The sequence below is a fragment of the Micromonospora sp. NPDC005174 genome, assembly GCF_040608495.1.
GTDB lineage: Bacteria > Actinomycetota > Actinomycetes > Mycobacteriales > Micromonosporaceae > Micromonospora.
The window spans coordinates 1-57,516 of sequence record NZ_JBEXIJ010000018.1 but is presented as its reverse complement, the minus strand read 5'-3'; the positions used below and the strand labels follow the sequence as shown (position 1 = coordinate 57,516).

48 protein-coding genes, 1 pseudogene and 1 riboswitch (1 of these 50 only partly in view) are annotated in these 57,516 nt (G+C 70.7%); of the genes and pseudogenes, 25 read left to right on the top strand and 24 right to left on the bottom strand.

The window, feature by feature from the left end; all coding sequences use genetic code 11:
- Window positions 1-55, bottom strand: a riboswitch (SAM riboswitch) (it extends 81 nt beyond the left edge of the window).
- Window positions 56-122: 67 nt separating this feature from the next.
- The gene (locus ABZU91_RS20385; protein ID WP_355242498.1) at window positions 123-1,091 is read right to left on the bottom strand and encodes a DMT family transporter; all 969 of its coding nucleotides are present in this window, start codon (window positions 1,089-1,091) and stop codon (window positions 123-125) included.
- Between the two features lie 89 nt (window positions 1,092-1,180).
- On the opposite strand from ABZU91_RS20385, the gene ABZU91_RS20380 reads away from it, so the two are divergent.
- Window positions 1,181-1,486, top strand: coding sequence for a metalloregulator ArsR/SmtB family transcription factor (locus ABZU91_RS20380; protein ID WP_355242495.1), 306 nt, complete (start codon window positions 1,181-1,183; stop codon window positions 1,484-1,486).
- Between the two features lie 87 nt (window positions 1,487-1,573).
- Here the strand turns inward: ABZU91_RS20380 and ABZU91_RS20375 are convergent, their stop codons facing one another.
- The gene (locus tag ABZU91_RS20375; RefSeq protein WP_355242492.1) at window positions 1,574-2,017 is read right to left on the bottom strand and encodes a DoxX family protein; all 444 of its coding nucleotides are present in this window, start codon (window positions 2,015-2,017) and stop codon (window positions 1,574-1,576) included.
- Between the two features lie 271 nt (window positions 2,018-2,288).
- Window positions 2,289-2,531, bottom strand: coding sequence for a GntR family transcriptional regulator (locus tag ABZU91_RS20370; RefSeq protein WP_355242489.1), 243 nt, complete (start codon window positions 2,529-2,531; stop codon window positions 2,289-2,291).
- 252 nt (window positions 2,532-2,783) lie between these two features.
- On the opposite strand from ABZU91_RS20370, the gene ABZU91_RS20365 reads away from it, so the two are divergent.
- The 5 genes from ABZU91_RS20365 (at window position 2,784) to ABZU91_RS20345 (ending at window position 7,398) form a co-directional block, all read left to right on the top strand.
- Window positions 2,784-3,338, top strand: a complete 555-nt coding sequence (locus ABZU91_RS20365; RefSeq protein ID WP_355242486.1) for a hypothetical protein — start codon at window positions 2,784-2,786, stop codon at window positions 3,336-3,338.
- A gap of 222 nt (window positions 3,339-3,560) precedes the next feature.
- Entirely contained in the window at window positions 3,561-3,857 is a 297-nt protein-coding gene (locus ABZU91_RS20360; RefSeq protein WP_355242483.1) for a hypothetical protein, read from the top strand.
- Window positions 3,832-5,394 carry a plasmid pRiA4b ORF-3 family protein gene (locus tag ABZU91_RS20355; protein WP_355242480.1) on the top strand — a complete coding sequence of 521 codons (1,563 nt, stop codon included), beginning with the start codon at window positions 3,832-3,834 and terminating at the stop codon, window positions 5,392-5,394. Before ABZU91_RS20360 ends, ABZU91_RS20355 begins: the two co-directional genes overlap by 26 nt.
- Complete coding sequence (locus ABZU91_RS20350; protein ID WP_355242477.1) at window positions 5,285-6,430, top strand: virulence RhuM family protein; 1,146 nt, start codon at window positions 5,285-5,287, stop codon at window positions 6,428-6,430. Before ABZU91_RS20355 ends, ABZU91_RS20350 begins: the two co-directional genes overlap by 110 nt.
- A 371-nt stretch (window positions 6,431-6,801) precedes the next feature.
- Window positions 6,802-7,398, top strand: a complete 597-nt coding sequence (locus ABZU91_RS20345) for a DUF4232 domain-containing protein (RefSeq protein WP_355242475.1) — start codon at window positions 6,802-6,804, stop codon at window positions 7,396-7,398.
- Here ABZU91_RS20345 and ABZU91_RS20340 read toward each other — a convergent pair.
- The gene (locus ABZU91_RS20340; RefSeq protein ID WP_355242472.1) at window positions 7,388-8,284 is read right to left on the bottom strand and encodes an ABC transporter permease; all 897 of its coding nucleotides are present in this window, start codon (window positions 8,282-8,284) and stop codon (window positions 7,388-7,390) included. The genes ABZU91_RS20345 and ABZU91_RS20340 overlap by 11 nt on opposite strands.
- Complete coding sequence (locus ABZU91_RS20335; RefSeq protein WP_355242470.1) at window positions 8,284-11,148, bottom strand: alpha/beta fold hydrolase; 2,865 nt, start codon at window positions 11,146-11,148, stop codon at window positions 8,284-8,286. The genes ABZU91_RS20340 and ABZU91_RS20335 overlap by 1 nt, the downstream gene beginning before the upstream one ends.
- Window positions 11,149-11,523: 375 nt before the next feature.
- On the opposite strand from ABZU91_RS20335, the gene ABZU91_RS20330 reads away from it, so the two are divergent.
- From ABZU91_RS20330 to ABZU91_RS20295, 8 genes are all read left to right on the top strand, one after another.
- Complete coding sequence (locus ABZU91_RS20330) at window positions 11,524-12,696, top strand: hypothetical protein (protein ID WP_355242467.1); 1,173 nt, start codon at window positions 11,524-11,526, stop codon at window positions 12,694-12,696.
- Window positions 12,683-15,400 (top strand): nitrate- and nitrite sensing domain-containing protein, encoded by a 2,718-nt coding sequence (locus tag ABZU91_RS20325; RefSeq protein WP_355242464.1) that lies wholly within the window; start codon window positions 12,683-12,685, stop codon window positions 15,398-15,400. Before ABZU91_RS20330 ends, ABZU91_RS20325 begins: the two co-directional genes overlap by 14 nt.
- Complete coding sequence (locus ABZU91_RS20320; protein ID WP_355242461.1) at window positions 15,397-15,870, top strand: roadblock/LC7 domain-containing protein; 474 nt, start codon at window positions 15,397-15,399, stop codon at window positions 15,868-15,870. The genes ABZU91_RS20325 and ABZU91_RS20320 overlap by 4 nt, the downstream gene beginning before the upstream one ends.
- Window positions 15,867-16,346, top strand: a complete 480-nt coding sequence (locus tag ABZU91_RS20315) for a DUF742 domain-containing protein (protein WP_355242458.1) — start codon at window positions 15,867-15,869, stop codon at window positions 16,344-16,346. Before ABZU91_RS20320 ends, ABZU91_RS20315 begins: the two co-directional genes overlap by 4 nt.
- Window positions 16,324-17,079 carry an ATP/GTP-binding protein gene (locus tag ABZU91_RS20310; RefSeq protein ID WP_355242455.1) on the top strand — a complete coding sequence of 252 codons (756 nt, stop codon included), beginning with the start codon at window positions 16,324-16,326 and terminating at the stop codon, window positions 17,077-17,079. Before ABZU91_RS20315 ends, ABZU91_RS20310 begins: the two co-directional genes overlap by 23 nt.
- A 39-nt stretch (window positions 17,080-17,118) precedes the next feature.
- Window positions 17,119-17,628, top strand: coding sequence for a hypothetical protein (locus ABZU91_RS20305; RefSeq protein WP_355242452.1), 510 nt, complete (start codon window positions 17,119-17,121; stop codon window positions 17,626-17,628).
- Between the two features lie 36 nt (window positions 17,629-17,664).
- On the top strand, window positions 17,665-19,863 hold the full coding sequence (locus ABZU91_RS20300) for an AAA family ATPase (RefSeq protein WP_355242449.1): 2,199 nt from the start codon (window positions 17,665-17,667) through the stop codon (window positions 19,861-19,863).
- 93 nt (window positions 19,864-19,956) lie between these two features.
- On the top strand, window positions 19,957-20,889 hold the full coding sequence (locus ABZU91_RS20295; protein ID WP_355242446.1) for a superoxide dismutase: 933 nt from the start codon (window positions 19,957-19,959) through the stop codon (window positions 20,887-20,889).
- Window positions 20,890-21,028: 139 nt separating this feature from the next.
- On the opposite strand, the gene ABZU91_RS20290 is transcribed toward ABZU91_RS20295, so the two are convergent.
- The 7 genes from ABZU91_RS20290 to ABZU91_RS20260 form a co-directional block, all read right to left on the bottom strand.
- Window positions 21,029-22,219, bottom strand: coding sequence for an SRPBCC family protein (locus tag ABZU91_RS20290; RefSeq protein ID WP_355242443.1), 1,191 nt, complete (start codon window positions 22,217-22,219; stop codon window positions 21,029-21,031).
- A 2-nt stretch (window positions 22,220-22,221) separates the two neighbouring features.
- The gene (locus tag ABZU91_RS20285; protein WP_355242440.1) at window positions 22,222-22,683 is read right to left on the bottom strand and encodes a hypothetical protein; all 462 of its coding nucleotides are present in this window, start codon (window positions 22,681-22,683) and stop codon (window positions 22,222-22,224) included.
- A 279-nt stretch (window positions 22,684-22,962) separates the two neighbouring features.
- Window positions 22,963-23,472 carry a GNAT family N-acetyltransferase gene (locus ABZU91_RS20280; RefSeq protein WP_355242437.1) on the bottom strand — a complete coding sequence of 170 codons (510 nt, stop codon included), beginning with the start codon at window positions 23,470-23,472 and terminating at the stop codon, window positions 22,963-22,965.
- 126 nt (window positions 23,473-23,598) lie between these two features.
- Window positions 23,599-24,489 carry a hypothetical protein gene (locus tag ABZU91_RS20275; protein ID WP_355242434.1) on the bottom strand — a complete coding sequence of 297 codons (891 nt, stop codon included), beginning with the start codon at window positions 24,487-24,489 and terminating at the stop codon, window positions 23,599-23,601.
- Window positions 24,458-25,057 (bottom strand): DUF3618 domain-containing protein, encoded by a 600-nt coding sequence (locus ABZU91_RS20270; protein ID WP_355242431.1) that lies wholly within the window; start codon window positions 25,055-25,057, stop codon window positions 24,458-24,460. The genes ABZU91_RS20275 and ABZU91_RS20270 overlap by 32 nt, the downstream gene beginning before the upstream one ends.
- A gap of 22 nt (window positions 25,058-25,079) precedes the next feature.
- Window positions 25,080-25,475, bottom strand: a complete 396-nt coding sequence (locus tag ABZU91_RS20265; protein WP_355242428.1) for a phage holin family protein — start codon at window positions 25,473-25,475, stop codon at window positions 25,080-25,082.
- The gene (locus ABZU91_RS20260; RefSeq protein WP_355242425.1) at window positions 25,472-26,116 is read right to left on the bottom strand and encodes a hypothetical protein; all 645 of its coding nucleotides are present in this window, start codon (window positions 26,114-26,116) and stop codon (window positions 25,472-25,474) included. Before ABZU91_RS20260 ends, ABZU91_RS20265 begins: the two co-directional genes overlap by 4 nt.
- 279 nt (window positions 26,117-26,395) lie before the next feature.
- On the opposite strand from ABZU91_RS20260, the gene ABZU91_RS20255 reads away from it, so the two are divergent.
- The gene (locus tag ABZU91_RS20255) at window positions 26,396-26,539 is read left to right on the top strand and encodes a hypothetical protein (RefSeq protein WP_355242422.1); all 144 of its coding nucleotides are present in this window, start codon (window positions 26,396-26,398) and stop codon (window positions 26,537-26,539) included.
- Window positions 26,540-26,547: 8 nt separating this feature from the next.
- On the opposite strand, the gene ABZU91_RS20250 is transcribed toward ABZU91_RS20255, so the two are convergent.
- Window positions 26,548-26,937: a DUF3263 domain-containing protein gene (locus tag ABZU91_RS20250; RefSeq protein WP_355242420.1), complete on the bottom strand. Its 390-nt coding sequence runs from the start codon at window positions 26,935-26,937 to the stop codon at window positions 26,548-26,550.
- A 344-nt stretch (window positions 26,938-27,281) separates the two neighbouring features.
- On the opposite strand from ABZU91_RS20250, the gene ABZU91_RS20245 reads away from it, so the two are divergent.
- The gene (locus tag ABZU91_RS20245) at window positions 27,282-35,624 is read left to right on the top strand and encodes a hypothetical protein (protein WP_355242417.1); all 8,343 of its coding nucleotides are present in this window, start codon (window positions 27,282-27,284) and stop codon (window positions 35,622-35,624) included.
- A gap of 49 nt (window positions 35,625-35,673) precedes the next feature.
- Here the strand turns inward: ABZU91_RS20245 and ABZU91_RS20240 are convergent, their stop codons facing one another.
- From ABZU91_RS20240 to ABZU91_RS20225, 4 genes are read right to left on the bottom strand one after another with little or no spacing between them, the layout of a single operon-like run.
- Window positions 35,674-36,444, bottom strand: coding sequence for a class II glutamine amidotransferase (locus ABZU91_RS20240; RefSeq protein WP_355242414.1), 771 nt, complete (start codon window positions 36,442-36,444; stop codon window positions 35,674-35,676).
- A 55-nt stretch (window positions 36,445-36,499) separates the two neighbouring features.
- Window positions 36,500-37,309: an amino acid ABC transporter permease gene (locus ABZU91_RS20235; RefSeq protein WP_355242411.1), complete on the bottom strand. Its 810-nt coding sequence runs from the start codon at window positions 37,307-37,309 to the stop codon at window positions 36,500-36,502.
- Window positions 37,306-37,947, bottom strand: a complete 642-nt coding sequence (locus tag ABZU91_RS20230) for an amino acid ABC transporter permease (RefSeq protein WP_355242408.1) — start codon at window positions 37,945-37,947, stop codon at window positions 37,306-37,308. The genes ABZU91_RS20235 and ABZU91_RS20230 overlap by 4 nt, the downstream gene beginning before the upstream one ends.
- A gap of 7 nt (window positions 37,948-37,954) precedes the next feature.
- The gene (locus tag ABZU91_RS20225) at window positions 37,955-38,863 is read right to left on the bottom strand and encodes a glutamate ABC transporter substrate-binding protein (protein WP_355242405.1); all 909 of its coding nucleotides are present in this window, start codon (window positions 38,861-38,863) and stop codon (window positions 37,955-37,957) included.
- A gap of 232 nt (window positions 38,864-39,095) precedes the next feature.
- Between ABZU91_RS20225 and ABZU91_RS20220 the strand changes: the two genes are divergently transcribed.
- Window positions 39,096-40,028, top strand: coding sequence for a LysR family transcriptional regulator (locus ABZU91_RS20220; RefSeq protein ID WP_355242402.1), 933 nt, complete (start codon window positions 39,096-39,098; stop codon window positions 40,026-40,028).
- Window positions 40,029-40,079: 51 nt separating this feature from the next.
- Here ABZU91_RS20220 and ABZU91_RS20215 read toward each other — a convergent pair whose 3' ends face one another.
- The 3 genes from ABZU91_RS20215 to ABZU91_RS20205 all read right to left on the bottom strand — a co-directional run bounded on the left by ABZU91_RS20215 (window position 40,080) and on the right by ABZU91_RS20205 (window position 43,009).
- Window positions 40,080-41,096, bottom strand: a complete 1,017-nt coding sequence (locus tag ABZU91_RS20215) for an ABC transporter permease subunit (RefSeq protein WP_355242399.1) — start codon at window positions 41,094-41,096, stop codon at window positions 40,080-40,082.
- Window positions 41,093-42,103 (bottom strand): ATP-binding cassette domain-containing protein, encoded by a 1,011-nt coding sequence (locus tag ABZU91_RS20210; protein WP_355242396.1) that lies wholly within the window; start codon window positions 42,101-42,103, stop codon window positions 41,093-41,095. The genes ABZU91_RS20215 and ABZU91_RS20210 overlap by 4 nt, the downstream gene beginning before the upstream one ends.
- A 120-nt stretch (window positions 42,104-42,223) precedes the next feature.
- Window positions 42,224-43,009 carry a DeoR/GlpR family DNA-binding transcription regulator gene (locus ABZU91_RS20205; protein WP_088987368.1) on the bottom strand — a complete coding sequence of 262 codons (786 nt, stop codon included), beginning with the start codon at window positions 43,007-43,009 and terminating at the stop codon, window positions 42,224-42,226.
- Between the two features lie 309 nt (window positions 43,010-43,318).
- On the opposite strand from ABZU91_RS20205, the gene ABZU91_RS20200 reads away from it, so the two are divergent.
- Entirely contained in the window at window positions 43,319-44,269 is a 951-nt protein-coding gene (locus ABZU91_RS20200) for an ROK family protein (protein WP_355242393.1), read from the top strand.
- Window positions 44,266-45,375: an N-acetylglucosamine-6-phosphate deacetylase gene (gene nagA / locus ABZU91_RS20195; protein ID WP_355242390.1), complete on the top strand. Its 1,110-nt coding sequence runs from the start codon at window positions 44,266-44,268 to the stop codon at window positions 45,373-45,375. Before ABZU91_RS20200 ends, nagA begins: the two co-directional genes overlap by 4 nt.
- A 16-nt stretch (window positions 45,376-45,391) precedes the next feature.
- On the opposite strand, the gene ABZU91_RS20190 is transcribed toward nagA, so the two are convergent.
- Window positions 45,392-46,615, bottom strand: a complete 1,224-nt coding sequence (locus ABZU91_RS20190) for a DUF4032 domain-containing protein (RefSeq protein ID WP_355242388.1) — start codon at window positions 46,613-46,615, stop codon at window positions 45,392-45,394.
- A 90-nt stretch (window positions 46,616-46,705) separates the two neighbouring features.
- Between ABZU91_RS20190 and ABZU91_RS20185 the strand changes: the two genes are divergently transcribed.
- Together ABZU91_RS20185 and ABZU91_RS20180 are read left to right on the top strand one after the other, a co-directional pair.
- A complete protein-coding gene (locus ABZU91_RS20185; protein WP_355242385.1) occupies window positions 46,706-47,452 on the top strand; it encodes a phosphatase PAP2 family protein in 747 nt (248 codons plus the stop codon).
- A 10-nt stretch (window positions 47,453-47,462) separates the two neighbouring features.
- Entirely contained in the window at window positions 47,463-48,701 is a 1,239-nt protein-coding gene (locus tag ABZU91_RS20180; RefSeq protein WP_355242382.1) for an APC family permease, read from the top strand.
- A 48-nt stretch (window positions 48,702-48,749) separates the two neighbouring features.
- Here ABZU91_RS20180 and ABZU91_RS20175 read toward each other — a convergent pair.
- A pseudogene (locus ABZU91_RS20175) lies at window positions 48,750-50,489 on the bottom strand (NAD-binding protein); the annotation flags it as partial.
- 94 nt (window positions 50,490-50,583) lie between these two features.
- Here ABZU91_RS20175 and ABZU91_RS20170 point away from each other — a divergent pair.
- The 4 genes from ABZU91_RS20170 to ABZU91_RS20155 all read left to right on the top strand — a co-directional run bounded on the left by ABZU91_RS20170 (window position 50,584) and on the right by ABZU91_RS20155 (window position 54,610).
- Window positions 50,584-51,066: an MSMEG_6728 family protein gene (locus ABZU91_RS20170; RefSeq protein WP_355242378.1), complete on the top strand. Its 483-nt coding sequence runs from the start codon at window positions 50,584-50,586 to the stop codon at window positions 51,064-51,066.
- A gap of 29 nt (window positions 51,067-51,095) precedes the next feature.
- On the top strand, window positions 51,096-52,649 hold the full coding sequence (locus ABZU91_RS20165; RefSeq protein WP_355242375.1) for an FAD-dependent oxidoreductase: 1,554 nt from the start codon (window positions 51,096-51,098) through the stop codon (window positions 52,647-52,649).
- A 66-nt stretch (window positions 52,650-52,715) separates the two neighbouring features.
- Window positions 52,716-53,951, top strand: coding sequence for a hypothetical protein (locus ABZU91_RS20160; protein ID WP_355242372.1), 1,236 nt, complete (start codon window positions 52,716-52,718; stop codon window positions 53,949-53,951).
- A 215-nt stretch (window positions 53,952-54,166) separates the two neighbouring features.
- Window positions 54,167-54,610, top strand: a complete 444-nt coding sequence (locus ABZU91_RS20155; RefSeq protein ID WP_355242369.1) for an HNH endonuclease — start codon at window positions 54,167-54,169, stop codon at window positions 54,608-54,610.
- 71 nt (window positions 54,611-54,681) lie between these two features.
- Here ABZU91_RS20155 and ABZU91_RS20150 read toward each other — a convergent pair whose 3' ends face one another.
- Window positions 54,682-56,349: a serine/threonine-protein kinase gene (locus ABZU91_RS20150; protein ID WP_355242366.1), complete on the bottom strand. Its 1,668-nt coding sequence runs from the start codon at window positions 56,347-56,349 to the stop codon at window positions 54,682-54,684.
- A 326-nt stretch (window positions 56,350-56,675) separates the two neighbouring features.
- Window positions 56,676-57,443: an enoyl-CoA hydratase/isomerase family protein gene (locus ABZU91_RS20145; protein ID WP_355242697.1), complete on the bottom strand. Its 768-nt coding sequence runs from the start codon at window positions 57,441-57,443 to the stop codon at window positions 56,676-56,678.
- Between the last annotated feature and the right edge of the window lie 73 nt (window positions 57,444-57,516).

Here is a 57,516-nt window from a genome sequence, read left to right as displayed (position 1 = left end):
GGGGTGGTTGCCGGGGCGTCGTCGGGCCGTATCCCTCAGCCCCTCTGGATGAGGTATGCAGTTGTGCCGTCGAGTCTAGGCAACGTTGCCCGGCGCCTCCACCGGGCATCCCAGCCAGTGGGTCAGCGGTTGGCCACCGCCACCGGGTCGACCACCGCGACGGGGTCGGTGACCGCTGTCGGCCGGGGCAGCGACGAGGGCCGGGGACGGGTCCGCGCGGCGAGGTTCGCGCCGACCAGCGCGGCGATGGTGATCGCCGCTCCGACCAGCTCGACCGTCTCCGGCCGGTAGCCACGGGCGATCTGCACGACGAAGGTGGTCACCGGGACCAGGTTCATGAACAGGGCCGCGTTGGCCGCGCCCAGCCGCTGCACGCCGGTGTTCCAGGCCAGCACCGCGACGACTGCGGCGACGAGCACGGCGTACGCCAGTTGCGGGGTGATCGCCACGAGGTCGGCGGCCGTCGGCGCGTGCTGCCACCCGACGGCGTCGGCGCCGATGCTCGCGGCCAGCATGGCGGCCGTGCCGGCGAGCGCGGTCAGCGTGGTGAAGCGCAGCGGCGACCAGCCGCCGAACCGGGTCGCGCCGTGGGTGTAGACGGCCCAGCCGAGCACCGCGCCGATCATCATGAGGCCGCCGAGACCGAACTGGCCGAGGCCGGCCAGGCTCCCGCGGGTGATCACCAGGCCGACTCCGAGGAGCGCCACCAGGGAGAGGGCCAGCAGGAAGGGCTTCGGTCGTACGCCGTCCCGGGCCCACCGCACCAGTTGGGTGATGATCGGGGTGGTCGCCACGAAGAGGGAGACCTGCTGCGGGGCGGCGTGTTCGAGAGCCAGGTTGGTGAGCAGGTTGAAACCGGCGAAGCCGACGACGCCCAGCACCATTACCTCGGCTCCCCGACCGCCGAGCCGCAGCGCGGCCGACCCCTCGCGGAGCAGCAGGATGCCGACCAGGATGACGGCGGCGAACAGATAGCGGGCGGTGGTCAGGTTGAGCGGGTCGACAGTGGTCAGCGCGGTGGCCAGGATCGGGAACATCGCACCCCAGGCGAGCGCGGCGAGCAATGGGTAGGCGGCGGCGCGGGATCGCATCGTCAGCTCCTGTTCGAGTATCTTCGAACCAACGACACCGACCATAGGGTGTTGTTCGATCGTTGTCGAACAAGGGTTAGACTGGTCACATGGAGCTGCACGAACCCGACCTGACCGCCGTACCGGTCACCGCCGTGCTGGCCGCACTCGCCGACGACGTGCGGTTGCAGATCGTCCGGGCGCTCGCCGACGGCGGTGAGGCCGCCTGCGGCAGCTTCGACTTCGGCGTCTCCAAGGCGACCCGCAGCCACCACCTCAAGGTGCTGCGCGAGGCCGGCCTGACCCGCACCCGGGCCGCCGGCACGAGCCGCCTGGTCCGACTGCGCCGCGACGAGGTGGACACGCTCTACCCCGGCCTCCTGGACGCGGTCCTCACATCCCGACCGACGGCCTGACCCGTCCACGCCCTTTGGCCGACCCCTTCACGCACGCGTCGCCGGAGCCGACACGCCGACGCTCCGGCGACGCGCGTGACGCATCGGTCAGGCGTTCACCGGGCTGGGCTCGGCCATCGACGGCACCTCGGCACGCCGCTTGAAGAGCAATGAGTCGAGCGCCCACGGGCCCGAGCCGAGCGTCGCAACCAGCAGGAACGACCAGCAGAAGAGGGCCGCCTGCTCACCGCCGTTGTACAGCGGCAGCAGGCCGTCCGGCTGGTGCACGACGAAGTAGGCGTACGCCATCGAGCCGGACGCGAGAAGCGCGGCTGGTCGGGCGAAGAGTCCGACCAGCACCAGCGCGCCGCAGATGAGCTGGATCAGGGCGGCCCACCAGCCCGGCCAGGTGCCGAGCGGTACCGCCTTGCCGGTCATCGGGTTGCCGCCGAACAACCCGAAGACCGACGAGAGGCCGTGCAGCGTGAACAGCAGGCCGATCACGATGCGGAACAGGGACAGGGTCGGCCCGCCGAGCCGAGAGACGTTCATGGAGACCTCCATCGAAGGGAACAGATCTCTTCCATGGTGGGGCCTCAAGGCATCGATGTTAATAAGTTCTTTGCTAGTGGGAAAATCCCCGGCGGGAGAACCTGAGGCGCAATGCTGTAATTGCGACTTTGCCCTGATTTGACCGACACCCCAGTGACTCTCGCGCATTGGGAGCGCTCCCGAACCCTCAACGTACCGGCTGGCGTGGTGCCCGCACACCCTGTCGAGCTGCCCCGAATGTGGGGCAAGCGGCTACCGACCTACGCATTATTTAGCCGTCGGCCTCGTCAGAGTCTGGCTCGGGAACGAACACTCCCCGCCCCGGAGCGCCAACAACGACACCCCGATCGCGTAAGAGTGCCACCGAGCGAGCCGCAGTGGATACCGACACCGAGTACAGGTCACTGAGCTGCGCGTATGACGGAATCTTGGTACCTGGCCCGTACTCCCCGCTCCTGATCCGGGCGGCGATGTCAGCCGCGATGTCTGCATAGCTCAAAGGGATTGCGGGCATCGGTGTTCCTTCCGGGTTGGCAATCCCATCTGATCACGACACGAGTTCGCGCCTCAACAACTTGGTTGACCTATGTCACTAGGTGCAATAGCATGAAGGTGAGCCGTCCGGGTTGGCACCAGGGTTGGTTCACCCTCCGGGCTTTGCCCGGTTTGAAGCCGGGGCAGCGCTCAAAGGTGGTCCAGGACCCGAGCTGGGCTGGTTGTGGCGCTGCCCCGGCATCCCCCGTAACCCCACGAGAGGAGTCCACCCGTGACCGTGTCGGAGACCGAGACGGAAGTGCCGGCGGCGAGCGCTATCTGGTCCGTGGAGCAGGTGACGGCGGAGCTGCGCGAGACGTACCTCGCCGTCGCCGCCGCCGCTGTGCTGCTGGAACGGACCGGGGCGGGTTGCGCCCATCCGGCGATCCGGCTGGCGCGGCGCAGCGGCGAGGATGCGCTCGACCTGGCCGGTGACGCGGAACGGCAGCTCAGTGACGGCGTCCACCTGCTCCGCACCGACGCCGGCCATCAGGGTCGGGCCACCATCGGCGCTCTGGTCGAGGTGCTGGACACCGTCCGAGACCAGTTGGCCGGTGCGGCCAACCGGATCGGCGCGCTCCCGGCCCGGATCACCACTGCTGGGCGGCAGCTCCTCGACACCGACCAGCACGACTCGACCAACGACCCGGCGACCGAGACCGCGGCCGGGCAGTGGCACCGGGCTGCCGACCAGCTCGGGCTGATGACCGAGAGCCTTTCCGCGGCGGTCGCCGCGCTCACGTCGTACACCGGCGGGTTGTCCGGCGCGGAACCCGCCACCACCTGAACCTGCCCGCGGACCTGCGTGGGAAGGAAAGGGCCCGGGGTGGGTGCTGAGCTCCGGCCGGTACGTCACGCGCGGGCGTGCCGGCCGACCCCGCCCGCCCCGGCGCCGCCCGCAACCAGCATCGAACGGAAGGCGGTCCACTGTGATCTACCAGCCCATCCGGCTACTGCTTCCCCAGCTCGTCCGCGCCGTCTCGACCGCACCAAACAACCGGTGGTCCCGATGACCGAACCGCACTGGATCATTCACCTGCCGACCACCCTGCACCGGATCGACGACGCTGCGGCGCTGGCCATGGCGCTGCGCCACTCCCTCGGTCATGTGCTCGCCATCGACTTCGGCGAGACGACGCTCAGCGAGGAGGACCGGCAGTTCCTGCGTACCCGCGTCTGGTGCGACAACCGCCTACCCGGCGGTGCCCGCTGTGCGCTGCGCGCCGACCACCCCGGCGAGTTGTGTGAAGCCACCCGGGCGGTCGTGGAAACATGCTCGGATGAGCCCCGAGAGTCGCCGCCGTAAGCGCGCCAAGCCCAGCCGGTCCGGGCAGCAGGTTGTTCGTCGTGCCCAGCTCACCGACGTCGAACAGTGCGACTGCCCGGCGTGTTCGGGCGCCGACGTCGACCCGCAGAGCTTCATCGTCGACCTGGTCGGCGAGGGTGCACACCTGATCAAGACGGACGATCCCGTCGAGGCCGAGTTGTTTGCCGCGAATTTCCTGTCCGCCGGTGATCTTGCCGGCGAAGACTTCACCGAGGCTCTCAACGATGGCATGCTGCCGGCCGTTGCCGAGATCGGCACGCCGGAGGCGCTCGCCGTACTGCTCGCGATCGACGCCGTCCGGGAGGGCACCGTCGCAGCGGCCGCCGCCCGGCGTCTGATGGACGCGGGCGTCGAAGCGCCGAGTTGGGCCAGTGAGCTACGCCAGCCCGTGCGGGTCGGCCCATGTCGGCGGTTCGCCGACCCGGCGGGCAGCGCCTCCATGCTCGTCTGCGCCTTCGAGCGGGCGGGGCGCTCGTACGGGTTCGTCGTCCACGTCGACCACCTCCACTGTGACGCGGCTGCCGATATCGTGTTCTTTCCCGCTGACGCCCTGGCCGAGGTTGTCACCACCATCCAGCAGAACGGCCGCCGTGCCGGTCTGACGATCGCCGAGGAACTGTTGGACCCGGCCGACTTTCGGTGGCAGGTCGAACGGGCCCTCGACGCCCGCGCAGACCACGACCAGGAACGCGACCCCACGGAGCTCGAGGACGAGTTCGACGATGATGAGGCGTGGCCGGGCTACCACCTGCTCGCGCTGCTGCTGCGAGCCCGGATCAGCACGCTGCCCGAGCCGACGCGCCCACCCGCCGAGCACGACGCAGACACCCGTCAGACCACCCTCGAACTGCTGGACATCATCAGCCAGATCGCCGGGCAGGCGCAGCAGATCCAGACCCGCGCACGACGGCGTACCGCTGGGCGGAAGCTGCCGGCGAAGCGGAGAAAAACCGCGCCGGCCGCGCCCATCTACCAACTCAAGGTGAGTCTGCGGGGGGCGAAGCCCCCGATCTGGCGGCGTCTGGAACTGCCCGCCGACACGAGCCTGGCCGACCTGCACCACATCATCCAGGTGGCCTTCGGCTGGGACGACGCCCACCTGCACGTCTTCGAAACCCCCTACGGCGACTTCGGGGTCGCCGACCGGGAGTTGGGCTACCGCGCCGAAGCCCCGGTCACCCTGGAACAGGTCGCGCCCGGCGTCGGCGACCGATTCAGGTACACGTACGACCTCGGCGACAACTGGACACACGAGATCGCCGTGGAGAAGATGCTGGACCGACAACCGGTCGGGTATCCCCGCTGCACGGGCGGGCGGCGGGCGGCCCCGCCGGAGGACTGTGGCGGCGTCTGGGGCTACGCGGAACTTGTCGAGGTGTTGACCGATCCCGGCCATCCCGAACACGGTGACCGACTGGAATTGCTCGGCCTCGCCTCAGCCGCCGACTTCCAGCCCGCCCGGTTCGACGCCACCGGGATCACCCGAGCCCTCACCGAAGGAGCCACGGATGACTGATCCTGCTGGCGAGCTGATCCTCTACCGCGCCGACGACGGCAGCTCGGTCGTCCAGCTTCGGGCGACCAAGGGGACGGTCTGGCTGACGCAGGCCCAGATGGCCGAGCTGTACGGCACCTCGGTGCAGAACATCGAGCAGATCCTGTCCCGGGTGCTGGCCGATGGAGAAGTGACCGAGGCAACTATCAACTCTGAGTTGATGGTTCGAATCGAGGGCACGCGGCAGGTGCGGCGCGAGGTCAAGGTCTACAACCTCGACATGATCCTGGCTGTCGGCTACCGGGTGACCACACCCCGCGCGGTGCAGTTTCGCCAATGGGCCACGACCGTGCTGTCGGAATACCTGGTCAAAGGCTTCGCCATGCAGGACGAGCGGCTCAAGGACGCCGCCGCTGCGGATTACTTCGACGAGCTGCTGGAACGCATCCGGGACATCCGGGCGTCCGAGAAGCGTTTCTACCAGAAGGTCCGCGACATCTTCGCCGCCACCAGCGCCGACTACTCCGGGACCAGCGATACCGCCAGGACCTTCTTCGCCACCATCCAGAACAAGTTGATCTACGCGGTCACCGGCCACACCGCTGGTGAGCTGATGGTGAAGCGGGCCGACCCGAGTTCACCCACCATGGGCTTGACCACCTGGCGGGGCCAGCAAGTACGCAAGGCGGACATCGCTGTCTCCAAGAACTACCTGACCGCTGACGAGATCAGCGAGTTGAATCGCCTGACCACGATGTTCCTCGACTTCGCCGAGGACCGGGCGCGCCGCCGACAGCAGATCCTGATGGCGGAATGGGTTCAGCGCGCCGACGCGTTCCTGACCTTCAATGAACGGCAGGTGCTGGCCGGCGCTGGCGGAATTTCGGCCACTGACGCCGAGGCCCGAGTCGGGCACGTGTATGCCGAATACGATCAACGGCGCCGCGAGAAGCAGGCGGAGGAGGCCCGTCAACAGGAGGAGCAGGACCTCGCCGATCTGCTGGAATTCGAACGCCGCGGCCGACTCGGTGGCGGGCCACCGGAGGGTGCTGCCTGACCCGGCAGCCCCCGCTGCGCCCTGCCCACCCGCCACTCCGACAGGCTGTGCGAGCCGGACGACGACGTCCCAGATGGCCGAACTGCGCAGCACTTCGGTCCCCACCGTGCAGATCGCGCGACGGGCCGAGGGGGATGACCGACAATCTGGAGGAGATCCTGGCATCGGCCGCCCGGTAACCACACCCCAGCCCCTCAGCGCCCGAAGATCCGCACAACATCAGGGTTGTTGCTGCCTCCCGGGCGCCGCAAGCAGCAACAACAGGGAAGTTGCGCGGATCTTGAGCACCGGCAGGCGCACAGCGGCGATCTAGCGCGAGCGGCGACAAGGCCGGGCACCAACGGGCCGGGTCGGTGCGCGAGGATCGGGGGATGATCTTCCGGAGCGCCAGCGGGCGACACATCGGTGCGGCGGCCGTCTTGGTTCTCGCTCTCAGCGCCTGCGTGCCGCGCGATCACGCGGGGCAGGGCGGCGACCCCACCGGCCCGCCGCCCAAGACCACGACCGCGCCCGAGGCGGGCACCACGCCGGTTGCCGAGTGCCCGGCATCCGGTGTCCGCATCCGGTCGACCGGCGGGGACGCCGCGATGGGGCTGCGCGCCCTCGGCCTGGAGCTGGTCAACTGCGGTGACCGCCCGTACCGGCTCAACGGATACCCGACGGTGTGGGTCCTCGACGAGCAGCGCAAGCCGATCATTCTGGCGGTTCAGAACGGGGCGAAGGACATCACGTCCGGCTTCGACCAGCCGCCGCAGCCGATCACGCTGCAAAGAGGCGAACGGGCCATCGCTTCCGTCCTCTGGCGCAACCTGGTGACCGACTCGACGGTGGTCGCCACCGACGGTGCGTACCTGACGGTGGCTCCCGCCGCAGGTCAGCCGGCCGAGGAGGTCGACCCGGACGGCCCGATCGACGTGGGCAACACCGGCCGGATCGGGGTCAGCGCCTGGCGCGAACCTACGACGTGATGTCCTTGCGGGTGAAGCGCCAGAACGCCAGCCCCCAGAACAGCGTCGCGTAGCTGATCGCCGAGATGCAGCCGCGTACCACGTCGTCGGTCTGCACCGGCGTGGACAGCAACCCCAGCCAGGCGGTGCTGAAGTGGGTGGGCAGGAAGTCCCGCAGCGCGCCCAGGGCGGTGATCTGGTCCAGGATGCTGGACAGGATCCACAGCAGGACCGCGCCACCGACCGCGCCGAGCGCGGCGTCCGTCGTCACCGACAGCAGGAACGCCAGGCCGGCCACCACCAGGAGTACGACCGCCAGGTAGCCGAGCACCGCGAGCAGCCGGAGCAGCCCCTCGCCCGGCTCCAGCTCGGCGGCCACCGTGCTGCGCAGCGGCGACCAGCCGTAGCGCAGGGTGCCCGCGAGCAGGGCGGTGCCGGCCAACAGCACCAGGGCCAGACTCGAGTACGCGAGCGCGACCACCAGCTTCACCGTCAGCAGTCGTGCCCGGGGCACCGGGATGGCCAGCAGGTAGCGCAGGCTCCCCCAGCTCGCCTCGCTGGCCACCGTGTCGCCGCAGAACAGCGCGACGACCACGACCAGCAGGAACGACGCCGACACGAAGATCGAGAAGAGGGTGAAGTTGAGCCCGCCCGAGGTGGCCAGGTCGACAAGGCTGGCGAACTCGTTGTTGCCGTTGTCGTCGTCGCCACCGGAGTTGAACTGGAAGGCGATCAGGATGATCAGCGGCAGCAGCACCATGAACCCGAGCGCGAGCTGGGTTCGCCGCCGGGATGCCTGCCGGCGGAACTCCGCCCCGAAGGGCATGGTGGCCGACGGCCGGTAGCCGAGGGCCGCGCCGGCCGGATCGGTGACGCCCACCGGCGCTTCGACGGAAGATCCAGCCATCACCGGTCACCGCTTCCCCGAGAGTTCTCGCCCACCAGGGCGAGGAACGCGTCCTCCAGGCGCCGCCGGGGCACCACCCGGTCCACTCCGATGCCGGCGCGTACCAGCTCGGCCACCACCTCGCTGCGAGCCGTGCCGTTGGTGTCGACGACGAGCTGCCCGTCGCTCTCCGGCAGCACCCGTACGCCGTGCAGCCGGTCCAGCACCGCCCGAGCCGCCTCCGGATCGGTGACGTCGAACAGGACGCTCGGCGACTCGCCCACGATCTCCTGGACCGGCCCGGAGGCGACGATCCGGCCCTTGTTGACCACCACCGCGTGCGTGCAGGTCTGCTCCACCTCGGCGAGCAGGTGACTGGAGACCAGCACCGCCCGGCCGTCGGTGGCGTACCGCTGGAGCACCCGGCGCATCTCGGCGATCTGCGGCGGGTCCAGCCCGTCGGTCGGCTCGTCCAGCACCAGCAGCTCGGGGAGGCCGAGCATGGCCTGGGCGATGGCGAGCCGCTGACGCATGCCGTGGCTGTAGTTCTTGATCTTCCGGTGCACCGAGTCGCCGAGCCCGGCGATCTCCAACGCCTGGTCGAAGTGCGCGTCCTCGGCCGGCCGCCCGGTGGCCCGCCAGTACGCCCTGAGGTTGGCCAGGCCGGAGAGGTGCGGCAGGAACCCCGGCCCCTCCACCAGCGCGCCGATCCTCGACAGCACGGGCGAGCCGGGTACCAGCCGACGACCGAAGACGTAGATCTCCCCGGCGGTCGGCTGGGTCAGCCCCATCAGCACCCGCAGGGTGGTGGTCTTGCCCGCGCCGTTGGGCCCCAGCAGGCCCACCACCTGGCCCGGGTGCACCTCGAAGTCCACGTTCGACACCGCGACGAAGCCGTCCGCGTACTCCTTGCGCAGCGCCCGCACGGCCAGCGGCGTGTCCGCGTACTCCGGATGCACCGACCGGTCCTGGCGACGGTGTCGGCGGCGGACCACGGCGACGACCACGACGAGCCCGAGCACGATGGCGGCGAGGAGGCCGGCGAGCACCCAGCGCCAGACGGTCGCCGCGGTTCCGATGGGCTCGCCGTCGACGGTCGGCAGGGTGACCGCGCCGTCCGCGGCCACCGTGTAGACGGTGGGCGCGGCGGGCGTGGTGTATGCCTGGTCGGAGCTGGCGACCACCAGGCGCAGCCGGTGGCCAGCCTCGATCCGGCGGACGATCCCGGGCAGCGTCACGGTGACCGGGCGGGCGTCCTGCACCCGCTGCGGCAGACCGCTGAGCCGGATCGGGGCGACCAGCCCGTTCGGCAGGGTGGCGGCCCCGTCCTTGTCGACGTCGTAGAGCTTGACGAAGAGCACCGCCTCACCGGTCGGCGAGGCGGCCCGCACGGTCACGGTCGGCGCGCCGGCCACGTCCACGGCCTCGGTCAGCGGCGCCGACTCGAAGCGGGCGTGCTGGCCGGGGATGTCGCCGGCCACACCGTCGAGCAGGGAGGCGAGGCCACCGGCGAACGGGATCGAGGAGATGGCGGCCGGGTTGCCGTTCGGCGGATTCGCGATCGGCTGCGCCGGACCGGCGACCACCACCTCCCGACGGGCGTTGCCGGCGAGGCCCGGGTAGTCGGCGCGGCGGAAGCCGGTGGCGACCAGACCCCGGTCGAGCGCGTCGAAGCCGGCGATCCGGGACCACGTGAAGTCGTCGCCGGGCGCGTCGCCCTCGCCCTTGACGTAGTGGTCGAGCCACTGGACGGTCAGGAACTTCACCCGGTCCGAATCCGAACGGGGGCCGGTGCCACCGTCGTGCCCGCCGGTGAACCAGGCGACCCGCACCGGGGTGCCGGCGGCGGCGATCCCCTTGGCGTTCGCGTCCGCCTCGCCGAGGGGAAAGAGCGTGTCCGCCTCGCCCTGCACCAGCAGGGTGGGGGCCTTGATCCGGTCCAGCACACCCGCCGGGCTGGAGCGGCGCAGCACGTCCACGGCCGCCTGGTCGGCCCGGCCCGTGGTGGCGATCCGCAGGTACGCGGCACAGACGTCGGCGGCGAACCGCCCGCAGGACGGGTCCGCGGCACCGGCCGGGAGGCCACCGGACGCGGTTCCAGGACCGGCGCCCGGCCCCGGGCTCGGTGGGCCGGCGGACGCGGGCGCTCCTTCGGGCTGGGCGGCGGTCGTACCGGCGAGCCCGGCCGGGCCGCTGCCCACGTTGCCGCCCCCGCCGAAGAAGAGACCGGCCCAGCCCTTCTTGAACACACCCTCGGTCGGCGCGCCGCCGGTGCTCTCCGGCAGGAAGGCGCGGGAGAGGTCGTTCCAGGTGATCATGGGGACGATCGCGTCCACCCGGCGGTCCTGGGCGGCCAGCAGCAGGGCGAGCCCGCCACCGTACGAGCCGCCGACCACGCCGACCTTCGGGTCGCCGGGGGCGTCGGTACGCACCTCGGGCCGGGCGGCCAGCCAGTCCAGCAGCCGCTCGGCGTCGCGCACCTCGTAGTCCGGGTTGTCCAGATGGATCTCGCCGCCGCTGCGGCCGAAACCCCGCGCGGTCCAGGTGAGCACCGCGTACCCACGTCCGGCGAACTCCTCGGCGTCCGAGCGCACCGACTCCTTGGTGCCGCCGAAACCGTGCGCGAGCAGGACCGCGGGGACCTTCCGACCGGACGACGCGCCGGGCGGGAGGTAGAGGGTCGTGTCCAGGTCCACGGGCTGGTCACCGGACGGTCCGGAGCGGACGGTGAGCATCGCGCTCTGGGTGCGTACGCCCGATCCCTGCGGCCACACCGCCCAGGTGACGGCGACCACCAGCAGCACGGCGACCACCGCCGCGGCGATCACGCGACGGCGGGTGGGCAGGGCACGCCGGAACCACGCGGCCGGCGACGGCGATCTCATGCGGCACACGGTACGGCTCGCAGCCTGAGCGTTGGCTGAGATCCGCCGTACGTCCGTCCGGTTGCCCCGATCGGTGATCCGAGCCGGCGCGACCGAGCATCCTCCATGGCGGGCCAGTGAGTTGAGTTCGGATCGCGTGAATTCCGATCTTTCGCGGATATCCCCCTCGATCCCTTCATGTCACACCTGGGAATCGGACAGAGCGTGCCCGGAACCCTGACGAACGGTGACATCGCTCGAACTGACGCAAACCTGACTCACCCCGACCGGCCGGCTCGCCTGGGGGTTCGGTTAGTTTTCCGGTCCGGTGGACGGGACTTGTCGGCGACCCCGACACCGCGCCGATCCCCCGCCCGACGCCGGAGGAGAAACACCATGACAGTCCCCGCGCCGCGGGCCCGTCGACGAACGTCCATGCTCGGCCGCTCGCTGCCGTTGCTGCTCATCGTCGCGCTGCTCGCGCCGGTCGGCACGCTCTTCGCGTCCACCTGGCGACACACCGCCGACGACCGGAGCGTGGCCGAGCGGGAACGACTCGGCGTGGAGTACCTACGCGCCCTGGCCCCGGTCACCGAGACGCTGGTGGAGGCCCAGACCAGTGCCGTCGCCGGCCGCCCCGTCCCCGGGGAGCCTCTGACCCGCGCGGTCGAGCAGGCCGCCGCGGTGGACGCGCGCATCGGCGGAGAACTGCGCACGCAGGAACGGTGGGCCGGCCTGCGGGCCAAAGTGGAGGCGCTGCGCGATCGCAGCCCCGCCGACCCGGAAGCCGCCTACACCGCGTACGGCGAGGTCACCGACCTGCTGCTCGCCCTGCACCGCAAGGTCCGGGAGAGCTCGGGGCTGATCCGTGACCCCGGTGCCGACTCGTTCTTCCTGCAGGACAGCGCCGGCCAGGAACTGCCCGAGGCGGTGGTGGCCGCCGGCCGGCTCGCCGACCTGGGCACGCTCGCCGGCCGGCGACCGGCCGCCACGCGGCCCCGCACCCTCATGGAGCTGACCGGGCTGCGGGTGTCCGCCCTGTCGCCCGCGACCGACGTGGTCGACAACCTGCGCTCCGCCGTGGACAACTCGGAGAGCACCGACCTGGGGGCCAACGTGCTGACCCCGCTCGACGCCTACCAGCGGTCGGTGGAGGCGCTGGCCCTGTACTCGACGCCGAGCGCGTCCGGCACCGTCGACCAGGGCCAACTGGGGGCCACCGCGCTCAACTCGCGCAACGCCGCACGGCAGCTTCAGCCCGTCATCCTCGGCGAACTGGACACCCTGCTCACCGAACGGATCGACGGACTGACCCGGGACCGGTGGCTGGCCGTCGGGGCGGGCACGGTGGCCGCGCTGGTCCTGGCCTGGCTCGCCTGGCTGCTGGTCGCCGCCGGTCGGCGGGCAGGTCGGCGGGTCGCCACCCCGGACGCCGCGAGCCCGGTCGCCCCGCCGCCCGGCGACCCCTGGCAGCCGCCGGCCGCGACCGACACCCGGACGCTGCAACCGGTGGGCGCGGCCCACGAACCGGTCGCCGAGCAGTGGGGGCCCTTCGATGCTGCTCGCTAGGCTCCGGATCCGCGGGAAGCTCGCGCTGCTCGTGGTGATTCCCCTGCTGAGCATGGTCGGCCTCGCGGTGCCCGTCGTGCTCGACCGGGTGGCCGCCGCGCAACGCGCCGCCGACATCACCGACCAGGTACGGCTCGCCAGCCGGGTCGGCAGCCTCGTGCAGGACCTTCAGCAGGAGCGCATCCTGTCGATCGGCTTCCTCCTCGGCCAGGTCGAACGCTCCGACGTGACCCGCAAGGCGGCCGACGTCGACGACCGGGTGGCCGATCTGCGGGCCGACGGCGGCGACGCGATGACCGAGCAGGTCGACCACGCGCTCAACGGGGTGTCCAGGCTCGTCGACCTACGCCGGGGGGTGCTGGCCCGAACCGCGAACCCGGGCCAGGTCATGGACGCCTTCGGGCCGGTCAACAGAGAGTTGATCGGGTCGCTCCGGCTGGTCTTCAGCGTGGACACCGAGACGTTGCCCGGCCGCCAGGTGCTCGCCCTGGACGGGCTGCTGCGCGCGGACGAGGGCATCGGCGCCTGCGCCACCCTGAGCATCCTGGTCAAGGCGATCGGTACTCCGGACACCACCGCCGGCTACGTGGCGTGCATCGCCGCACTCCAGGTCGACAACGCGCGCTTCCGCAGCCTGATCACTCCCGAACAGCTCAAGGTGGCTCAGCTCAACGACGCCGCGGTGGCCGCCCGTACCAGCCCCGACTTCCTGATCACCAGCGCCCGGGACCCGGCCGGCGCGGTCCGCGACGTGCCGATGGAGGCGCTCTTCCCGGCCGTCCGCACGATGATCCGGCTCGGCCAGTTCGTCGAGAAGAAGATCGTCGCCGATGTCCTCGCCGAGGTGAAGGCCGACCAGCGTCGGGCGCTCACCGCCGCGTACCTGGTGGGCGCGGCAGCGGCCCTGATCCTGGCACTGGTGGTGCTGCTCAGCGCGGCGGTGGCGCGTACGGTGGCCCGACCGCTGACCCAGCTCACCCGCTCCGCCGACCGGGTCGCCCGGGTCGCGGAGGCGGAGTTGGTCCGGGTCACCGACGACGAGACGGAGCGCGTCCAGCCGGTCCGGTTGGAACCGGTGGTCATCCGGTCCAGCGACGAGATCGGTGAACTGGCCCGGGCATTCGACCGGGTGCAGAACACGGCGGCCCAACTCGTGGAGCGGCAGGTCGCCGGTCGGCGCAACGTGGCGCAGATGTTCGGGCACGTCGGACGGCGTACCCAGAACCTGGTGAGCCGGCAACTCGCGCTCATCGACCGGCTGGAGCAGCAGGAGGCCGACGCGGGCCGGCTGGAGCACCTGTACCGGCTCGACCACATCTCCAGCCGACTGCGGCGCAACGCCGGCAGCCTCGTGGTGCTCTCCGGCTCGGCCGGTGCCGACGCACACACCGCGCCCGTGCCGCTGGCCGACGTGGTCCGGCTGGCGCTCGGTGAGATCGAGGACTACACCCGCGTCGAGGTGCAGGTGCCGGCGGGCGTCGCCGCCGCACCGGCCATCGTCGGCGACCTCGTCCTGGCGCTCGCCGAGCTGATGGAGAACGCGACGGTCTTCTCCCCGCCGCACACCCGGGTCCTCGTGGCCGGCGAGACCGCCGGGCGGGGCGCCCGGATCACCGTGGTGGACCACGGCATCGGCATGAGCGAACAGCGGCTCGCCGAGGAGAACGCGCGGCTCACCCGGCGTGAACGTCTCGACCTCGCGCCGACCGAGGTGCTCGGCCTCTTCGTGGTGGGCCGGCTGGCCCGCCGGCACGGCTGGGAGGTGAGCCTCACCGCCACCGTGGGTGGCGGGGTGACGGCGCAGGTCGAGATCCCCCAGGCGTCGCTGGTGCTGCGTCGCGCCGACCGGGCCGGGGCGACGGTCGCCCGGGCCGCCGTACCGGACCGGGGCCGACGGCCGGCTCTCGACTCCGCCCGAGGAGCCCGCGCCCGGGGAGCCGTCGCGGCACCGGCCGTCACCGCACCGCCGGCCGCCGAGCCGGCCGTCGCCGAACCAGCCTTCGCCACACCGACCGCCGCCGCGCCGGCCGGGTTCGACACGGATCTGCTCAGCCGGGCCACCCGTAGCCTGGAATCCGGCGAGTCCTGGGACGCCTTCGGCGCTCGGGAGTCGGCCGACCCCGCCACGACCGCGCCCACGACACCGCAGCCCGCCCCCGTCGGACAGAGCACCGCCCCGGCGGGGGCGTCCGCCACTCCCCGCGTCCGGCAGCGGGTGCCCGGCGCGAGCCTTCCCGCCACCGCCGCGCCCACCCGACCGGTCGACGCCACCAGCGCCGACCCGGACGCTGCCCGCGCGCTGGTCGAGGCGTTCCAGTCCGGCGTACGCCGGGCCGAGTCGAGCGTCGCACCGGCCGCCGGCCGCCCCGCCGAGCACTGGTCGATGCGGACGGTCACCGAGCCGCCCGCCAGCGCGGGGCACACGGCGGCCGATCCCAGCGCTACCGTCGACCTGCCCGCCACCCCCGGAGGCCTCGGCCCTGCCGTGGCGGACACCGGCGGGACCGCCCACAGCCGTCCCCGGCTGAGCCGCCGGGTGCCCGGGGCGAACCTGACGGTCTCGCCGCCACACCGACCGGCCAGCCCGCAGCTCGGCGACCCGACCGAGGTGCGCGCCCTCATCACCGAGTTCGAGGCGGGCGTCGCCCGCGCTCTCCGCGAAGTCAGCCCAGATCGTCGGAACGAAGAAGGATCATCACGGTGACCAGCCCCTTCCTGCACGACAACGTCGACCAGACCCAGCCGGGCACCACCGGGGACCTCAGCCCCGAGGCCCGCACGTTCAACTGGCTGCTGGACTCCTTCACATCCAGCACCGCCGGGGTGCTGGAGGCGATCGCGGTCTCCTCGGACGGGCTGCTGATGGCCATGTCGGCCATCAAGGACCGCTCCAACGCGGAGCGCCTGGCCGCCGTGGTCTCCGGCATGACCAGCCTCGCCGGAGGCGCGGCCAGCTGGTACGCGCTCGGCGGCCTCAACCGGGTGATCGTCGACATGGCCGACGGGTACCTGCTGATCAGCGCCATCAGCAGCGGTTCCGTGCTCGGCGTCGTCGCCGACCGCTCGGCGAACCTGGGCACCGTCGCGTACGAGATGACCCTCTTCGCCGGGCGGGCCGGTGGCGCGCTCACCCCGCGACTGATCGCCGAGCTGAAGAACGCCGTTCAGCAGTGACTCCCGACGTCGCCGGCGAGGACCCGGACCCGGAGCCCGGGGTACGGATCCGCCCCTACCTGCGCACGCCGCACCCGGGTGGGGGCGGCGCGCCGGCGGCGCCGGAGCCGGAACCCGACGACGGCGTCCCGACCGGCCTGCGGCCGTTCGTGCTCACCGCCGGACGGGTGGCCGGCGCGGATCCGGCGATCGGGCTGGAGACACAGGTGACCCTGCGCCGGGACGGCACCCGCTGGACCGGCTCGCCCGTCGGCCTGCTGGCACCGGAGCTCCAGGCGATCATCGCGCTCTGCGCCAACCCGATCTCGGTGGCCGAACTCTCCGCCCGGACCCGGCTGCAATTCGGCGTGACCCGGGTGCTGGTGGGCGACCTGCGGGCCGCCGGGCACCTGGACGTGCACGCGACCGACGCGAACGACGCCCTCGACCCCGACCTCATCCTGCGAGTGATTGATGGACTTCGTGCGATCTCCTGAATGGCCGGGCGTCCCGATCGGGGGTCTCGCCGGCAACAGCGCCACCGCCCGCTACGGCACGGCCTCGGGCGCCGCTCCGGTGTCCGGGCGCGTCGGCCCGCAGTCGCCGACCGGCCCGCCGCCGCCGTACCGGCCGCCGGCCGACACCGGACCGGTCAACCGGCCGCCGGCGGCGCCGCCCGTGCCGGTCAAGATCCTCATCGCGGGTGGTTTCGGGGTGGGCAAGACCACCACCGTCGGAGCGATCTCCGAGATCGCGCCGCTGACCACCGAGGCCGAGATGACCAGCGCCGGCATCGGCGTGGACGATCCGGGCATACGGTCGACCAAGACGACCACCACGGTGGCGATGGACTTCGGCTGTGTGACCATCGACCGCAGCCTGAAGCTCTACCTGTTCGGCACTCCGGGGCAGTCCCGGTTCGGCTTCATGTGGGACGACCTGGCTCGGGGCGCGCTCGGGGCGCTCGTGGTGGTCGACAGCGCACGACTGGACGACTGCTTCCCGGCGATCGACTTCTTCGAGCGGGCGGGGTTGCCGTTCGTGGTGGGGGTCAACGCGTTCGACGGGCGGCTGGCACTGGAACTCGGGGAGATCCGCTGGGCGCTGGCGATCGGTGACCACGTGCCCCTGGTGCAGTTCGACGCCCGGGACCGGCTTTCGGTGCGGGACGCCCTGCTGGTCGTCCTGGACCGCGCGTTGGACCGGGCCACCCGGGAGAGGAAGGCCTGAGCCGACCGGCTCCGGCCGTGGCGGGAAGGGGTGATGCTGGTGAGGGGCGACCTGGACGAGACGCTGGCCCGGTTGGCCCGGCGCGAGGAGGCGCTGCGCCGGCGGGCCAACGACCGTGACGACATCGCGCCACCGCCGGACCCGACCGCCGCGCCGGACGTCACCGTGGCGGGGCGCACCGCCGGGTCGGCCCGGCACGCGGAACGAGTCGACCCCGGCGACACCGCCGGCTGGGGACCGGTCGAGGAGGTCGCCGAGGCGGTACGCCAGGTCGTCGGCGCCCACCCCGGGCTGGCGGTGACCGTCCGCGTGGAGCACGACGGTCGGACGTACCCGCTGCGGGTGTCCTGGGACGGCCCGGACGTGACGGTCGGCCCGGAGCCGGCGGCGGCCCCGGTGGAACCCCCGCCGTCCTGGCCGCTGTCCGGTCGCACGGTGCCGGCGTGGGCGCCCGGCTCGGACGGGTTGACCCCGGACCCGGCAGCCCGCCTCGCGGAGCTGATCCGGCGCGACCCGTCCCTGCTCGACGAGCTGGATCCGCGTCGCTGATCACCGGGAGCGGCGGACGGCGGCTACGGTCGAGCGGTGGCCCAACCCGACCTGACCCTGACGGCGAGCCTGCGGCCCGCGGCGCTGGACGCTCGACGGGGCATCGTGCGCCTGCACCCGGAGGCGCTCACCGCGCTGGGCCTGCGCCCCGGCGCGCCGGTACGGCTGGCGGGACGCCGGGAGACCGCCGGGATCGTCGCGGCGGCCGGGGCCGGCGCGAGCAGCGCGCTGCTCTATGCCGACGACCTCACGCTCGGCAACCTGGGTCTGCGGGACGGCGCTTCCGTGCGCGTCTCGCCGCTGCCGCTGATCCCGGCGGCTCGGGTCACCCTGGCCGGGCCGGTGGAGGTGGCGGCGGCGGTCAGCCCGGAGATGCTCCGGCTCGCCCTACTGGGCAAGGTGGTCACCGCCGGTGACGACGTGTCGCTGCTACCGCAGGACGTGCTACCGGACGCCTCGACGCGCAGCCTCGTCGAGGCGGCCCGGCGCAGCCTCGCCACCAGCGTCGGTTTCGCCTGGACGAGCACCCTGCTCACCGTTGTCGCGGTCGAGCCGTCGGCGGGGTCGCTGGTCACCATGGACACGGTGGTCGCCTGGGAGCACGGGCCGGCCACCCACGGTGAGCCACTACCGGCCCGGCAGCCCGGGACGGTCGACGCCGCACCGGAGACGGACGCGCCCGACGTGGACGAGTTGCCGGGGCTACGCGCACAGGCGGAGGAGTTGAGCGAACTCCTCGACCTCGGCTTCCACCACCGGGAGGTGCTGGGCCGGCTGGGCACCACCATCTCGCTGGGCGTGCTGCTCTCCGGACCGGCCGGCTCGGGGAAGTCGGCGCTGGTCCGGGCGGTCGCCGCTCGGGTAGGTGCCCGCGTACACCCGCTCTGGGCGCCCGAGGTGGCTGCGCTGGCCGACCAGGCCGCCGCCGACCGGCTGCGCGCCGCGGCGGCCGCGGCGGTTGCCGGAGGGCCGGCGGTGCTGCTGGTCACCGACGTGGAGGCGCTGGCACCGGCGGACGAGCCCGGCCCGCTGGCCACGGTGTTCCGGCAGGTGCTCGCGGAGGTCGTCCGGGCGGGAGCCGCAGTTGTCTGCACGACCAGCCGGCCGGAGGCCGTCGACGTGGTACTGCGCGCACCGGACCTGCTGTCACTGCGGATCGGTGTCTCGCTGCCCGACGCGGCCCTGCGCCGCGAACAGCTCACCGTGCTGACCCGGCAGGTCCCGCTCGCCGACGACGTGCGCCTGGACGAGGTGGCCGGGCGTACCCCCGGTTTCGTCGCGGCGGACCTGGCCGCGCTGGTCCGGGAGGCCGGGGTACGCGCGGCACTGCGGCAGAAGTCGGCGACGACACCGACGGTGTCGATGGCCGACTTCACCGCCGCCCTGGAGGTGGTCCGGCCGACGACGATGGCCGCGTCCACGCTGGAGCTGGCGTCGGTGACGTTGGACGACGTGGGTGGCCTGGACGAGGTCAAGCAGACGCTGACCGAGTCGGTGCTGTGGCCGCTGACCTACCCGGACACCTTCGCCCGCCTCGGCGTGCAGCCACCGCGCGGCGTGCTGCTCTACGGGCCGCCCGGCTGCGGCAAGACGTACCTGGTCACCGCGCTCGCCGGCTCGGGCCGGGCGAACGTGCTCTCGGTCAAGGGTGCCGAGCTGCTGTCCAAGTGGGTGGGCGAGAGCGAACGCGCCGTCCGCGAACTGTTCCGCCGAGCCCGGGAGGCGGCACCGACGCTGATCTTCCTGGACGAGGTCGACGCGTTGGCCCCGGTACGCGGGCAGGCCACCGACGGCGGCACCACGGATCGGGTGGTCGCCGCGCTGCTCACCGAACTGGACGGGGTCGAGGCGCTGCGCAACGTGGTGGTGGTCGGGGCCACGAACCGGCCGGACCTCGTGGACCCGGCGCTGCTGCGACCGGGCCGGCTGGGGCGGCTGGTCTACGTCCCGCCACCGGACGGGCCGGCCCGCGCCCAGATCCTGCGGGCCGCGTCCAAGCACGTCCCGCTGGCGCCGGACGTCGACCTGGCGGCTCTCGGCGAGGAGCTGACCGGCTTCTCGGCGGCGGACTGCGCCGCGGTGGTCCGGGAGGCGGCCCTCGCGGCGATGCGGGAGTCACTGGCCGCCGCCACCGTCACCGCCGCGCACGTGGCGACCGCGCGGGAGCGCGTCCGCCCGTCCCTGGACCCGGACCAGGTCGCCTGGCTGGCCGCGTACGCCACCCGACGGGAATGATCACCGCCTCCAACCTTTTGTCGTACGCGGAGCGTTACCAGGGCGACACGTTCCCCAGTGGAGAGATCCACTCGACGACAGGCGGTGTTCCCCTTGCGCAGGCTGCTCTCTCTTTTCGCCGTCCCGCTCGTGGCGGTGGCCACCCTCAGCACGGCCGGCTCGGTGGCGACCGCCCACCCGACGGCGGCGTTCCCGTCCCGGATCGCCCTACCCGACGGGTTCAGCCCGGAGGGGCTGACGATCGGCCGGGGCACCACCGTCTACGTCGGGTCGGTCGGCAACGGCGCGGTCTGGCGGGGTGACCTCCGGACCGGACACGGCTCGATGTTCATCGCGGGCGCCCCCGGGCAGCAGAAGGCCGGCCTCAAACTCGACCCCCAGGGCCGCCTGTGGACCGCCGACTTCTCGGCCGGCACGGCCAGCGTCCACGACGGGGTGACAGGCGCTCTCCTGGCCCGCTACCAGCTCACCGACGAGCCGGGCCGCATCGTCAACGACCTCGTGGTCACCAGGAACGCCGTCTACCTCACCGATTCGGCCCTTCCGGTGCTGTACGTCGTACCGCTGCTCCCGGGTGGTCGGCTGTCTCCCGCCACCGCCGCCCGGATACTGCCGCTCACCGGGCCGGCCGCGTCACCCGACGCGTTCAACAACGGGATCGTGGCGCTGCCCGACGGGGACCTGCTGGTCGCACAGATGGTGGCCGGCCGGCTGGTACGCGTCGACCCGCGCACCGGCGCGAGCCGTGTCGTCGACCTCGGCGGCTACTCGGTGGACCGGGCCGACGGGCTGGTGCTGCGCGGTCGCACCCTCTACGTGATCCGGAACCTGAGCAACGTCGTCGCGGTCGTCGAGTTGAACGCCGACCGAACCGCCGGGGTGGTCCGGCGGGAGATCACCAGCCCGGCGCTGCGGTCACCGGCGACCGGCGACCTGCTCGGTTCGGCGTTGTACGTGGTGAACGGCCGGTTCGACGTCGAGCCCGGCCCGACCGTCGACTACGACGTCGTACGACTGCCGGCCTGACGGGTGGGTGGGCGGTGACCCCGGTCGGGTCGCCGCCCACCCACCCGGCACGAGTCAAACGGTGGGCAGGAGCGGGCCGAGCCGGCGGAGCCCACCCGTTCCAGGGCACCGCCGACGGCGTCAGCGCCGGACGCCAGCGTCACTCGTCCTCCTCGCGACGACGGCGCACCACGGGCCGGCGCGGCGGCTCCGAACCCCGCCGGACGGGCGGTCGCGGCCGCTGCGGCTCCTCACGCGGCTGCGGGCGGCGGGCCCGCTCCGGAGCGCGACGGCGGGGTGCCGGCGGGGGCTCCTCGTCGGACTCGTCGTCCGCGTACCCCTCGTCGTAGCCGTCCTCGTACGCCTCGTACTCCTCGTCGTACTCCGGTTCGGCCGGTCGCCGTGGTGGGCGCTGGCGCTGGCGTCCTGCGGGCCGGCGGCGCGGTTGCTCCTCGGCGGGCCCCTCGTCGTACTCCTCGTCCTCGGGCTCGCCGCGCTCCTGCTGCTCCCGCTCCTCACGCAGGCCCGTCTCGTGGTCCTTGACCACCTGGGAGTCGCGGATCTCGCCGCGCCAGCCCTCGACCTGGTCCGGGTCGAGGGCCACCTCGGTCATCACGTGTCGGACGAAGTGCTTCAACTCCAGCCGTACGCGCCGACCCTGGGCCCGCCACAGGTTGCCGGTGTGCTCGAAGAGACCCTGCGGGTGGTACTCGAGCACCACCAGGATGCGGGTCAGGTCCGGGGTCACCTCGTGGAAACTCACGGTGCCGTCGACGGACCCCTTCTCGCCCTTGGACCGCCAGTGGATGAGCTTGTCCGGCACCTGGCGGACGATCGTCGACTCCCAGGTCCGGTGCGACCAGAAGACCTGCGCCTTCCAGGTCATCTTCTCGGGCCCGTCGTTCTCGGCCTGCTCGACCTTCTTCATGAAGCTCGGGAAGTCGCCGAACTGCGTCCACTGGTTGTACGCGGCCCGCACCGGCACACCGACCTCGATCGTCTCGACGATGTTGGTGACCTTCTGCTTCTTGCCGCCCTTACCGCCCTTACCGCCCACGCGGCCGAGAGCCGACATCACCTTCTCCTTACCGCCGGCCACGCCGGCGTGCAGCATCGCCTTGACCGGTGAGCCGCCCTCGGCCAGCTTCTGCGCTCCGGTGGCGGCGGCGATCAGGCCAGGCCCACCGCCCTGACGCGCGTACTCGCTCAGGCGGCCGGTCGCGCCGGTGAGCCGATCCGTCACCACGCTCACCGCGCGTTCGCCGATCGCGCCGGCGAGGTTGCGCACCTCATCGGCCAGCGGGCCGCGGATCTTGTCGCCGAGGCCGCCCGGGTTGCTGTTTCCGGCCATGGTCACCGCCCCCGCCGCTGCCCGGTCGCCGCATCGCCCCGGTTGTTCGCGGTGTCGCGGTCGCCATTGCCGCCCTGGTTCCCGTTACCGCCCTGGTTGCGGTCACCGCCCTGGTTGCCGTTGCCGCGCTGGTTGCCATCGCCGCCCTGGTTGCCGGTGCGGCGGCGCAGCGCATCGGCGGAACCGCGCAGCCGGCCGGTGAGCGCGTCGACGCCGCTGCCGGCCGCGGCGGTCGCGGCGGACCGACCGGCGTTGACAAGCGGTCCTCCGAGCCGGCTGAGGCTACTGAGCTGTGGGGACGATTGGAGCAGGGCACCACCCCGCTTCAGCAGACCGCCCGGGTCGCGGCTCGCGCGACCCGCAGCCACAGCGGCCGCCAGGGTCAGCGCGGTACGCAGTTTGCGACGACGGCCCAGCACGTAGCCAAAGCCCACGGCCAGTCCGATTCGTGTTCCGGTCTTCATCAGGTCTCCCTCGCTCCCCGGCGGGTCCGGGACGTCTGCCCGCTCAGGGGCGAAGGAGGGTTACCGGGGAGAAGCGCAAACCACACCCTCGACCAGACGTCCCGTATTTGCGGACCCGGCGGGCAGTACCCGACGGAATTGCCGTGAAACCGTCCGGACGATTTCGACCGACAACCGGTCGGCGGCATTCGGAGAATCGGAACCGGATGACACAGACGGGACAACAGGGTAGTTCTGAGCAGGGAAGACACTGGAGAAGCGAAAGAGAAAAAGACCCAGTCACAAAGCCGGTGGCGTGGAATCCAGGCAGATCTCGGCGTGCACCTTTCCGTTGTCCTCGCGCAGTTTCGCACCGCACTTTTCGAGGACGGCGAGCGCGCCAATATTGTCGGACGTCGTCTCGGCGACCACCGCACGCATGCCAGCGCGGGCGGCGACATTGAGCAATTCGCGCAGGGCGGCCGCGCCGACCCCCTGCCCGCGCGCCGAGAGGCCGAGCCACATGCCGGTCTCCACCGTGCCCGGCTCGTCACAACGCGTCATCCGGATCATCCCCACCACCTCGCCGCCGACGAGGATCGCGTACATCTGGGAGCCGGTCGGGCCATCCAGGCCGGCGAAGCTCGCCCGGTGGAACTCACGGAAGGCTTCCCGGCGGGCGAGCGACCAGCCGGCGGGCGCTTCGACGGGGGGCATCACCTCGCCCGGCTCGGCCTCCGCAGCCGCTACGGAGAGCAACGGCTCCAGATTCCGCTCGTCCACCGGCTCCAGCCGGACCGCACCCGCCACGTGCCGCAGTCTGCCGGCCCCATCGGCCGAAGTCCACCCCATTCGGCATCGGATGGCGGTCCGGCTACGGGTACCGGCCGGTCGGGCGGTTCGGGTGTCTTTCCTCACGCTCCGTCGTCATCTGGCCTATGGGACGACCGACCCGAACTCGCAGAACACCACCGAGGCGTCGTCGCTCGGCTTGTGCCGGCGGAGCCGGTCGGAATGGTCGCGTTCGGCGTCCCGCACCCTGCCGAGCAGCGCGGCCGGACCCTCGGCGCTCAGCAGGTCCAGCAGTCCGGCCCAGTCGGTCAGCCCGAACTGCTCGACGAGACTGGACGCGCCGTCGCTGAGCAGCGCCGCCCGGCGCAGGGCCGCCGAACCTCGCCGCGGCGCTGTCCCGGTCAGCGCGTGGAACGCCGCGTCCGGGTCGGCCGCCGCGACCCAGTAGCCGTGGGTACGGTTCATCCGCTCCCGCTGGACGCCCACCGCGTGCCGGAAACGCTCGACCGGGTCCGACGCGCCCGCCGGCACGGTGGCCAGGGTCTGTCGCAGCTCGGCCATCGCGGTGTCCAGCCGGTCGTCGGTCACCACGCTCACCTGACCGCCCACGTCCAGCACCAGCGGGCTGTCGCAGAGCACCAGGTGGTCCACCTGGTCGCCGCAGTCACGCAGCAGGCAGACGGTGCTGGACGGTGTGCCCGGATGGTTCAGGTCGCACTGCCCACCGTGGTCGGCGCGGACAGCGAGGATGGCGGCGGCCAGGTTGCTGGTCAGGCGGGCCGCCGGACGAGCCGCCTCCGCCACCGCGAGCCGGGCGGCCAGGTGTTGGACGTACCACGCCGGTCCGTGGACGCAGCCGGTGTCGAAGCCGTCCGGCACGGTCGCGCCGTCCAGGACACCGACCAGCGGACCGAATTGGAAGACCAGGTCCTCGTTGACCGGCCGGCCCGGGGCCGGCGCGGACGCGGTGCGTACCCGCATCATCGACGCCGGCCCCGGCACATCAGCGCTGCCGAAGGTCGTCGACGGCCGCATGCGCCTGTCCCTGCACCTGACCGGCGGCCGAACGGCCCTGGTCGCGTACCGTGGACACCCCCTGCTGGGCGCTGGACCGCACCGACTGGGCCGCCTGCTGCGCGGGCTCCCGGAGGTTGTCCTGGACCTGGTGGCCGACCTGGCTCGCCTGCTGACGCAGCTCACTCGAATGCTCACTCACCATGTCCCGCGCCCGGCCGGCGAGTTGCCGTTCACGCCCGCTCGGCGGAACGAGCGAGGCAGCCAGCAGGCCGACGCCGAAGGCGACCAGCCCGGCGGCCAGCGGATTGCCCTGCGCCTGCGCGCGGGACTGCTGCCCGAGCGACCGGGTCTCGTCGCGTACGGAGCCTGCGGCGTGCGACATCCGCTGGCCGGTCTCCTGCCCGAGATGGTTCGAGCTGCCCATCATCTTCTCCTTCGCTCGGGTGAGCGCGCCGCGAGCCTGCCCGACGCTGTCACCGGCGATCCGACGCGGGTTGACCTTGTCGGCCAGGGCGTCGACGTCACTGCTCAACTCGTTGCGGGTGGTCTCGATCTCCCGCCGGATCCGATCCGGATCACTGGACATGGTCTGCTCCCTACCGACTCGGTCACCGGCCCCGCAGGGCGTCCGGCAACTCGCGGGCGGTCTGCTTCGTCCGAGGCAGTACCGCGCGTGCCCGCTTCAGCTGGGTCCGTGCGTTGAGGAAGAGTCCACCGGCGACGGCGGCCCAGACAATCGCGACGATCAACGCCGCCCAGCCCTGGTCCATCGTGTTGGACAGTCCCCACCACGCGGCGTACGACACGAAGAGCACCGCCAGGAACCCGGCGAGCCCGGCACCGCCGAACATACCGCCGGCCTTGCCCGCCTGGCTGACCTCCTCGCGCAGCTCGGCCTTGGCCAGCTCGACCTCCTTGCGCACCAGGGTGGACATGTCCCTGGTCACGTCGCCGAGGAGGTCACCGACCGATGCCTGGGTCCGCTCCTTCTCGGGGGCGCTCACGGCGCCACCCCGCCGGGCAGATCCCCCTGCGGACGACCGGCGGGCGAGACGTTCTGCGCCCGCGCCGCCCCCACGTACGGCTGCGCCTGCCCGGTCTCCGCCGGTGCGCCCTGGGGAGCGGCCGGCTGGGCACTCGGCGTGCCTGCGCTCCCGCCGTTGCCGGAGGACGATCCGGTCAGCCCACGGGTGAGCCGTCCGACCAGAAGTCCGGCCACCGCCGCGCCGGCCAGGAAGGTCCCCGGGTGACTCCGCGCGTAGGTGCGGACATCGTCGAGCACCTCGCCGGGCTCGCGCTCGTCGAGCCAGCCGGCGGCCTGCTGGGCGGCGTCGGCCACCCGGCGTACCGCCTGACCGGCCAGCCCGGAATCGCCGTCGCGCTCGGCCATCGATCCCAGTTCGCGACCGATGTCGCGGAGACCGTCGGCGGCCCGCCGCTGCTGCGTCTGCGCCTGTTCCCGAAGCTGTCCGCCGGCCTGGCCGGTCAGCTGCCGGGCCTGTCGGCGCGCCTCGGCGGCCACCTGCCCGCCCTGCTCGGCGGCGGTGTGGGCGACCTGCCCTCCGGCCTGCGTGGCCTGGTGGCCGACGCGGGACGCCTCCTGCCGGGCCTGCTGCCCCCTACCGCTCTGATTCGTTGCCGTCATGCTCCGCTCCCCTCCTGGGTGCTCGGTCGCCTGGCGACCCCGGAACACCCGTCGCCTACCCGCCCAAGCGGCCGACATGCGAACCGGTAGCTGTGCTGGCCTGGCAAGCGCACCCAATGAGGCCAACCCACCGCATCGGAGGCAGCACGATCGGTAGCGTCAGCAGCGGTCATTTCCGGAGTCTTCGGACGACCGGACGCGGCAGGAACGGTGTATGCGGCGGATCGCGGACGGCGGCGGCGGAACCGCGCAGACCGTGCACAGCGTCAGCGGGATCGCATGGTGAAGCGGCTGCACGAATCAGGGCTCAAGTCGGATCACCCGCACCTGGCCGGCATCGCCGGCATCGACCTCTCGTTCACCGGGTGGGCGCTGACGTTCCTCGCCATCGGCAACGGGCCACAGGGGCACGACAAGGAGTAGGTCGAAGGTCAGCGGCGGCGATTGCGAGCCCGCGACGAGCGGAGCCGGCGCAGTCGGTTGACCAGTACGGGATCGGCGGCGAGTGCGGCCGGATTGTCCAGCAGCCCGTTGAGCAACTGGTAGTAGCGGGTCGCGGAGATCCCGAAGGTGTCCCGCAGGGCCTGCTCCTTGGCGCCGGCGTGCCGCCACCAGCGCTGTTCGAAGGCAAGGATGGCGCATTCCCGCTCGGTCAACTCGACCTCGGCGGGGAGTTCGATGGGCGGCCCCGGCCCATCCGCGGTCTCGATGGCCGGTGCCGGCCGCGGTGTGGGGACGGGCAGCCCACTAGCGGCGCTGTCGTCCGCCCGACGATCGTCAATGGACGGCCCGACTTCGGCCGGGGCGGGATCGGTGGGCATGCCATTCAGCCTAGCCATGGCTGATCAGGGTCGCAGCAAGTGACGTGGCCGGCAGGCTGACTTCGCGTGTTTTTCGCTGAGCCCGAGAACGGCCACGAGCGCAGACCCGTTGAGATCACTACTAAAGCGCTATGGATAGTAGGATATTGCCGACCGCTATCTTTCCGCCGACACACCACGACCTCCTGCTGCGGCACGCCCGAACGCGCCTCCGAGGTCAAGCGTGCGAGTGACCAACATCCACTTCGTCATCCGATGACAACTGACCAAGAGCACGCACGAAACATCCGGCCTCTAAGTTGCGGCGACGCTGTCGGGGTTTGTCCGCAGGAAGGGAACACGAGGTGGGCCAGCCTGCCGAAGCGGTCTGCACCGAGTTCACCCTTACCTGGGTGCGCTCAGGTATGTGGATCGGCCCCAACGGTGTTGTGCCCGACGCGGTGCTCAACGCATCGCCAGTGCCGGGCCTGCACCAGGTGCACATCGACACAGCGGTCGTCGACCAGGGGGCCGCCGCCGTCATCCTGCGCGACCAGTCGTTGGACCTACTCGCGAGAATGGTGCACGTACCCCACGGACTCGCACCCGGCGTGGCACCGGCAATGACCCGCGCCGACCAGGTTGGCCTTCCGACCCTGGCACGAGCACCCGACTCCTTGGAGCGGCACAGCACGCGGCTCCTGCCGTTCGACGCGCAGGGCGAGGCGAATGCCGTGCTCGTGCTGCCCACCGAGCACCTGGTGAACGCGCGCTACCGACGCACCGAACAGTGGGCGATAGAGCAGCTCGGATACTTTGACCCCCAAGCAGCGCACAAGGCGAGTCGACAACGCGCCGAGCCACCCTCCCTGCCGGACTGGAACCCGATCGGTACGCACGCGTCGCCAGCGGCGTACCTGGCGACGCTGCGGGAACGCACCGCGCAACTGATCGAGTTGGTCCGCCGTCACGACGCCACACTCACCCCACCGGGCCGGCTGCGCCCCGAGGCCTACGATCCGATACTCGCCGCACGACTGCAAACCGGCACCATGCGGACGCTCGTCCGGGAAGTCGACCCGGACCGCCTGAGCCCGACGACAGACCTGCCCGACCGGCACACCGTGGTCGCCGCGGTGAAGAAGTACATTGCCGCACTTCAACGTCTACCGCAGCTGACCTCCCCCTCGGACATCCTTACCAACCTCGATCCCTCCCGTCTCGCGCAGGTGATTGGACAAAACTTCAGCCCGCTGGCCGACGTCCGGTTGTTGTTCACCGCTCTACAGCGCACGCCCGGCACGCTGGCATTCGTGCGCTTCGCCACCAGCCCGGCCACGCTGTCCGGCCTGATCGCCGATGGCCAGGCCGGACACGTTCTTGCACGTTGGGTCATCCCTGAACTACCCGTAGCCCGCGTACACACCGCCGGGCTTCCTGAGACCGATGCATCCGCCGGCTCTTCCCTGAACCGCCAACTCACCGCGCCCGGCACACAGGTTCTGCTCATCGACCCGTCCGGGAACGCGACCACCATCGCCGCGCTCCTGCAATCCGCTGACCCGATCAGCGGTCTCGGTAATGACCGCACGTTGGCGGCGTTACTCGATCCGCCCGTCAGCCCGAGACGCCCAGGGCGGTGGGGTGCTCGGCTCCGCGCCGCGGTATCGACGTTGCAGACCCCCATCTTTTCGGCCAGTCAGCCAGCGCCCGGGCGAACTGAGCTGTCCGCCGACCCGCCGACAGCGCAGAGCCACACCGACAGGGCTGAGGCCGAGGCGGTCTGGGCACTGGTCAAGGAGGCCTCCCCGGATGACACGGCCAAGGTCCGGGCCGCCGTGGCTGCTGTGCCGCACCTGCTCAACGTGCCGGCGACCCCCTTCGACATGCCGAGCTGGTCGGCGCGGCTCATCGAACACGTACGCTCCGCGCTGCGCGAATTCGACCTAGCTGCCGATGATCATCCCTTGATCGAGGCACTCTCCACCGAACCTGAGACGTTCCTTCACAACAGCCGAGCATTCGTGGTCCGGACCCGGTCGGGGCACTGGTGGAAATCAGGTCGGCGGGAGATCGTCTGGGTGTCCCTGACGCCACGACCGAAGATGACCGATCAGGTCCGCATCGACTCGGGCAACCGGCTCAGTCAGTTCAGCCGGGACCAGACAAGTGCCCAGCACGGTCGTGGCCGCCCGCAGCGCGGGTTCTTCCAGCTACCGATACCGCTGATGGCTGCGGGGGTACCCGTGACCCTCAGCGCAGCTGTCTCGGACGCAAGAACAACGCAAAGCAGTCAGGCCAGCATGACCACGACTGATGCCCAAGCATCCTGGGGCGAAGCCGACTCGTATCTCGTCGATTCGGAGCTAACTCTGCGCGTCTGGCGCGACAACGAGCCGCCGGCCGACGCGGCTGAGACATCGGTGGGCTCACACTGGTTTCGGATCACCAAGCGTCTGGCGCTCATGACGCCCGAGCCAGGCCCGGCGCCCAGGCACGAGCTCGACGACGCGGCAGTGACGCTGCTGACACCCAGCCTGTCGACTGTGCAAGTCGGTGACGAGAACGGCGGACTAGCCCGCAAGGTGGCCGAACTGATCGACGACGAGTCGATCGCACCAGCCGCGAGCGAGAACCGGCAGCAAATCTACAGTCACTGGTCGGGTGGCAGAGCCCTGAAACGGCTGCTTCGCAACATCCACGGTCCTCGGTTCCTGTCCAACCGGACCTGGTTCAGGGTGCCGTCCTCCGCAGGGCTGCGGACTCGATTGCAGCTCGTGTCAGCTAAGCAGATCGGCACCCCCGCCGCTGACGCCTGGCTTCGCAAGCAGCCAACAGCGGTCAGTGACGTAGGAACTCGCCTTGACAGCCGGACCGGCTTCCGGCTGCAAGCCACGGTCAGCTCGATCTATCCCCTGTCGCTCGTCTCCGCAGGCATGGCGGTCACGCAAAGCAGCATAATTGGTGCGAACTCGGCAACAGCTACCAGCAGCCGCGCAGGGCAGGAATTGAACGTTCCGACCGTGCTGGTGCGCACCCGGTACCGGGCCACAGTCGTGCGGGCCACGTCCCGAGACCGAGTGCGGTTCTGGCACCGTCGCGGAGTGGACCCGGCCCCGGTCGTCTCGGAACTTGAGGCGATAGAGGAGGTGCCGGCCGGTATCTACCGTGCAGCCATCCATCGTGTGGTCGAGCCGACGGCGCGTCTCGAGCAGACAGAGGCGGAAGCGCTGTCGGCAGAAGGCGCCCAACTGATCGAGCGCCTCCGTGTAGCCACGATGCCTACCGCGCGTCGACACCTGCCCACGTACATGTGGCGCGATGGTCAGCTCCGGCTCGGGCAGACGACCCTCTTCGGGGCCGAGCGAATCGCCGTCCGTATAGCGGAGCGCCTCCGACTCTTATTGGATCTGCCAGGGAACGCCGAGTTTCGGGACTTTCTGCCGGCCTGGGATTCGCCGCAGACCAGACGAATGGTGACCCGTCGGATCATGCAAGCGATGCTCAATGAAGAGAGCCTCGCCACGCAGGCTGGGGCGACACGGATGGCGGCCGACTTCCTCAGCCTGACCGCCGGGCACATCGCTGTTCGGCTGAATCTCGACAACGGCGCCCGCTCCTTGGCGCTGATCATTCAGCTCCGCAACGCCCGGCCTGACGTAGAACCGCAGTACGTCGGCATTCGCAATGACGAGCGAACTCCACCGCAGCCTATGGCGACGATTCCCGAGGACTCTGCAGAGGTCGAGCAGCCTGCCCAGAACCGAACGCTGCCCTCGACGCCGCACCGTCTGCAACGCGGCGTGACCCACACTACCGAATCCGTCGGCGCGATCAACACCAGCATCGGGCCGAACGCCAGGATCCGAGTCGGGCGTGTCGGTTTCTTCGGCGCGATGCTCCGCTACCTGCGTCGGCGTCAAACGGCCGTGATCAAGACCACTAACGAGACCTTCCTCGATGGTGGTGACAAGGCCCAAGCGGTCTATGTGCAGGATTTCGAGGTCACGCTCGGGGTGTACGCGCTGAAGAGTTCGGTGAGTCGGATCAACCAACTCTGGAAGCGTCTGCACGGTGCCGAGCCACGCCCGGTTCGCCTCACCGGCGACGCGGGGTTACTCACGTTCAGCCTTCCTGTCGGTTTCTCCATCTCCCGGGACCTCACCTTCGAAGAGAAGAATGCGGCCCTGGCGGGTGTTGTCGATCTGCCTGAGCCGAAGATTTCGCCCGTCCACCTCAAGCGGCGGCATTGGCGTGACCGGACGCTGGGCGATGCACCTACGGGGATGGTGACCAACTGGGACCACCTCTCCTATGTCCACGGGACTGACGCCCTGGTGACGGCGGTCGAGGAAGCGGTGACCCAGGCCCGGCAACTGATGATTCGACAGGGTGCCTCTGATCGTGGCACCGCCGTCGGGATCACTACTCCCGCCAGCCTCTCGCACTACATGCTGCACCAGCAGCTCACTCCAGATCGGGTGGCCGCGCTTCTACCCACGATGACCCGGCAAGCCGTCCGCCTGCACGGTCTCGGTGAAATCATCAACGACCCGGCGGTCAGCGGCTCGGTGTACGTCCGGGCCTTCGTCGAGACGCCCCAGATCGGCCCGCAGGGCATGCTTGAACACGCGATCGAGCATGGAATCGCCGTGAACCACAGCGTCAACAGTTCCCGGATGCGCGGTCTGCAGGCATCAATCTCCGCCGGTCCTGGCGCTCACGCAGGGTCGTCGGCCGGGATGGCTCAAGGCGCTTCAGTTCGCCGACGTACCGCAGGTAGGTCGAAAGTCCGGGCATCTAGCTTGAGTACAGAAATCGAACGCAACGACACTAATTACCACGATCGCGGGCTTCAGGTAGCCGTGCAGGCACATGTCCGCTTCGTGGTCCATGCCGTTCTCGTCAACAAGCCCATGATCGGAATGGACAGCTTCTTCAGCGCCAGCCGATCCGTCGAGAATGCGACCGCATTCGGGCTGATGATGTCCGCGACGGCTCGCCGAATGGGGGTGCTGGGCCCCCCTCGGCCGCCAACCTCCACCGAACCCTCTCTTTTCATGGCTCAGCCGTTCAACACCATACCGACGTCCTCGCTCACCCTCGGCAGTGAAGTACGGCTCACTCCACCACGAAATCTTGGGTCGGCACGGCTGCTGAACGTGACGGCGGTAGGCAGCGAGGTACTTACGTGGCTTCGGAACATCCACTTTCCACAACAGCTCAGCGTCGGTGCCGCCGAGCCCCTGATCGGCGACAACGCCACAGGGTTGAACAACACCGATCTGATCTTGGAGCACACGACCAGCGAGCATCTTGAGGGAAACTGGGGGGCACTGATCGACGGGGGCATCTCTTTCCTGCTCACCTATCCGGGAAGAATCGGCCGTCGAACGGTGCAGATCGTCCTGCAGGTGATTGCGCAGGACGACGGGGGGCTCCCGACGTCACCTCACATCACGCAGGTGACCGCAGGTCCGCGGAACCTGGAGCTCGACGTGACGAGTACGGCCACGAGGAGCCTTCAGCAGGTCGCCTACGCGGCTACCGAAACAGTGACGGAAATCTTCGCCGGCGCCGTGGAGCCGCAACGCTCAGGGTCCGCCGGCGCAACCGGGACGGTTGGCAGAGCCCATCAGAGCGCCCAGGTCTCGACAGTCGGAGATCGGGAAATGGTGGCCGTCGACATGCCGGGTGCATGGGCCGAGGTGCGCCAACGGGTCACGTTGTTGGCGAGCGCGTACCACAGAGGTCTTTCGCTGGGCGCTCCGCTGCGAATCAAACACGACTTGGTCACCGACAAGTTCGCCAACCACCTCCGGACGGATACCAAGGATCTCGGAACTCCCCCACCCGTCTCGTGGACCCGAATCGTGTCTCACCCGGCAGAGACCGACCTTCGCCGCTGGCAATTAGGGAATCATTCGTTCAGAAAAGAGCGCACGACGTCGCTGCGGCTCCCGCCGCAGTTCCAGGTAGCCGACTTCCGAGGCGCTGCGGCGGTCCAGGCCGCGGCGATGCAAGCCCTGATCGGCGCTGGGTTGGCTGGCGACGAGGCGCAACTCGGCGGCTTCGTCGCGCACCAGGTGATCACATCGCTGGGGCAGAGCACGCTGTGGGGCTCGCTACGAACCCGCCTGTCCGGTCCGCTCGAGATACCGATCGAGGATCCGCGACTGATGGGCGGCAAGATGACCCTCACCCTGTACAGCAGAATTGTTCGCGCTCGGCTCGTTTCCGTACAGCCGCCGCACGTCCGGGATACGCGCGGTGGGCGCAACACCAGTTCCGGCATCAGCAGCAGCGACAGTCGGATCGACGTCGCGATGTTCTCCGGTGCGGGTGCCGGTCGGCCCGGACAGGTCGACAGTCAAACTGGACAGACCGACCCGACCAGCGCGCCGACGGATAGTTACTGGGGCGCCCGCGACCATATGTCGAGTTCGAACCGAGTCGGCGCAGGTGCCGACGCAGCCAGCGGCTCGGCTGGTTCACAGGATGTGGGCACCGGCCTGGGCGGTGTCGTCGACCTGTCCCTGCTCCACAGCAGGGAGCCGAGCGCCTTGGTCGAATGGACCGAGCAACTGGTCGTCATGGCCCGTATGCCCAGGGCCACCGCGGACACCACAGCCGCGCTGATGGTGACGATTCCCGATGCCGCTCCGATCTGGATGGACCTGGTCGACGCGGCGCACCATCTAGGTTTCGCCGACGACCCGCGGGCGATGGAGCGGCTCGCCGCGGCGAATTCGGCGGCGATGTCGCAGCAGCAGAGCTTCATCGCCTGGCGCTCGGCGAACTTGGCCTACGAACGCGCGCGGCTCGCGGGTGAGCTGAGCCAACGAGCCGCACCCAACGCCACGAGTACGTCGGCTCCGACACCGACCACCGCGACCTCCCTCGACGACCTCAATGCCGCCTGGGTACGTGAGCAGCAGGAGTGGCATCGTCGGAAACGTGTGTTGGACACCAGGGTGACGGAGTTGCTGGCCGAGATCGAGAAGCCGAAGTCGCCCGCCTCCGGCACCGAGAGTCCGTTCGGTGCGGCCGTGGCCGCAGTGTGGAACGACTCGAAGTCGGGCCGCTCGGCCGAACGGCTCAGCGAATGGATCTCCAGAAACCAGTTTGCCGCCCACCCGCTTCCGAATGACGAGTCAGACTGTCTGATGCGCGCCATGGGAGCGTTCGTCGCGTTTCACGGTCGGACCAGCAACCGAACCGTCGACGGTTCCGTGTTCACGGATCCGCACCTGTCTGACCTCGTCACAGCCCTCGGCGGTACCAGTCTGACGCCCGCGTATCAGATCGATCCCGCACGGTTGTGGCGGGCTATGGAGCGAAATCCGAGTGCGATGATGCTCGTGGCTGTTCGGCCCACCGGTCAGCCGGCCCACGTGTACTGGCTTCTGGCTGACGACCGCAGTGGGCAGGTTCAGCTGCGGTGGCTGGACACGCAGGAGCATGGCCTGTTCGACAAGGTTGCGACGGTCGACGACGACCGGTACAGGCAGTTGTCGGCACCCGGTACCGACGTGCTCGTGCTCGACGCAGGCGGCCGACTCGTCGACCTCGACGGTTTCCTGCAGGCCACCGGCATCGACGCGTCCACCGCCGATCCTCGCCCACCGTATGCAGAACCCCCGAGTCCGCCCCTCCTGGACGACGCGCTGCTGCCACCGGGCGTCGTGCGCGACGAGGAACGATCCAACCTCTACTGGCGTGGCCACCTGCCAGGAGAACAGACGCAGAACGAGATCCGCGAAGCCGCGCGTAACGTCGACCGCCAGGTCATCTACCTGGGCGTGCAGGAGCGGGGTGTGGAGGCCCTCGGCGAGGTCATCCGAGACGTCAGACGCCTGGTTCAACAGTTCGCCCTCAGGGGGCAGCAGGCCGTCGTGGTGACTGAGGCATCACTCGACGCCAGCCTCAAGAAGTTGTCGGAGATCTACCACCTCGGCATCGTGCATCTCGTGCCCAAGTCGCCGACCAACGGCCTAGGCCTGGCACTGAACCCGATCTGGCGGATATCCGCCGCCCCCGCCACCACTGTCGACCTGGAAGAGGGCCGTCTGAAACCCGGGTTTCTCCGGCGAGCCGCCGAGCTGGACGGACCGGTCCACGGCTCGACCAGCACAACGGTCGGCGAGCTGCTACTTGCGCCGAACAGGGACGCGAAGCTGAAGATCGTCAACGATTTCTTCGGAAGGATCGCCGAAACTCGGCGACGCAGCGCGACCGAGGCCGACGCCGTGCTTCAGCGAGCCCGCGACGACCTGAGGACGATCGTTCAGCAGGTCGACGGCGATGAATGGTTCAACAAGTTCACACCGTTGCTGGGCGAGTTCGGAGCATCAGGCAAGGCCGAGTTCGTCTTCGACTACCAGGAGTCGAAGGACCCGATCGAACGCAACCGCCTGCTGATTGGCGACCGGGGAAGCAGCATTCCCGTCGGCGAACGCGTGAGCCTGATCGAACAGACGACTGGCCACCAGGCCGCTGGCGCGGCGACGGTCATGGAGGCGATGAGGTTGATGCTCGACGTTGATGTATCGACCGCGCTGCAGTACGTGAGGGCAAGGTCCGGAAGCCTGAGCATCCCGGGGAAGCAAGATTGGGTTGACGCGATCCACAGCGTGTCGGCCCAGACCTCCAACGGAAACAGAGGTGCGGATTTCCAGCGGCTGGCCGCCGAGGTACTGAACTGCTGAATGCCAGCAGACCCCCGGCGGCCAACCACGTCGGCGAGATCCAGTTGACTCACGGCACGCGGTTTGGGATGGCGCCGGGCTCGTGCACCCGCACCCGCAGGCCGGTGCGGTCGATCTGCAGCACGGTACCGCTACCGAGACCGGTCCACTGCGCCTGAGGCTGCCTCCAACCGCTGGATGCCACCACGACACGATTGGGAGTGTTGCGGTAGCTGAGCCGGAAGAAGTCTGGTCCTCTACGGCGACTGACCTCCGACTCCGGGTCGTTGTCGCTGTGGGCGTACAGCGTGTCAGGTGTCAGCAGGAGACAGTTCAACCCGCTGAACGTCGTACGTTCGCGAACCGCTCGGGACGCCTTTTGCAGTGCGGACACCGGGTCCTCGCCGCCTCGAAGCTCCTGCAGGACGAGGAGGAAGTAGCGTTCGCTGTCCGTATCACCAGCCGCCAGGGCCAGCAGATCCGGGTCGATGAGGCCGTCCAGCGCGTCCGGCGGGCTGAAGTGACCGTTGTGCGCGAAAGCGGTGGCTCCGAGCACGAACGGGTGCGTGTTCGACTCGGTCAACCGCGAACCCGGATTGGCGAGTCGGAGATGCAGCAGAGCGAGATCGGTTCGGATGGCACCGACTGTTTGGTGATATGCCGAACTCTGATACGCAGGCTCCACCGAACGCCTCGTACCGAGCCCGTCGACGGTCCGATAGGCCACACCCCAACCGTCCGCGTGTTCCTCGGAGAGGGCGGTGAAGCTGGGCAGGTCTTCTTCGAGAAGGTGCACGATGGTGTCTGGGGACGACGAGACGACGCCAAGGAGGCGGCACATGCTGGCGATTAGCCCTTTCGGCGATGCACGGTTTCCAGTAAGCTTGCCGGCTCTTCTAGTGAGATTTCAGAGCTGGCCTACGTTCGAGCGCTCGCGCGAACCACGAGAGCAGAGAGTTGATAGCGATATAGAAGACCGCTACGACCAGGTAGGTCTGGATCAGCGCGTGCGTGTATTCGCCAAGCACTTTGCCCGCGTATAGCAACTCGGTGTAACTGACCACGAACCCGAGCGTGCTTTCCTTCAGAAGCCGCACGAGTTGAGTCACGAGTGCGGGCCGGAGCCGTCGGACAGCTTGCGGAATGAGCACGAGGCGCATGGATTGCCAGTAGGTCATACCGATGGCGTAGGACGCCTCGGTCTGACCCCGGGGCAGCGCGGCGATGCCGGCCCGGAATATCTCGGCGATCACCGCGATATTGGACAGCGTAACCGGAACGACGAGTTGCCAGAATATCGGCATCCGCACGCCGAAGCGAGGCAGCGCAATCATGCAGGCGAACAGCAGCAAAAGGACCGGCACCGCGCGAAACAGCTCGACGTAAGCAGCAGCGAGTAGTCGGGTCACCGGATTGCGCGCCAACCTGGCGAGCGCGACCAACAGACCGATGGGCACGGTCATGGCGGTAGCGACCGCGGTCGCGAGGAGCGTCTTTCCAACGCCATCAAGAAGATATCGAACAACCGGCCACTGTCCGAAAGTTGACCATTTTCCCGGCTCGAGTTGACCCGCGGCAGCGAACCGCGAAACCACCAGCAGCGCAAGTGCCGGCAGCACCAGGGCGACGGCGACGGCGATGACGCGGTTACGGCGTATCGCCCGCGGACCGGGTGGATCGAACAGGCGATGAACTTCGGTTCTCATTGGCCGACTGCCAACCGTCGCTCCATCCAACCGAAGAAGAGGCCCCCGCTCAAGGTGATCCCGACGTAGAGCGCACCACTGATCAGAAGCGTCACGCCGGCGTCCGCGTATTCCAGATTTATCATGTCAGTTTTCCCGGTCAGTTCACTCACACCCACGGCTGCCGCCAGCGAGCTACTGAGGGAGATCGATATGAAGACGTTTCCGAGCGGCTGAATCATCGCCCGCAGAGCGCGCGGCAGAATGATGTGCCATATCGTCTGGGTTGTCGTCATCCCGAGCGCACGCGCTGCTTCGGCTTCATTGACTGACACGGTAGCCACGCCCGTACGCACCGTCTCGGACACAAAAGCCGCCCCGTAGAGGGCCATGGCGGTCACCACGGTGAGAAAGAGCGAGTACATGACGCCGATCTCTGGCAACCCGAAGACGAAGATCACCAGTAGGACGAGTAGCGGAATATTGCGGACCACCTCCACGTAGACGCCAGCCAGCACCCGTAACGGCAGAATGGGGGAGATTCGCATGACGGCCAGCACAATGCCCAAGAGCAGCGCTCCGACGAAGGACAGGATGGTCAACTGGAGAGTGACCAGGAGACCATCCCACAGCGGGCCAAGGTGGCCAACGACGTCCATCGACAGACTAACTTCCGGCCACGGATCCCGGCTGCGGCGGCGTCGGCGCTGCGTCCTCGACCGCGGTTCCCACCGTCAACTTCCAGGTTCGCTCCCAGAGCCCGGATGCGACGATCGACCGCAGCCACTCATTGACGAAAGTCTTGAACTGGGCATCGCCGGGCGGTAGGCCGATGCCGTACGGCTCCGTGGTGAAGGGATTGCCGACCACCTTGAGTTCCGGATTGCGAGCCACGTCGCCAACCAGGATCGCCTGATCGATCACGTACGCCTCGGCGCGTCCCTGCCGAACGGCCTGCACGCACTCGTCGTTGCTGCCGAGGAGCAACACCTTCGCGTCCGGAACCTGCTTGGCCAAGGTCGCCGCAGCGGTTGAGTTGGCCTGGGTCGCCACCGACTTGCCGGCGAGATCCGTCACCTGCTTGATGTCAGTTCGATTTTTCTTCACGAGGATGGAGGTACCCGAGCTGTAGTACGGTCCCGCGAACGAGATCTTCTCGGCTCGGGCCGGAGTGATCGTGTACGTGGCGAAGACGGTGTCGACGGTTCGGTTCTGCAGCAGCAGTTCCCTGGTCTGCGCCGTGACCTGGACCAGCTTCGTCTCCGGCTTACCGGTGATGTACTTCGCCAGCAGTTGCGACAGAGTCGCATCGAAGCCGGTGAGCTTGCCGGTCAACGGATCGCGTAACGAGAAGAGCGCCGCGGTCTCGGTGCCTCCGACCGTCAGTACCCCCTTCTCCTTGATTGTGGCCATGGTGGTGCCGGTGGAGATGAGGTTGGGTGCCGCGATCGGGGCCTCGGCAAGCACCTTCTCGATGCTGTCGCCTCCTACGGAGGTGCCACTCTGCCCGCCCGGGAGTGCGGTGCTCTGTCCACCGCAGCCGGCGATGGTCGCAGCCAGCAGCAGAGCCGCCACTGTGCCGGTGAACCTGATTCCTGTTCTGGCCAACGCCCCTGTCGAAGGGGTGTGAAGGAGTGCCATTGCCAACCTTCCGAAGCCGGCGACCACCTGGAACCTGGCCGCCGGTGTGATGTGCTCGACGGGGTGGGGGCACGAGCGCCCCCACGGGCAAGCGTGGCGGCTTCGGGAGCGACCGTCCAATAGAAAGATTTAACCCACCGATCAGGTAGGTTTATATGCTTCCCTCATGTTTGACGCACGCCAGCTGCTCACCCTGACCCAGGTGGCACGCACCGGCTCGTACACGGCTGCCGCCAGCGCCCTGGGCTACACGCAGCCTGCGGTGAGTTACCAGATGCGTCAGCTCGAGCGAGCCGCCGGGACGCCCCTGGTGGTGCACGCCGACCGCACTATTCGCCTGACCGAAGCAGGTCGGCGGCTGGCCGGCCATGCAGACGTCGTCCTCGCGGCGCTCTCCGCGGCCGAGGCTGATATCGCCGCGCTCAATGCCGACACCGGGACGGTGATCCGCCTCGCTGCCTTCCAGAGCAGCTGCTCCACGCTTGTGCCCGTCATGCTGGACCTGCTCGCCGGGCAGGGCACACCGACGAAGGTCGTCGTCCAGCAGTTGGAGCCGGCAGAGGCCACCCCGCTTGTCGTCCGCAACGAGGTCGACCTCGCGGTCATGTGCGACTGGACGAATGAGGCCGCCAGCCCCGATGAACGAAAGCTGCGCCGGATTTCCTTGATGAGCGATCGGAGATGTGTTCTCCTGCCCCGCGGTCATCCGCTAGCCGATCAACCAGAGATCGACTTCGCGGACCTGTCGCAGGAATCATGGGTGATGGAGAGTGTGCGCGACCGCTTCACCGCGGCTTGCGAGGCAGCCGGATTCGAGCCACGCATCGCTGTCACCGCCTCTGACATCGTCGCCATCCAAAACCTGGTGGCCGTCGGTGTCGGCATCACTCTGATGAATGAGCTGGCGATTGCCACCCACCTCGACCCCCGGCTGAAAGCCGTGCCGCTGATGAACTGGCCGCGTCGACGGATCTACATCTCCATGAGTGTCAGGAGGGCCCAATCCACTGCGGTTGAGGCGGTGGTGACAGCCCTACGCGGTGCGGCTCAGCATGTGCAAGCTCAGCTGGTAGCACGAAGCGCCAGTGCAAGCCAGTAAGAGCGGCGGAAGCCCCCGGGGCATTCGGAGGCCTCCGCCGCTGCCGAACGGTCAGGAGATGTCGCGGCGACGCATCGCCCAGAGCGCCGCGCCGAGGATCACCACGAGCCCGATCGAGAACAGCACGGACGACTGCTGCCAGGTGATGTCCATCGTCTCCGGCTTGCACTCGCCGTAGTAGGTCGCGTTGCAGGACTCCCAGTTCTGCAGCTTGACCGTCTTCGTCATCCAGGCCAGCGCGTACGTGGGCAGCAGCCACGCCTCGGCGAACTTGACGTTCGCCATCGCCAGCAGGATGCCGAGGCCGAACTGGCCGACCACCATCAGCGCCACGACACCGCCGAGGGCCATCGCGGTGTGCCGGCCCAACGAGGCCAGCGCGAAGCCGATGGTGGTGATCACCAGCACCAGCGCCACGCCCCGCAACCCGGTCAGCGCGAACGACTGCCAGGCGCCCGAGGTCATCTTCTCGGTGCTGCCGCGGAAGCTGGCGACCGCCCAGAATCCGGCGAACCACAACACCGCCGCCGGCAGCGTCACCGCCAGGATGCCGGTGAGCAGCGCGGCCAGCTTGGTGAGTAGTACGGTGAGCCGCTTCGGCCGCCAGAGCAGCAGGTTCATCATGCCGCCGGTGCTCCACTCGGCCCCGACGAAGGACGCGCCGACCACGAACCCGACCAGGGCGAGGATCGCCGCGAACGGGACCAGTGTCTCGTCGAACGTCTTGCGGAAGTTGAACGTCGACGGCAGGAACCACTCCGCCTCGATCTGGTCCCGCGACGGAGGCGTGATCACCGAACAGTCCTCGGGGTAACGACCGTCGTTCGACGTGCCGGCCTTCTTGGCCTGCTCGCAGTTGCCCCGCTCCTGCTCACTCCAGCGGACCTGCTCCTGGTACTGCTGGTCGGCCTGCCGCTCGGCCTTGGCGATCTGACTGGCGTCGATCTTCTGGTTGGTGAAGAAGACGCCGACCACCACAGCGGCCAGCACCAGCAGGCCGAGCAGCGTCATGTAGCGGGTGAAGCGCCGCTTGGTCAGTCGGCGCAGCTCCGTCCGATAGAGGCTCACGCGCCCCACCCTCCCCCGGTGGCGCCGGGCTGACCCGTCCCACCGACCCTCGTGGACTCGTCGACCTGCCGGTGCTGGCCGGGGACCGGCGCGGTGGCGGTCAGTTCGAGGAAGACACTCTCCAGATCGACCGCGATCGGAGCCAGCTCACTGACGTACAGGTGCTGCTCGGCGAGCAGCCGGGTGATCGTGGCCGGCTTGTCGACGCCGGTCAGCATCAGGTGGTCCGGATGCCCGGTGACCCGGACACCCGCCCGGGTGAGGGCCTCGGTGGCCGTCGGCAGGTCGCTGACCGCCTCCAGGCGGACCCGGACCGCGCCGGACGAGTGCTGGGCGAGCACCTCGTCGACCGGGCCGAAGGCGACCCGCCGGCCGAGCGAGATGATGGTGACCGAGTCGCAGATGAGCTGGATCTCGCCGAGGATGTGGCTGGACAGCACCACGGTCATCCCGGATTCGGCGAGGGTGCGCATCAGGGTGCGCATCTCCCGGATGCCGCCCGGGTCGAGGCCGTTGGCCGGCTCGTCGAGGATGAGCAGCTTCGGGTTCTTCAGGAGGGCGGACGCGACGGCGAGCCGCTGCTTCATGCCCAGTGAGTACGTCTTGACCCGCTCGCCGGCCCGGTCGCGCAGCCCGACGAGTTCCAGGACCTCGTCGACCCGTGTGGCGGGCACCTCGCCCGCACCCGCCAGCAGGGACAGCGTGTCCCGTGCCGTGAAGTGCGGAAAGAACTGCGGGCTCTCGACGATCGCGCCGACCTGACCGGCGACCGTGGGCAGCGCGTCGGGGACCTCGTGCCCGAGCAGCGTCATCCGTCCGCCGTCGGGTCGGATCAGGCCGAGAAGCGTACGCAGAGTGGTGGTCTTACCGGACCCGTTAGGACCCAGGAAGCCATGCACCTGCCCCGCGTCGACCCGCATGTCGAAGCCGTCGAGCGCGTTGCGGGTGCCGCGTCGACGACTCTTGTACGTCTTACGTAGACCTTCGATCTCCAGGACAGCTGGCAAGCTGCACCTCCCCCGATGGTGGGCGTGACAGCCGACACCATACGCGGTATGCAGCGGTGCGCAATACGCGGTATGCATTGACACGCCGGTCGATGCATTTCATCGACGGAGCGTGACCGTTCAGGCGCAGACGACCTGCACGCCGGCGGCCCGGAACGCCTCCACCACCTCGGGCGCGGCCCCGGAGTCGGTCACCAGCGTCTCGACCCGCTCGACCGGGCAGATCCGGGCGAAGGCGTGACCGCCCAACTTGGACGAGTCCGCGATGATCACGACCCGCTTGGCACGGGCCACCATCAGGTTGTTCATGGCCGCCTCCCCCTCGTGGTGGGCGGCGGCGCCGAGCTGCGGGTCGATCGCGTCCACGCCGAGCAGAGCGACGTCGAGGGTGACCTCACGCAGCAACGCGCCGCCCAGCGGGCCGACCAGCTCGAACGACTTCGGGCGCACCACGCCGCCGGCCACCACGACCTTCATCCGCGACCGTACGAGCAGCTCGTTGGCGATGTTCAGCGCGTTCGTCACGACGGTGAGCTGGGCACCTTCGGCGCTGGTGTTCAGGTCCGGCCGGACGGCGAGCGCCCGGGCCACCTCCGTGCTGGTGGTGCCGCCGTTCAGGCCGACCACGGTGCCGGGCGTGACCAGCGCCGCGGCGGCGGCCCCGATCCGCTGCTTCTCGGCCGAGTGCTTGGCCGTCTTGTAGCGCAGGGGCAGGTCGTACGACACGCCGTTGGCGACCGCGCCACCCCGGGTTCTGGTGATCATCTGCTGCTGGGCGAGCTGGTCGAAGTCGCGCCGGATGGTGGCCTGGGAGACGTCCAGCCGCTCGGCGGCCGCCTCGACGCTGACCCGACCGTTGTCGGTCAGCATCTCCAGCAGGGCGTTCCATCTGGCGTACCGGTCCACCTCGGCGACCCTCCCAGCAACTGCACGCTCGGTGATTGATTGCGTGCACACTAGTGCGCGAAACTGGGCGGGCGCAAAAGGCCGGTCTGCGCGATCGGCCGGCCGGTTGCCACGACCACCCCGGTTCGCGCAGAATAACGCGCGAAATATGGCCCTAACGAGCCGTATTGCGCAGACAGGTCGGCCCTGCGAGGAGTTACCGATGGCGTACGTGGACGCGGAGATCGCGAGCCAACCCGACTGCTGGCGGGAGGCCGCCTCGCTGTCCGCCGACGCTTCCCGACACCTGTCCCGGTCCGTGGTACTCGCATGAGCGACCGGGTGGTCGTGGCGCTGGACATCGGCGGCACCGGCATGAAGTGCGCCCTGGTCCGGCCGGACGGCGTCGCCGTACGCACCGAACGACACCCCACCGACGCCGCGCGCGGCCCGGCCGCCGTGGTCGACACCATCCTCGACGTCGCCGAGGGACTGGCCGCCAAGGCCCGCGCCGACGGCCTCACCCCGGTCGCGATCGGCGTCGCGGTCCCCGGGGTCGTGGACGAGGCACGCGGGGTCGCGGTGTGGTCGGCGAACGTGGGCTTCCGGGACGTACCGCTGCGGGACCTGGCGGTGCGGCGGCTCGGACTGCCCACCGCGCTCGGCCACGACGTACGCGTCGGTGGTCTCGCCGAGGCCCGGCTCGGCGCCGGACGCGGCGCCGACCACGTGCTCTTCGTGGCGATCGGTACCGGCATCGCCGCCGCGCACGTGGTCGACGGGATGGCAGCCGTCGGCGCGCACGGCGCGGCCGGCGAGATCGGCCACATCATGGTCCGACCCGACGGCCCACGCTGCGGATGCGGGCGACCCGGCTGCCTGGAGGCAGTCGCCTCGGCGTCCGCGATCGGCCGGCGCTACACCGAACTGGCCGGCGGCAGCCCCGACGCCCCGGCGACGGCGGCCGCCGTCGCGGAACGCGCCGCGGCCGGCGAACCACTCGCCGCCCAGGTCTGGCGAGCTGCCGTCGAGGCACTCGCCGACGGCCTCGCCACCGGGCAGGCGCTGTTCGACGTGACGACGATCGTGCTCGGCGGCGGTCTCGCCCAGGCGGGTGACCTGCTGCTCGTCCCCCTGCGGGCGGCCCTGCACGACCGGATGACCTTCCACCGGGAGCCGCGTCTCGTCGCGGCGGCCCTCGGCGACGAGGCGGGCTGCCTGGGCGCTGCCCTCCTCGCGCTGGACACCCTGACCGTGCTTGACCATCAGGAGGAACGATGACCGAACGGGTGAACGGCCGAGTGGTGACCCCGAACGGTGTCATCCGGCAGGGGTGCGTCGAGTGGGACGGCGAACGGATCACCGCCGTGGCCGAGTATCCGTCGGTCCGCGACGGGCACTGGATCCTGCCGGGCTTCGTCGACATGCACACGCACGGCGGCGGCGGGCACACCTTCACCACCGGGGACGCCGACCAGGCCCGCGCGGCGGCCGCCTTCCACCTGGGACACGGCACCACCACGCTGTTGGCCAGCCTGGTCAGCGCGCCCCTGGAGGTGATGCGCTCGGCCACCGAGGCGTTCGCCCCGCTCGTCGACGAGGGGGTGCTGGCGGGAATCCACTTCGAGGGCCCCTACCTCTCCGCCGACCGCTGCGGCGCGCAGAACCCCGAGTACCTGCGCGACCCGTCGACCGACGAGCTGGCCGAGCTGATCGAGCTGGGCCGCGGCGCGATCCGCATGGTCACCCTCGCCCCGGAGCGCGACGGAGCGCTGGAGGCGATCAAGCTGCTCACCGCGCAGCGCGTGGTGGCCGCCGTGGGCCACACCGACGCCACCTACGAGCAGACCCGGGCCGCGATCGCCGCCGGGGCGAGCGTGGGTACGCACCTGTTCAACGGCATGCGCCCGGTGCACCACCGTGAGCCGGGCCCGGTGGTGGCCCTGCTCGACGCGTCCACAGTGGTCTGCGAACTGGTCGCCGACGGCGTGCACCTGCACGACGGCATGCTGACCTTCACCACGACGACCGCCGGACCCGACCGGGCGGCGCTGATCACCGACGCCATGGCCGCCGCCGGAATGGCCGACGGTGAGTACGAGTTGGGCGGTCAGGCCGTCACGGTGACCGACGGCGTGGCCCGGCTCGCCCGCGACGGCGCGATCGCCGGCAGCACGCTGACCATGGACGCGGCGCTCCGGCACGCGGTGCACGCCGGAATCCCGATGGCCGACGCCGCCCGGATGGCGGCGACCACCCCGGCCCGCGCGATCGGTCTGGGCGACCGGCTCGGTGCCCTCCAGGTCGGTCTCCGCTCCGACCTCGTCGTGCTCGACGACGAGCTGAACGTCGTGCGGGTGCTGCGCGCAGGCTCCTGGGTGGAGTGACGAAGCGGCAGTCGGCTCAGCCCAGGGCGGGGGCGTCGACGCCGAGGATGGCCTGTTCGTCGGGGCGGTGCACCAGCACGTCCGCCAGGTACGTCTGCACAGCGGGCGCCATCCCGACGTCCCGGCCGGCCCGCTCGGAGAGCAGCCACTTGTGCTCGATGATCTGCGCGAACAGCTCCTGCGGCTCCAACTTGCGACGCAGGTGCGCGGGCACGGCCCGGACCACCGGCTCGAAGACCTCGGTCAGCCAGCGGTGCGCCGCCTGCTGCTCGTCGGTCAGGTCGCTCTCCGCGCGGTAGGCGTCCAGGTCGTTGAGCAGCTTGCGGGCCTGGTTCTCCTCGGCGTCGAGGCCGGTCAGCCGCAGCAGCCGCCGGGTGTGGTAGCCGGCGTCGACGACCTTCGGCCGGACCAGGTAACGCCCGTCCTCGGCACTCGACATGGCCACCTCGGCCACGTCGAAACCCAGGTCGTTGAGGCGACGGATCCGGCCCTCGATGTCGTGCCGGGCCTCCCGCTCGATCGCCTGCTCATAGGTGATCTCGTGCCACAGCCGCTCGTAGCGCTGCACGACCTCCTCGCAGACCGCCTCCGGGTCGATGGACTCGTGCAGCAGGCCGGCGGCCTGCAGGTCCAGCGCCTCCCCGAAGATGTTCACCCGGGCGATCTCCAGGTCCTCGCCACGCTGACCGTTGGAGAGCGACTGGTGCAGCGCCCCCGTCTCGGCATCGACCAGGTAGGCGGCGAAGGCCCCCGCGTCCCGGCGGAACAGCGTGTTCGACAGCGAGCAGTCGCCCCAGAAGAAGCCGGTCAGGTGCATCCGCACGATCAGGGCGGCGAGCGCGTCGAGCAGCCGGCTCATCGTCTCCGGCCGCAGGGTGTGCGAGAAGAGCGCCCGGTACGGCAGCGAGAACTGGAGGTGCCGCGTGATCAGCACCGACTCGAGGGGTTCCCCGTCGTCGGTCTGCCGGTCCGCGACGACCGCCACCGCCTCGACCGAGGGAAAGTCGATCCGCTCCAGCGACCGGAGCAGGTCGTACTCCCGCTCGGCGATCCGCTCCCGGGTCTCCTTGAAGGCGTACACATAGTCGCCCAACCGGACGAACCGGACGATGTGCCGGGAGATGCCCTGCGGCAGGGCCACCAGATGCTGGGCAGGCCACTCCTCCAGCGGTGTCGACCAGGGCAGGTCGAGAAGCGCCGGGTCGACGAGGGCAGACGTGATCCGCACGGGGACAAGCATGACGCCTCGGCCCCCGCATCCGCCTCACATCGTGGCTGGGCCCACAGCGCCGCGGACCCCGGCCTCGCGCCGGGCCGGTAGCGTGGTCGCGTGCTCAAACCCACGGGTGTACGACGTGACCTGCGGCTACGGCCCGTCCGCCCGGCCGGCTGGTGGTTCGACGCCCTGCTGCTGGCCGGTTTCGGGGCGGTGACCCTGGCGCTGGCGAACGGGGCGCTGCTCGGGCTGGACCTCGCGGTCCGCGAATGGGCCTACGCCCATCACCCGGCGCCGATCTACTGGACGGCGCGGGTGTTGAACTTCCTCGGGCAGGGCGGCTGGCTGCTGATGCCGATCGCCGGGGCGCTCGGGCTGGCGGTCGCGTGGCGCTCCCGCACGGTTCGGCCGCTGCTGCTGCTGGCGGCGGCGTTCGTGCTGCTGTACCTGACGGTCGGCCCGCTCAAGATCCTGACCGATCGGGCCGCGCCCAGCTCGGATCTGCCGCCGGCTCACTCGGTCCGGATCTTCAACGACCTGCCGCCCACCGAGTACGACCTCTCCTATCCGTCGGGGCACGTCGCCAACGCGATCGTCTGGTACGGGGTGATCGCCGTGCTGCTGACCGCCCTGACGGCCGGGCGACTGCACCCGAGCGTGTACCGCCTGATCCGTTTCGCACCGCCGGCGATCCTGCTGGTCACCACGACATACCTGAACTTCCACTGGCTCACCGACGGCGTCGCGGCGCTGCTGCTCAGCCTCTTCCTGGACCGGCTGCTGCACCGGATGCCGTGGGACGATCTGCCGCTCCCCGGTCGGTTACGCGAGTGGGACCGGCCGTTCACGTCGTACACCTAGGGTTCGGCTCGTGGATCGACTGGCGCGGCGGCTGGGCGTACCCGATGCGGTCGTCATCGGGTTGGGCTCGATGCTCGGCGCGGGCGTCTTCGTGGTCTTCGCGCCCGCCGCGGCGGCGGCCGGCGGCGCGGGACTGCTGCCCGCGCTGCTGCTCGCCGGCTTCGTCGCCTTCTGCAACGCGACCAGCTCGGCGCGCCTGGCGGCTCGCTACCCGGAGTCCGGCGGCACCTACGTCTACGGCCGGGAACGCCTCGGACCGCTGGCGGGATTCGTCGCCGGTTGGGGATTCGTGGTCGGCAAGACGGCGAGCTGCGCGGCGATGGCGCTGACCATCGGGGCGTACCTGTGGCCGGGGCAAGCCCGGCTGGTCGCCGTCGGCGCGGTGCTCGCGGTCACCGCCGTGAACCTGCGCGGCATCGGTAAGACGGCCACCGCCACGAAGGCGCTGGTCGCGCTGGTACTCGCCGTGCTGGCCCTCGTCGCGGTCGTCGGTCTGGTCGGCGGGCCGGTGCACCTGGACCGGCTGGCCGACCCCGGCGGCTCCGCGCGGGGTGTGCTCACCGCCGCCGGGCTGCTGTTCTTCGCCTTCGCCGGGTACGCGCGGATCGCCACGCTCGGCGAGGAGGTCCGCGACCCGGAGCGGACCATCCCGCGCGCGGTGCCGCTGGCGCTCGGGGCGGTGCTCGCGATCTACCTGGCGCTGGCCGTGATCACGCTCGGCGTGCTCGGTGCCGACCGGCTGGCCGCGTCCGCAGCGCCCCTGGTCGACGTGGTGACCGCCGCCGGATTGCCGGGTCTGGCCTGGGTGGTCCGCGCCGGGGCGACCGTCGCCGTCGTCGGGGTGCTGCTCTCCCTGGTCGCCGGGGTCGGCAGGACCACGCTCGCCATGGCCCGCCGACGCGACCTGCCCGGCGCGCTGGCCGCCGTACACCCCGTGCACCGGGTGCCGCACCGCGCGGAGCTGGCCGTCGCCGCCGTGGTGATCGCGGTGGTGCTGCTCGGCGACGTGCGGCAGGCGATCGGCTTTTCGAGCTGCACGGTGCTTGTCTACTACGCGATCACCAACGCTGCGGCGCTCACGTTGGGGCGGGACCGGGGGCGACGGCTACCGGTGCAGGTGCTCGCCGGGCTCGGGCTGGTCGGCTGCCTGCTGCTCGCGCTCAACCTGCCGCTGGGCAGCGTCGTCGCCGGTTTCGGCGTACTCGCCGCCGGGGCCGTGTGGCACGGCCTGCGGCAGCGGGATCGCTGAGAGGTCCGTCGCGCGCGGCACCGGGCTGGTCGCCGCGGGCGGGGCGCACTGGCGGGTCAGCCAGTCCAACCCGCGTCGGCGGGCGACAACCGTCAGCCGGTCGCCCGCGAAGATCACCTGTCGCGGGTCGAGGTCCTTCCACCAGATCGTCTTTGCCCCGCCGGTCGGAGTCCGGGCGATCAGCCGGACCTGCCCGTCCCGGTTCACCGTGTCCAGCGGCCGACCGTCCAGCTCGGAACCGGCGGCGACCGGCACCTCGGCGACCGGAAGCGCGTGCCGGTCGACCGGGATGGTGGTGATGACCGCGCGTTCGGTGAGCGCGCCGATGAAGGCTGGCGCGGCCAGATAGGAGACCGAGCGGGACACCCCGAGAGCGAAGCTCTCCTCCACCCGCTCGGCGAAGTCGCCGTCGAAGAGCCGCAGCACCACCCGCAGGTCGTCGCGGAGGTCACGGGCCGCCAACGCCGCCTCCAGGTTGGCGACGTCGTCGGTGGACGCCACCACCAGCGCCTGACAGTTCGCGACCGACGCGGCGGCCAGGGTCTCGGGCAGTGCGGCGTCACCAATGACCAGGGGCACCTCCAACTGCCGGGCCAGGGTCGCTCCGCGCGGCGCCGGGTCCTTGTCGATCGCCACGACCTCGACGTCGTACTCGCGCAGCTGGGCCATGACCCGCGTGCCGACGTTGCCGAGGCCGATCACCACGACGTGCCCGGCGCGAGCCGGTTGCAGCAGACCGGTGTGCAGGGCGAGCCGGGCGTTGACGATGCCGTCCACGACCACAGCGGTGATCAGCGGGATCAGTGCGAGCCCCGCCAGGTTGAGCACCACCTGCATGATCTGGGCGTCGGCGGCCTTGCCGGTGTCCGGGTCGGCGCCGCTGAGCGTGGTGACGAGCGTCAGGTACAGCGCCTCCAACGGCGAGACGTCCTCGGCGCGGGAGATCAGCGCGCCCAGCACCGCGATCACCGCGAGCACCACCATCACCGCGATGCCGATCTTGCGGGTGGCGAAGCCGCGTAGGGCCCGCAGCAGCACCGCGACCGGACGTCGTCGGCGTCGGGCCCGGACCAGCCGCCGCGCGGCAACCTCGGTGCCCGGCGGCTGACCGGTCGCCTCGGCGAGCACCAGGTCCGCGCCGGCCTGCTCGGTAGGCAACAGCTCCATCCCCTGCTGCCCGTCGGGGCGGGCCAGCGCGCACACCACGTCCTGCGCCCGGACGTCGGCACGGCGCGCCACCCGCAACGTCTTGTCCCGGTGTTGGAAGGAACTGGGGTCGACCTCGCCGAGTGCGGCGGCCACGAACGCCGGGGCCGCCATCTCGGCGTCGGAGAGCACCTCGACGGGTGCCTTGATCAGCTTGCGGACGCCGTCGGCGAGGGTGCCGTTGAACATCCGCAGCACCTGGCGGACCCGCTGGTCGACGGCCTGGGCACAGAGCGCGGCGTGCAGGTTGCCCACGTCGTCCTGGTGCAGCAGGGCCAACCCGGTCGCGCCGGCCAGCCCGGCCGCCTCGAAGGTCGCCACGTCCAGGCGCTCCGAGCGGATCACGCGGACACCGCGCAGGCCGGCCACGTCCGGACCGGTACTGCGGTAGCGCTCCGGCACCACGACGGTCACCCGTGCGCCGCCGACGGGAAGGTCGGATTCGAGCATCGCGCGGGCCACGTAGTAGGCGAGGGCATCCCGGCCGCAGATCACGTAGTGCGGTCGCGGGTCGCCGGCGGAGCGGAGCCGCCAGTTCCACTCGACCGCCCGTCGCGCCCGGTCCCGCCACGGCTCCGCCATGCCCGGATCGTAACCAGCACGAACACCCCGGGCGACCCCGCCCGGTTCGTCCCCGGGCAGGCATGGCGACCCGGGCGGTGGGTAGAGCACTGCCATGCAGACCTTCCTCCCGTATCCGGACTTTCTGGCCAGCGCCCGCGTGCTGGACCAGAAGCGGCTGGGCAAGCAGCGGGTGGAGGCCATCCAGGTGCTGCGCGGGCTCACCTGGCCGGGGTACGGCTGGCGCAACCACCCGGCGGTGAAGATGTGGGCCGGGTACGAGGAGGCGTTGACCCGCTACGGGCTGGACATGTGCGCGGTCTGGACCGAGCCGGGCCGGGCCGACACCTGCGCCACGACGCTGACCGTCGACCTCGCCGCCGCGTGCGGGGCAGGTGTCGTACGTACGCAGGACGAGCTGGCCCAGGCGGGTGACCTGCCGCCCTGGCTCGGCCGCGACGACCTGCACCTGAGCCACCGATCGTCCCTGCTCCGCAAGGACCCGACGCACTACGGCCCGATCTTCGGCGTCGACACACCGGACGACCTGGAGTACGTCTGGCCCGCGTCCGACCGGGCGCGGCGCTGCCTGCCGTAGGAGACTGGCGGCAGACGAGGGAGGTACCCGTGGCGCTGTCGCGTGTGGTGGGTCGGCTCATCGGCGTACGCCAGCACCTGGTGGACCCGGGCGGTGCTGGCGCCGACCGCGTGCCGCAACCGGTCACGGCGGTCGTGGTCGGCGGTGGGATCGCCGGCATGTCGGCGGCGGTGGTGCTCGCCGAGCGCGGCGTGGACGTGACGGTGCTGGAGGCGGCACCGACCGTCGGCGGACGGCTGGGCGCCTGGCCCGAGGCCCTGCCCGACGGGGAACAGCAGAACGAGCACGGCTTCCACGCGTTCTTTCGGCAGTACTACAACTGGCGGTCCATCCTCCGCCGCGTCGAGCCCGACCTGGGCTTTCTCAAGCCGATCCCGGGCTATCCGATCCTGAGCGCCGAGTGGCCGACCGAGGAGTTCGGCAGGCTGCCCCCCGCGCCCCCGGCGAACCTGCTGGCGCTGCTGCTGCGCAGTCCCAGCCTGCGCCTGGCCGACCTGCGGTCGATGGACCGGGACGCGGCGCTGCCGCTGCTCACCTACGACCCGGTGCGCACCTACGCGGAGTTGGACGACACGACCGCCGACGAGTTGCTGGCCTCGCTGCGGCTGCCGGATCGGGCGCGGGCGATGCTGTTCGAGGTCTTCTCGCACTCGTTCTTCAACCACGAGGCGGAGATGTCGGCCGCCGAGATGGTCGCCCAGTTCCACTTCTACCTGCTCGGCAACCCGGAAGGGCTGGCCTTCGACTGCCCCGACGAGGATTACGCGACGGCGATCTGGCAGCCGCTGACCGGGCATGTGGAGAAGCACGGCGGTCGCGTGCTCACCCGCTCGGGAGTGACCGGGGTGCACCGCGACGGCGACGGCTGGCGGGTGACGACCACCGACGGCAGTGACCACCGGGCGGCCCACGTGGTGCTGGCCGTCGATCCGCCCGCGCTCGCCGCGCTGGTGGCGGCCTCCCCCGACCTGGTCGCGCGGGCACCGGGGCTGGCGGCGCGGATGCCCAGCTTCGGCACGCCCGGCCCGCCGTACGCGGTGGCCCGGTACTGGTGCGACGGTGACGTCGCTGCCGACCGGGCGGTGTTCAGCGGGGTGTCCCGGCAGCCCACACTGGACTCGGTGACGTTGTACCACCGGCTGGAGAACGAGTCGCGGCGCTGGGCGCGCCGCACCGGCGGTTCGGTCGTCGAGCTGCACGCGTACGCCTGCGAGCCCGGTGTGCCGGCCGAGGAGTTGGCCGAGCGGATGCGCCGCGAGCTGGTGGCACTCTGGCCGGAGGCGGCTGACCTGCGGGTCCGGGAGCTGCGTGCCCGGGTGGAGGCGCAGGCGCCGGCGTTCACGCCGGGCAGCCACGCCTGGCGTCCCGGGGTCCGCACCGAGGCTCCCGGTGTCTATCTGGCCGGCGACGGGATCGCGACGGACTTCCCGACCGCCCTGATGGAACGGTCCGCGTCGACCGGGATCATCGCGGCGAACCACATCCTGCGCGAACAGGGTGTCGCGGGCGAGCCGGTGCGCTCGGTCCGCCCGCGGGGCCTGTTGGCGGGGCGAGGCACCCCAAACCGACAAAAAGCCACATAAGCGACGGTACGCTGCCGTACGCTCGGTTGATCATCCGTCGATCGACCGGGCGGGAGGGCAGCGGCGATGTCACCCCTGCACCGCGCTGGCGCGGCGGACGCACGAGCCGAGGCGACCGCGCGGGACGACGCGTACCCGCTGATCCGTGACGAGCGCGCCTGCGTCGTCACCGCGCTGCGACTGGGCTGGTGGATGGCGGACGCCTACCACCAGGGACAGCACGCCGAGCCCGCCCCGGCGACCCCGGTCCACCCGCCGGCCAAGCTCTCCAACCTGACCGAGATGTCGCTCCCGCGCCGGATGCGGATGTACCTGGACGGCGTTGACGTCGCGCTGGCCCAGATCTCGGCCCTCACCCGGCACAGCGGCTCGTTGCCCGACACGTCCGCCGCCCGCACCCACCTGCCCGACCTGGACCGTATGCCCGACCCGGACCGGCTGCCCGACCTGGAACAGCCCGGTCTGATCGACACCGAACCGCTGCTGCTCGCCCTCGACGACCTCAACGTGGACGTGCTGCGCTGGGCGATGGCCACCAACCTCCGGGTCGGGCTGGCCTACCGGCTGGGCCGGTCGCTGGCCGACACGGTTCGCCCCGGCGACGCCGCCCAACTGCTGCGCCGCTTCGACGGCCGGCAGATCCAGATCAGCCGGTGGCTGGACGAGTTGGCCAGCGTGCTTCCCCCGTACTCGGCCGCGGTGGTACGCCGCTCGCTGGCCGCGTGGGCGGTCGCCGTCGAACGGGCGGGTCGAGGTGATCCGGCGGAACCGGAGCCCGCCGAGCTGAGCCGCGAACTGCGCAACCAGGGCGACCTCTGGCGCGGCGTGCTTACCGGCGGACTGCACCCGCGCGACCTGCTCGACGAGGAGGACTACGCGGTGGTCGCCCGAAACCTGATCATCCGGGACCGGCGGCTGGTGGCCCAGGCCGCCCGGGGCATCTTCTGGCCGGTGCTGGTGCCGTTGCTGGTGGTGCTCTTCGCGCTGGTCGGGGTCAGTGCCGCCGCGGCGGCCGGCTCACCGACCACGCGGGCCGCCGTCGCCCTCCTCGGCCTGGGTGCCGGGCTGGCCGCCATCTGGCGCTCGGTCTCCGGACCTGCGCTGGCGGTCGCCAGCGAGATCAACCGGCCGCTGCTGGACAGCGAACTCACCGCCCGGATGGCACTGCGGCTGGACCGCCCGTTGACCACCGCCCGCAGCGCGGCCGGGGTCGCTCCCCAAACCCGGCGGCAGCGTCGTCCCGAGGAGCCGGGCGGCCGATCGAAATACGTTGCCCCCCGCTCCCGTGCGGACCTACCGTGATCGCGCAAGGTCAACCACCACCGCGGGAGCAGATCATGACGATGTCGCACGTCACCACCGTGCCGTCGTCGCTGCTGCGCGGCCGCGGTCGCCTTGTGGAAGGTCCCCGGCCGGGCCGGCCCGACTGACGCGTACCCGTACGCGCCGAGCCGCCCGTCCGAACGCCGGACCGGGCGGCTCTTTGCTGTCCGTCGCCACTGTCGAAAGGAGTCCCGGTGGACGCCGTCCTCGTCGTCAACGCCGACCTCGGCCCGCTGCACCGGGTCACCGTCCAACACGCCGTACGGATGCTCTGCCGACGGGTGGCCGAGATCCACGAGGCGGAGCCGGATCGGCTGATCGGGGTCTTCCCGCTGCCCCGGGTGGTGCGGCTGGTCCGCTATGTCGTCACCCGGTGGCGGTTCAACTCCGGACCGGCCTGGTCCCGGGCCGGAGTGCTGCGCCGCGACGAGCGCTGCTGCGCGTACTGCGATGGTCCGGCGTCGACCATCGACCACATCCTGCCGCGTTCCCGAGGTGGCCGGAACACGTGGCGCAACACCACCGCCGCCTGCTACGGCTGCAACCAGCGCAAGGGCGACCGGACCCCGGCCGAGGCGGGCATGCCGCTGCGCCGGGAGCCGGTGACCCCGGGCTGGTCGGCGCTCGCCGGGCGGTGATCGACCGGCCGGCGGGAACGGGGGGCCGCGTCCGGGGGTACGCCCCGGCGCTGCACCCGCCGGCCCCCAGGTCAGGTGGCGCGCTCACTGACCTTCGGCTTCGGCCGCCCGGCGGCGCAGTGGACGCGGATCTCGCTGGTGTGCTCGGGTGAGGTCAACTCCACCCTGACCTGCTTCGCCGGCCCCGCGTCGTACGGCGTCACCTGGTAACCCGACGCGGGGTTGACCGTGAGCAGTTCGGCCGAACCCCCGACACAGCGGACGGTGACCGTTCCGCCCTGGGCGCGCACCATGAGCCCCGGGGATTCGGCGGGCGTTGACGCGTCCGTGGGCGCGACCGTCGGCGCGAGGGTCGGCGGCGGCTGACCCGGGGCCGACGGCCGGCCCGGGCCCGCTCCGGGGCCAGGTCGGGGAGCGGCCGACGTGGCAGGGGCGGTCGGGTCGGCGGGCGGACGCACAGTGGACGGTTCGGGCTGCGCGACGGTCTCCGGCAGGCCCACCGTGGTGGTGCCGCCCGTGCCGATCCCGGTTCGCGGGTTCGTCCCGTCGTGCCGCCGCGTGCCGTAGTCGCCGAGCGAACCAGCCACCGCTACCGCGGCGATCACCGCACCGCCGACCACCAGCGCCACCCGTCGGCGACGCCAGGACCGTCGCTGGGGAGCGCCGGAAGCAGCCCGGTTCACGCCGTCAGCCGTCGGGGCCGCCACGCCGCCACCAACTTCCGGGTCCTCACCCGCTGCGGCCTTACGCTCCGGGTCCTCACCCGCGGCCCCATCCGCCCCGGCCTCACCAGCGCCAACCTCACCAGCTCCGGCCGAGGGGGCAGCGGGCGAGCCGGTGGCGGCCGACCTGTCCCCGCCGGACGGCCCGGAAGCAGCGGTCGCACCGGAGGCAGCGGTCGACCCGGCAGCGGCGGTCTCGCCGGCCAGCCCGGAGACGACCGTGAGCAGGATGCGGGCCACTTCGGCGGCCGGGGGCCGGTCGTCGGGGTTGCGAGCCAGACACCAGTGGTAGAGCCGGTGGACCTCTGCGGGCACCCGGTCGATCTCGGGTAGCGGGTCCGGATCGACGTGCACGTGGGCACGGAGCATTCCGGTCTGCGTCTCGGCAGCCCACGGCAGTCGGCCGGTGAGCGTCCGGTGCAGGAGCAGGCCGAGCGCGTACACGTCGGAGGCCGGCAGGACCTCGCCGGCCGCCAGTCGCTCCGGGGCGAGGTACGCGGGCGTACCGAGCAGCCGGCCGTCGAAGTCGATCTCGGAGTCACCGGCGGCCGCCGCGATACCGAAGTCGAGCACCTTCGCGCCGGTGGGGGTGAGCATCACGTTGCTCGGCTTCACGTCCCGGTGCACCAGCCCCTGCGCGTGCGCTGCCTCGATGGCGGATGCCACCTCGGCACAGACCCGCAGCGCGGCGCGGGGCGGCAGCGGGCCGGCGGCCAGCCGTCGTTCGAGGGTGTCGCCGTTGAGCAGTTCCAGCACCACGAACGGCACCTGGGCACCGTCCAGAAGCGACTCGCCGAAGTCGTAGACGTTCGTCACGTGCGGGTGCGACAACCGGGCCGCCGCCTTGGCCTCGGCCCGGATTCGCTGCCGGGCGTTGGGGTCCGAGGCGACGAGCACCTTCACCGCCACGTCCCGTTCGAGCACCTCGTCGTACGCCCGGTACACCGCCGACATGCCGCCGCTGCCGAGACGCTCCAGGAGCCGGTAGCGGCCCGCAAGCAACTGATCACGCTGCACGACGGACAGCCTGCCGTACGACCCGGGGCGGGCACCACGCGGGATCGAGGTTTCGCAATGGGTGGAACCCGACCGGGGCGTGGCCGGCCCGGCAGGCGAGGCCCCCGAGTACCTGAGCACGCCCTTTGCTCTGCTTCAACGGAGGCGACACTCACGACCCGTGGCTGTTGCCTCCGCTGAAGCAGAGCAAAGGGAGCGAAGGCAGGTGGCGGGCGCTACCGGGCGGAGCCGGCACCGGGCGGAGCCGGCACCGGGGCCCAGCGCGGCGGATCCACCTCAGCGACGCCTCGGCCGCAGACGGCGACGACGGGCGTGGGCGACCAGCCTCAGCGCTCGCTCGGCGCCTGCCAGGCGAAGCGGGGAGCACGGCGCTCCGCCATGGCCGCCACGCCCTCCCGGGCCTCGCCGCTGTCCGCGACCTTCCGGTGCCACCAGGCGATCCGCGCCGGTCCGGCCCGGTCGTCGACGATCTCCTTGGCGGCGGCGGCGCTCAGCGCTGACCGCTGGGCGATCGTGGCGGTGAGGTCGTCCACCCGCCCGGCGAGACGGTCGCCCGGCAGGACCTCGTCGACCAGGCCGATCCGTAGGGCGCGCTCGGCGTCGATCAGCTCGGCGGTGAAGAGCAGGTGCTTCGCCGCGGACGGGCCGACCAGTCGCGCCAGCCGGCGCGTCGTCGGCGCAGGGTAGACCAGGCCGAGCCGGGCCGGGGGTACGCCGAACCGGGCGTCGTCCGAGGCGATCCGCAGGTCACAGGCGACCGCGAGCTGCGCGCCGCCCCCGACGCAGGCACCTCGGATCGCCGCGATGGTTGGCTTGGCGAAGCTTGCCAGCCGCTCCTCGGCGGCCACCGCGATGCTGGTGTCGCCGGCCTCCAGCAGCTCGGCCAGATCACCGAGGTCGGCACCGGCGCAGAAGGCGTCGCCCGCGCCGGTGAGCACCAGGGCCCGCACGTCGGGGTCGGGTTCCAGCCGGTCGAGCAGTTCGGGGAGTTGCCGCCACATGGCCGCCGTCATCGCGTTCCGGCGAGCCGGGTTGTGGATCACGACCGTCGCCACCGGTCCGGCCACCGCGACAGTCAACTCCGCGTCCGACACGCAAGCCCCCTCTTCCCACGCCAACCGCCCAAGACTGCCAGACCCGGCGGCCACCGTTGCGGTGGCCGCCGGG

Excerpts from the sequence above, each read along its gene's own strand:
- ABZU91_RS20385 (WP_355242498.1), bottom strand. The coding sequence starts at position 1,091 with ATGCGATCCCGCGCCGCCGCCTACCCATTGCTCGCCGCGCTCGCCTGG.
- ABZU91_RS20380 (WP_355242495.1), top strand. The coding sequence starts at position 1,181 with ATGGAGCTGCACGAACCCGACCTGACCGCCGTACCGGTCACCGCCGTG.
- ABZU91_RS20375 (WP_355242492.1), bottom strand. The coding sequence starts at position 2,017 with ATGAACGTCTCTCGGCTCGGCGGGCCGACCCTGTCCCTGTTCCGCATC.
- ABZU91_RS20370 (WP_355242489.1), bottom strand. The coding sequence starts at position 2,531 with ATGCCCGCAATCCCTTTGAGCTATGCAGACATCGCGGCTGACATCGCC.
- ABZU91_RS20360 (WP_355242483.1), top strand. The coding sequence starts at position 3,561 with ATGACCGAACCGCACTGGATCATTCACCTGCCGACCACCCTGCACCGG.
- ABZU91_RS20355 (WP_355242480.1), top strand. The coding sequence starts at position 3,832 with ATGAGCCCCGAGAGTCGCCGCCGTAAGCGCGCCAAGCCCAGCCGGTCC.
- ABZU91_RS20345 (WP_355242475.1), top strand. The coding sequence starts at position 6,802 with ATGATCTTCCGGAGCGCCAGCGGGCGACACATCGGTGCGGCGGCCGTC.
- ABZU91_RS20340 (WP_355242472.1), bottom strand. The coding sequence starts at position 8,284 with ATGGCTGGATCTTCCGTCGAAGCGCCGGTGGGCGTCACCGATCCGGCC.
- ABZU91_RS20335 (WP_355242470.1), bottom strand. The coding sequence starts at position 11,148 with ATGAGATCGCCGTCGCCGGCCGCGTGGTTCCGGCGTGCCCTGCCCACC.
- ABZU91_RS20330 (WP_355242467.1), top strand. The coding sequence starts at position 11,524 with ATGACAGTCCCCGCGCCGCGGGCCCGTCGACGAACGTCCATGCTCGGC.
- ABZU91_RS20325 (WP_355242464.1), top strand. The coding sequence starts at position 12,683 with ATGCTGCTCGCTAGGCTCCGGATCCGCGGGAAGCTCGCGCTGCTCGTG.
- ABZU91_RS20310 (WP_355242455.1), top strand. The coding sequence starts at position 16,324 with ATGGACTTCGTGCGATCTCCTGAATGGCCGGGCGTCCCGATCGGGGGT.
- ABZU91_RS20290 (WP_355242443.1), bottom strand. The coding sequence starts at position 22,219 with ATGGCCGGAAACAGCAACCCGGGCGGCCTCGGCGACAAGATCCGCGGC.
- ABZU91_RS20285 (WP_355242440.1), bottom strand. The coding sequence starts at position 22,683 with ATGAAGACCGGAACACGAATCGGACTGGCCGTGGGCTTTGGCTACGTG.
- ABZU91_RS20275 (WP_355242434.1), bottom strand. The coding sequence starts at position 24,489 with ATGCGGCCGTCGACGACCTTCGGCAGCGCTGATGTGCCGGGGCCGGCG.
- ABZU91_RS20270 (WP_355242431.1), bottom strand. The coding sequence starts at position 25,057 with ATGTCCAGTGATCCGGATCGGATCCGGCGGGAGATCGAGACCACCCGC.
- ABZU91_RS20260 (WP_355242425.1), bottom strand. The coding sequence starts at position 26,116 with ATGACGGCAACGAATCAGAGCGGTAGGGGGCAGCAGGCCCGGCAGGAG.
- ABZU91_RS20255 (WP_355242422.1), top strand. The coding sequence starts at position 26,396 with ATGGTGAAGCGGCTGCACGAATCAGGGCTCAAGTCGGATCACCCGCAC.
- ABZU91_RS20250 (WP_355242420.1), bottom strand. The coding sequence starts at position 26,937 with ATGCCCACCGATCCCGCCCCGGCCGAAGTCGGGCCGTCCATTGACGAT.
- ABZU91_RS20240 (WP_355242414.1), bottom strand. The coding sequence starts at position 36,444 with ATGTGCCGCCTCCTTGGCGTCGTCTCGTCGTCCCCAGACACCATCGTG.
- ABZU91_RS20235 (WP_355242411.1), bottom strand. The coding sequence starts at position 37,309 with ATGAGAACCGAAGTTCATCGCCTGTTCGATCCACCCGGTCCGCGGGCG.
- ABZU91_RS20230 (WP_355242408.1), bottom strand. The coding sequence starts at position 37,947 with ATGGACGTCGTTGGCCACCTTGGCCCGCTGTGGGATGGTCTCCTGGTC.
- ABZU91_RS20220 (WP_355242402.1), top strand. The coding sequence starts at position 39,096 with ATGTTTGACGCACGCCAGCTGCTCACCCTGACCCAGGTGGCACGCACC.
- ABZU91_RS20200 (WP_355242393.1), top strand. The coding sequence starts at position 43,319 with ATGAGCGACCGGGTGGTCGTGGCGCTGGACATCGGCGGCACCGGCATG.
- nagA (WP_355242390.1), top strand. The coding sequence starts at position 44,266 with ATGACCGAACGGGTGAACGGCCGAGTGGTGACCCCGAACGGTGTCATC.
- ABZU91_RS20190 (WP_355242388.1), bottom strand. The coding sequence starts at position 46,615 with ATGCTTGTCCCCGTGCGGATCACGTCTGCCCTCGTCGACCCGGCGCTT.
- ABZU91_RS20170 (WP_355242378.1), top strand. The coding sequence starts at position 50,584 with ATGCAGACCTTCCTCCCGTATCCGGACTTTCTGGCCAGCGCCCGCGTG.
- ABZU91_RS20160 (WP_355242372.1), top strand. The coding sequence starts at position 52,716 with ATGTCACCCCTGCACCGCGCTGGCGCGGCGGACGCACGAGCCGAGGCG.